This is a genomic window from Bacillus sp. FJAT-50079 (assembly GCF_018343515.1).
Lineage (GTDB): Bacteria > Bacillota > Bacilli > Bacillales > Bacillaceae_C > Lederbergia.
In genome coordinates this window covers 57,672-115,342 of record NZ_JAGYPD010000006.1, presented here as the reverse complement: position 1 = coordinate 115,342, position 57,671 = coordinate 57,672, and the positions used below count along the sequence as shown (strand labels likewise).

Genomic DNA, 57,671 nt, shown 5'->3' with positions numbered 1-57,671 from the left:
GAAAGTAATCAATGCCCATACTTCTTTCGGATCCCAGCCCCAAAAGCGCGTCCAAGCAATTTGTGCCCAAATCATCGCAAAAATTAAACCACCAAGAGTGAACACTGGGAAACCAATTAATACAGAACGATAGCCAATTTCATCGACTAAATCGAGGTTAACCCTCTTCATAAGCGGCTGAACGATTGTACTTATTCGTCTTCTAAAAAGAATTCTAATGAGTCCATATAAAATTGTACCTGTAAAAAAGCTCCAAATCGTCGTATTTAATTTTTGTGCATCAATGATTGCCGGCATACTAATAAGCGGCTCCATACGCTCTTCCGTTAATAGCTCGCCTTCATGTGGGCCAACAAGTGCTGGAAGCTGGTATTCTGCAACTCTGACTTGATCTTCTTTGTTCACCCATTTAAATTGCGCTTCATACCCAGAAGTTGAAAATGCTGTCGTAATGACAATGAAGCCGACCGCTAAAACGAGCGAATACATAATCGCTTCGAGCCAAAATGCTCGCTTATCTTTCGCTCGTGTATCAACTGCTTTTAGTAAATACATCACACCAGCCACAAAGCTTAGAACAAGAATCGATTGTCCAATCCCAACCGTTGTCACGTGAATATAAAGCCAATGACTTTTTAATGATGGAATAAGTGGACTTACTTCACTTGGGAACATGCTTGCATAGGCAATCATAAGCATCGCCAAAGTCAATGAAAAAATACCTAGAACGTTCACTTTATAAATAAAATAAATAATGATAAAGGCGCCGACTAACATCATGCCGAAAAACGTTGTAAATTCGAACATATTACTAACAGGAGCATGCCCTCCCGCAATCCAGCGCGTAATGAAATACCCAAGCTGGGATGCAAAACCGAGCAATGTTAAACTGATAGCAATGATTGACCATTTGTTAGGCCCATCCCCGGGTTTTCGACTTCTGCTTTCCCGGATTCCTCCTCCGAAAAACAGCGTCGCAATTAAATATAATACAAACGAAATTTCTAATAAATGTCCGCTTGTTTTTAAAAGATCCGTCATTTATATTCCCACTTTCTTTGACGTTTTTTCTTCTTGCTGGTCAATCGGTTCAGGGATTGATGTATCTTTTACAATCAGTGCAATTTCCCTTCTTAGCGTATGCCAATTTTTATTCGTATGGGCAGCAATGATCATTTTCCCGTTTACCTTTTGCAGCCATATCCGTCGATGATTCCAATAAGATCCTTGAATGACACCGATCATAAAGATCGCCCCCCCAAGACCTAGTATCCATAGTGTTAAATCTTTACGAACAATAAGGACAGACGCATTGCGTGTACTAATGTCTTTAAACGTCATTTTATAATCCGTTTCACCGAGCGGCTCCAATGTTTGCTGAATGGCAGCGAAACTCACTTCTCCATTCGGGTGCTCGGGTGAAATCATATTAAAAACAAATGCTGGATTATTTGGAACGGAGGAATTCGTTTTTGGTTCTCCGTTTTCCGAAAACCCGGAAAAATCCGGATAATAGCCTAATAACTCAAGTTTGTACCCATCGCCAAGATCATACAGATCTTGTGGATCAAATAAATCAATCGTTACATCTGCCTTGATTGATTCATCCGATTTTTTCATGAAGTTAAAGGACATTGTTTTAAATTCATCTAATTTATATTCAAATTGATATAATGCATAGTTGCCAAATTTCAACGGTTCGTTTACGCGAATTTCCGTATCTTCCATTTTGATGAGTTCGCCTTCTTCACCGAGTGTTTTTTCCTCATCGCGTTTATAAAGGACGACATCCGTTTGGAAGTTTTTCACAACAGATCCAACACGATCGAGAGCCGCTCCAAACACTTCCCCGTCCGTTTCTGTATCATATAATTCAACGGAGAACCGTTTATTTTCCAATACGTATTGATCATGGGTGCCTGGAATCGTCTTCGTTTCGCCTTCACGGATCCATAGCCTTTCATCGACATACATTCCTGGTACAAATCGAAGCATTCCTCCGATTAAAAAGATAATAAGACCTATATGGTTCACATAAGGGCCCCAACGCGAAAAACGACCTTTTTCCGCAAGTAAATACCCGTTTTCTTCACGGATTTTATAGCGTTTTTCTTTAAGTCTTTGCTTTACAGTACTCCAGTCTTGTTCCGCTTCATCGTTCGCCTCAACAAGATTGTACAGCCTTTGTCTTTTCAGAAAGCTTTCGTGGCGGTTGATGCGTTGATTTTTCAATGCGCGATATAAAGGAATGACCCGGTCAAGGCTACAAATGACTAATGAAATACCAATCGATGCAATTAATAGCAAATACCACCATGAGCTATACATATCATGTAGACCGAGAAGATAATAAATCTGCCCAATGAACCCATATTGCTCCGAATAAAATTCAGCAGGGTCAACATTTGGGGGTATGTACATCTTTTGCGGAAAAATCGTCCCTAGCGCCGAAGCAATTAATGTTATGATAATCAGCCAAATGCCCACTTTGACCGATGAAAAAAAGCTCCAAACTTTATCGACGATCGTTCGATTATATGTTTGTGATCTACGCGCGCTTCCTTCATAGCGCATATCATGAAGCTTTTCCTGCTTTGCATCTTCTGTCAATGCGCGGCCACATGCTTCACATAAAATCGTCCCAATCGGATTTACGTGACCGCATTCACATTTTACTTCCTTCATCATTTAAACTCCCCTATTAACTATTAGGTTTAATGCTTTCCATCATGCCTTTTATTTTAGCCTCTGTTAGCTCTCCTACTTCGATAAGAGTTATTTCCCCTTCGGGATTCACTAAAAAGGTCGCTGGCAAATAACCGACATCATAGACCGACATGACGTCTTTATTCTTATCTTTTAAAATAGGAAAATCAAGATTATGCCGGTTCGCAAATTTATTAATTAAAAACTCTGGTTCCCCTACGTTTACAGCGAGAATTTCCACTCCTTGATCTTGATATGCATGAAACTGGTTATTCATATAAGGCATCTCGCGTTTACAAGGTTCACAATATGTACCCCAAAAGTTCAGGAATACACCCTTCCCTCTATAATCAGATAATTTATGTTTATTGCCGTCCATATCTGTAAGGACAAAGTCTGGTGCTTGATCGCCCACTGCAATCTTTGTTCGTGTATCTTTCGTGAAGTTTGCATATAACGTATAAACAACAGCGGCAACCATCACAGATAGGATAACGGTCCTAAGCAGCAATCGACGCTTTTTCTTATTCACCATAGTAAACTTCTTTCCCCCTTGCATTTGTGCTTATGCTGGTCTCGTTGTCATTATATCATTCTCGGGACAAATCGTATCATTCGCTTATGAAGGTTATGTGAACTCACCACTTATATACGTGTTCTTTTTCCTGTTTCAGCTAACGTACGTAGTTGCTTTACTTCATGAGGAGTAAGTTCACGGCTATCCCCTGGGTTTAAGCCATGTAAAGTAAGTGACCCATATTGCTCCCTTTTCAATTTCATAACTGGATGGCCAATTGCATCCATCATTCGTCGAACTTGGCGATTACGCCCTTCATGAATGGCAATTTCAATAATAGCAGTCCCTTTTCGTTTATCAAATGAAAGCATTTTCACCTTAGCAGGAGCCGTCTTTCCATCTTCTAACATCACTCCACGCTCTAATTTTTTTAGCGATTCTCTTAATGGGACTCCTTTTACTTTTGCTACGTATTTCTTTTCCACTTCATAGCGCGGATGAGCGAGCAAATTAGTAAATTCACCGTCATTTGAAAGCAGTAATAACCCAGACGTATCATAATCAAGTCTGCCGATTGGATAAATACGTTCCTTCACATGCGGGAAAAAATCGGTAACAACTTTTCGATTTTTATCATCTTTTACAGCAGAAATAACGCCTCTCGGTTTATAAAGAAGAAAATATCGTTTCCCCTCCTGCTCAAGCGGGATGCCATTTACTTCAATCCGATCGGATGCGGTCACCTTTGTTCCTAATTGTTGTACAACTTTTCCATTTACTGTTACGGATCCTTCGAGGATAAGCTTTTCTGCATTTCTCCTTGATGCGATCCCAGCATGGGCAATTACTTTTTGTAAACGTTCCATTTCATTCACCTCATTATCGGGTTAACAAGAGCGATTCAAAAAGCAATCAGTCGAATATTGTCAGCTTTTTGAACACACTACCAGTATGAATTATTGCATATGTATCGTAAAAATCAAAGAAAGTTCGCTTTCTTTTTCCAAAAAGCAATAAAAAAATGTCCAGATTACGAACTGAACATTAAAGTGATAATGATAATTGCCGCTGATATACCGGCGAGGTCTGCGAGTAACCCTACTTTTAGCGCATCCCCCATTTTTTTAATCCCGACGGCTCCAAAATAAACAGTCAGAACATAGAAAGTCGTATCTGTGCTCCCTTGAATCGTTGATGCTAATTTTCCAATAAAAGAATCCGGACCATGGGTGGCGATCAAATCACTCATAACACCAAGCGCAGCAGTACCGGAAATCGGACGAATGAGCGCTAATGGAACGACTTCCGCTGGTACTCCAAGCACCTGTAACATCGGCTTGATCAGCTGTATAAAAAAATCTAATGCACCTGATGCTCTAAAAACAGTAATCGCAACAAGCATGCCAACTAAAAACGGAATAATCGAAATTGCAATCTTAATTCCTTCTTTTCCGCCTTCAACAAAATATTCATACGACGGTGCCTTTTTTAAAGTACTATATATAAGAATAACACTAATCATAATTGGAATGATCCAAAGTGAAATAACGGAAAGGAGTTGCACTTATTTCACACCCTTTCGCGAGCGGCGCTTGTAAAAAAACCGATCGAGCGCAATCGCGGCAATCGTCGCACACACGGTCGCAAGCAATGTTGGTCCAACAATTTCGGTCGGAGATGCTGATTGGTAGTTCATGCGAATCGCAATAACTGTCGTTGGAATAAGAGTTAAACCCGATGTATTAAGAGCAAGGAATGTAATCATTGATCGACTCGCTGATGTTTTCCCGCCATTTAATTGTTTTAATTGTTCCATCGCTTTAATTCCTAGTGGGGTTGCCGCGTTTCCAAGCCCAAGCATATTCGCAATAATATTCGATACCATATAGCCAACTGCTGGATGATCGCTAGGTACATCTGGGAAAAGCTTCATAATGATTGGTTTAAAAAGTGATGATAATTTCGCAAGCAAACCCGTTTCCTGGGCAATCCTCATCATTCCGAGCCAAAATACGAGAATGCTAATTAACCCGATACATAGAGTCACAGCTTCATTTGCTGACGAAAAAATCGCCTCGTTTACTTCTTTCATCGTCCCGTTGATTGCAGCAAATACAAAGCCAATGATGGTCATCGCTACCCAAATATAATTAATCATTGCCAATCACACCGAAAATAAACTCTTTTATTTTTTTCCACCAATGCTTCCCATCCCCTTTATCGTTCATGTCTTTCATATAAATGGGTAGTTTTTTTATCGGTTCATTTTGAAAATAAACAATGGCTAGTCCTGCCTTTCCGCTTCTTTTCTCTTGTAGTTTCTTTTTTGGTAGCATCTTGTATTCAATTTTAATTTCTTCTAAATCCGCATCTGAGACAGGATAATAAAAATCTTCTTTTATATAAAACTCTTTATCTTCAATATCTTTTACTTCTGATATTAGTCCCTTATTTAACAGCCTCTTTACTTCGTATTCAGCAAACCCATATTCATACATTGCAGCATGGTCGTCCCAATCATTCGAATCATTCAATGTCACCGCAATTAAATCTACCCCATCTTTAGATGCTGTCGTGACTAGCGTTCGATTGGCCCGTTTCGTATATCCTGTTTTCCCACCTGTACTATACGGGTACAAAGTTAATAGGCGATTTTTATTCTTCCATTGCTGTGTCCCATGTTCGCGCTCAAATGTGTGTACCTTCGTTCCCGAAATTTTTTGATACGTTGCATTTTCCATCGCATAACGAGTAAGCAATGCCATATCATACGGCGTTGAGTAATGATCCTCATGGTCATCAAGCCCATGTGGATTCGCGAAGACGGTGTTGCGCATACCAATTTCTTCAGCCTTTTGATTCATTAAAAACACAAATCCTTCCACACTTCCTCCGACATGCTCTGCAATTGCGGTCGCTGCATCATTCCCCGATCTCAACATTAATCCGTACACAAGATCCTCTAGCTTGATGAGTTCACCTTTTTGTAAATAAACGGAAGATCCCTCCGTGTAAACAGCTTTTTCGCTCACTTTCACAGAATCATTTAATTTTCCCGATTCGATCGCAATGATCGCCGTCATAATTTTTGTAATTGAAGCGATTCGTCTAATTTCATGCGGATTTTTTTCATATAACACTCTGCCTGACTGTTGTTCCATTAAAATTGCGCCATCGGCATTTACCGAAATCGCCGCGGCAAAGTTTGGCGATAAAGTAAGTAGTACGATTGAGATGAGGCCGATACATATATATTTTCTCGTTCCTTTCATCGTTTCGCCCCTTCATATCCTGATTTCTTATTTGTACAAGTTTATGCACGCATCAAGCTGTTATGAATAAAAACGATCGGTGAACTTGATCCAATAATAGAAAAAGTGTAGTCGCCTAAGTGGCAGAGATTGAATCCGTCTTATTTTAGCCGAATCAGCAATGGTCAACCACTTTTATAAGCGGTAGTTCAGGCGATTCAAACGTCTGTACCTGGGCTTCGCTCCCGGTGAAAAAGATTTGTTCATCCAAATAAAGCTTCTAGCGGATGTCGCAGATTTTAAAAGAGATTTTAAAACAAACTCGAAAAAATTTGGATGCAATTAAGCTGTGGGATAATTAATTAGAAAAATAGAGGCAATAACGATGAAGAATAGCTTTTAAAGCTAAATTTCGAGAAATTGTTGAGGGGCGGGTAATTAGAATTTCCCTATTAGACATTCCTTTGGAATCTCACCGGAGTGCAGGCGATTAGAACCTTGCTATTAGACATTCTTTCGGAATTTCGCCAAGAATAGGCGATTAAAACCTTGCTATTAGACACTCTTTCAGAATTTCGCCAAGCCACAGGCGATTAGAACCTTGCTATTAGACATTCTTTCGGAATTTCGCCAGTCATGGGCGATTAAAACCTTGCTATTAGACATTCTTTCGGAATTTCGCCATGCCACAGGCGATTAGAACCTTGCTATTAGACATTCTTTCGGAATTTCGCCAGGCATGGGCGATTAGAACCTTGCTATTAGACACTCTTTCGGAATTTCGCCAAGGCGTGGGAGATTAGAACCTTGCTATTAGACGCTCTTTCGGAATTTCGCCATGCCACGGGCGATTAGAACCTTGCTATTAGACACTCTTTCGGAATTTCGCCAAGCATGGGCGATTAAAACCTTGCTATTAGACACTCTTTCAGAATTTTGCCATGCCACAGGCGATTAGAACCTTGCTATTAGACATTCTTTCGGAATTTCACCAAGGCGCGGGCGATTAGAACCTTGCTATTAGACATTCTTTCGGAATTTCACCAAGGCGCGGGCGATTAGAACCTTGCTATTAGACACTCTTTCGGAATTTCGCCAAGCCACAGGCGATTAGAACCTGTCTATTAGACATTCTTTCGGAATTTCGCCAAGCCACAGGCGATTAGAACCTGTCTATTAGACATTCTTTCGGAAACTCACCAAGGCGCGGGCGATTAGAATTGCCTCATAAATATAAAAAGCAAAAAAATAGTAAAACATAGATAAATGGTATAGTCGCTGAACATCATTGGGGAGATAACTGATTAGACGAAAAAAAAATTAAAAAAAGCATATTATGCAAAAAAGGTGTAATTCCCTTTTTTGAAGGGAATCACACCTTTTTTAAAACTTGAATGTTATTTTAAAGAAAGATTGCCGTACCTTTATTCCGTTTCTTCCTTGAACGAGGAAAAAAACAACTCTGCTTCATCTTCGGCGTCTTCATCTGTTTGGAGTGACAGTTCGGGCAGCTCGTCTAGTTCACTTAATCCAAAATAATCTAGAAATTCCTTCGTTGTCCCATATAATATGGCTCGACCCGTTCCTTCCGCTCGACCCATTTCTTGGATCAATCCTCTTGATAAAAGTGTTTGCAACGGTCTTTCCGTTTTTACCCCGCGAATCTCCTCGATTTCAACGCGTGTAATTGGTTGTTTATAGGCAATAATCGCAAGTGTTTCCAAACCCGCTTGTGACAATGAAGATGGTCCCGGGGCTTCGACAAGTTTTTTTAAGTAATCGGCAAATTCCCGTTTCGTCGCCAGTTGGTACGTTTCAGCTAACGCAATTAATGTGATGCCACGATTGGAGTCATTTTCATATTCTGTTTGGAGCTGGTCGATTAAGTGAATCGCTTTTTCCTTAGTGATCGCCATTGTGTCGCAAATTTGCTTTAAAGATAAGCCTTCATCACCAGCTGCAAATAATAAACTTTCAAGTATTCCTTTATATTTGGATTCACTCAATTCACTGAGCCTCCTTTACACCTGACAAATAAATTTCGTCAAAATTCCCATGTTGTTCAACAATGATTTCTTTCCGTTTCATTAATTCGAGCATTGCCAAAAAAGTGACAACGATGAATGATTTATGCTCTGACTGAAAAAAGGAAAAAAAACTTTTTCTTTCTCCCTTTTTTAAATCTAATAAAAGCTCGTCCATTCGATCCTCAATTGACAATTCTCTCTGTGTTATTTTTGTTACTAGCGGCCTTTTTAGTTTTTTTCTTCTCATTAATTTATGATACGCGCCAAGCATATCATAAATCGTTACGCCAATATCAAGCATCTCTTCTTTTTTCGGCTCTGCAAAAGGAGATAGATCACTTGGCGGCTTCATAAATATTTCCCCTCGATCACGCTCCTTTTGCTTTAATTCAAGCGCTGCTTCTTTATACTTTTTATATTCAATTAACCGTTCGACGAGCTCATCTCGCGGATCTTCCTCTTCAAAAAACAATTCATCTTCATGCTGCTCATCATATGTTGGAAGAAGCATTTTGCTCTTAATCGCTAAAAGCGTTGCCGCCATTACTAAATATTCGCTCGCGCCGTCAAGTTCTAATTCTTTCATCGCATGAACGAATAATAAATATTGTTCGGTAATTTCTGCCATCGGAATATCATAAATATCGATTTCCAATCGATTAATTAAATGAAGCAATAAGTCCAGTGGACCTTCAAACGATTCAATTTTTACTTTATACTCCATAATATCACCAATTCTACACTCTATTGACCACTTACCTATTTTACATGAGAAAATGGCACTTGAAAACACTCCCCCGAGCATTTTTTCTAAAAAACAATGAAATTCATTCTCAATTATGATATAATTAAAATTATTTAGTTTGTATTGAAAGGAGCACATTGATTGCGTATTTCTGCACCATTTTTAGATTATTTGTTTCATTTTCATGCGGATCGGGACTATTTTGAATGCCACGAGGTGCTTGAAGAGCATTGGAAGCAAAATGGCATGCAGCGGAAATCCATTTGGGTTGGGCTTATTCAAGTTGCAGTCGCCTTTTATCATTACCGCCGTGGAAACAGGAAAGGTGCGGTTAAAATGCTTCAAAAGGCTCTTGAACAATTAGCGATACAACGAGAAAATATTTACTCTCTTGGAGTCGATTATGATCGACTTATAGATGATTTGCAGATGGTCGAATTTGAAATCCAAGAGCATGTCCCTTATAAAGCGTATCATCTACCCATCTATGACCAGCCGTTATTAACATTATGCAAAACCCGGGCTGCTGAGGCAGGATACGAATGGGAAGCGAATGTAGACAATGCTCCAGCAGCTATTGTTCATAAACATATTACTCGCGACCGTACTGAGGTGGAGGCTGAGCGCGAGCAAGCCCTTTTTGCTAGACGTACAAAAGAACGAATGCCGCTATCGGTATAGTTTATTATAGTGCGTGTTCAAAAAGGAGGATAAAAGGACCAAGAAGTTCGAGGCGGCGCAGCTTTGAGCAGCGGGCTTGTACAGGATGTACTGACTTCCGTGTTGCCCACAGGAGGTGGGCGGTTTTAACGGAAGTTTCCCCTCTCGCCAACGAAGAAATTCGATGTGTCATTTTTACCGGACTTTTTGAACATCCTCTTATAGAAAAAATGAAAAACAGTTCAGATGCTTTATGCATCCGAACTGTTTTGTTCGTCTTCGCGACATTTTTCAAAAAATCCAGCAGTGTATTCGTTTGGGCAAATCGTTTTTCCTTCAAAAAGCTGACCGAGTGATCTCATCATACTCTTGCCTATTCCCTCATGTCGATGTGATGGATTCACCGAAATATGCTGCACTTCCACATCCTCATCATGAATCCGAACACCGATTAATCCGACAATATCTTCTTCCTTCCATAAGAAAAGTTGCCAACCTTCCTCAGTTTCATACTTTTTCATCGTATTTTGAAGTTTCTTCAAATCCTTTTCATTTGGCATAAATGAGAGAAGGCCCATCGCAATCTTTTCATATGATTTTTTATATCGAATTAACATACTAATCCCTCGTTATCCTTTTTTCCGTACATAAATGATCGAAGCTGTTGATCCATTTATATTGATTTAACGGTTTGGCGCAATGAAAATCCAATAAGCAATTCCCCACCCAATCGCTACAAGCGCAATGATGATGTACAGTACTATATTCTTCTTATTCATTTACGTAACCCCTCATCCTACAATTGGAACGTCAAGATCATTCCGCTAATCAAAACCCATTGTAACGATTTATCTGCTTTCTCGCAACTATATGGTAAATGATCAAATTTTCTCCTTGACTGAAAGAGGTACATCAAGTCTCACTAAATCTTCATATGATTCTCGTTTGACGACAAGTTGATCATGACCATCTTCGACAAAGATAACCGGCGGGCGAGGGATTCTATTATAATTATTTGCCATCGAATAACCATATGCCCCAGTACAGAAAACAGCGAGCAAATCATTCTCATTTGCTTGTGGCAATGGTAAGTCCCAAATAAGCATATCTCCTGATTCACAACATTTGCCCGCGATCGACACCGTCTCATCTGGTTGCTCATCGGCTCGATTGGCTAAAACAGCTTCATATTTTGCATCGTATAAAGCAGGTCGTAAATTATCGGTCATCCCTCCGTCAACGGCGAGATATTTCCGCACATTTGGCACATCTTTAGATGAACCAAGTGAATATAACGTTGTTCCAGCGTCACCGACAAGTGAACGTCCTGGCTCAATCCAAATTTCCGGCATTGACATTCCTAGGCGTTCTGTTTCTTGCCTTACTTCATGAATCATTTCTTGAACGTAACGATCAGGATTTAGCGGCTCATCTTCTGCTGTGTAACGAATGCCGAAGCCACCACCTAAATTCAATACTTCAGGGACGAAATGATGTGCTTTATGCCATTCAGACATTTTCTCTAAAATCTTTCTTGCTGCAAGGATGAAACCAGTTGTTTCAAAAATTTGTGAACCAATATGGCAATGCAAACCGAGTACATGAATATACTCGCTTTTCATTGCTGTTACAATTGCGGTTTCCGCTTGACCATTTTGCAAATCAAACCCAAATTTAGAATCCTCTTGCCCCGTTAAAATATAATCATGTGTATGGGCTTCAATTCCAGGAGTGACGCGGATTAAAATGTTCACTTTTTGCTTGCGCGTCTCACAAAGCCGTTGCAACATACTAAGCTCAAAGAAATTATCGACGACAATACAGCCAACCTTATATTCTAAAGCCATCATTAATTCCGTTTCGCTTTTGTTATTTCCATGAAAATGGATTTTATCAACTGGATATTCCGCTTTGATTGCTGTGTAAAGCTCTCCCCCAGATACAACGTCTAGTGAAAGTCCTTCTTCCTTCATTACTTGTAGAATTGCAACGGTTGAGAACGCTTTGCTCGCATAAGCGACCTGCGCTTTAATTCCCATTTTTTCAAACGTTTCTTTAAAAGCTCTCGCTCGTTTACGAATGAGAGCTAAATCATAAACGTATAGTGGCGTTCCATATTTTTCAGCGAGTTCGACCGTGTCCTTTCCACCGATTTCCAAATGTCCTGCCCGATTCACAGACGCTGTACCATAAAGATGCATTTCTTTTCCTCCCAATACAAAATCCCTTATTTAATAAAGCAATCGGAAACATCCCGATTGCTCTCATGTTCTAAGCGCTCAGAAAGTAAAGCTTCCGTTACCTTCCTGTTAAGTAGCTAAACTTTATCATAATTTGCATAATTCCGCAATGGATGGAAGGCTATTTGGGAGGCTGCCGATACTTATCTCTCGGATGTACAATGCTTGGACGGAGGACTGACCCAGGTACCGCTCTCCTTACAATAATATGACTGAATGCCCGTGGATTAAATGGTAAGAGCGGCCATAAATACGGGGCATTTAACGGACGCAAGCTCGCCAAAAAGAGAATAAAGATTGTTGAACCAATAATCAACCCTGGCGCTTTAAAAAAGGCGACCAAAATGAGTAAAACCATTCGCACCATTTTATTCGCAACACTTAATTCATAGCTCGGAGTTGAAAATGTTCCAATTGCAGCGAAGGAAATATACAAAATGACCTCTGGATTGAACAAACCAACATCAATCGCAATTTGTCCAATAAGAACAGCAGCAATTAATCCCATTGCTGTCGAAAGTGGTGTTGGCGTATGAATTGCAGCAATCCTTAAAAACTCCACCCCAAGATCCGCAATGAGCAACTGATAGATTAACGGGATTTCTGATTGTTCATTAGGACCGATAAAAGCTAATGCAGATGGGAGCATGGACGGCTCTTGAGCAAATAAAAACCATAAAGGTAAAATAAAAAGCGATGCCCAAATCCCTAAAAATCTCGTCCAACGGACAAATGTCCCGACAGCAGGTGATTGGCGATACTCTTCCGCATGCTGAACATGATGAAAAAAGGTAGTCGGAGTAATCATAATGCTTGGTGATGTATCAATATATATAAGTACATGCCCCTCGAGTAAATGAATCGAACCGACATCAGCCCGTTCTGTATATCGAACTAACGGATATGGATTGTAGCCTTGCTTCATAATAAATTCTTCAACCGTTTTATCCGCCATCGTAATTCCGTCGATATCTATATTTTTTATTTCCTTCTTAATTGTTTCTATCAATTGTGGGTTGGCTACATCGGATAAATATCCAATCGCAATATCTGTTTTCGATCGTTCCCCAATTGTAAAAATTTCAAAGCGAAGTCTCTCATCGCGAATTCTTCTTCGCGTTAAGGCCGTGTTTACAATTATATTCTCAACATATCCATCGCGTGAACCACGAACAACCTTCTCAGTGTCTGGCTCCTCTGGTTGTCGACCTGGATAGCTGCGCACATCAATGATAAACGCGGATCCTTCACCTTCGACTACAACGGCTAATAATCCAGATAACACTTGGTCAACCATTTCGTCACTCGTCTTAACGACTTCAACTGAGTCGTGTACAAGTCGGTTTTCAATTAATTTTCCGATTTCTTTCGTCGGTTTTTCAACATCGTTTAAATTGACGAGCTCTTTAATAATTTCAATGACATAAAGTGAATCAGTCAGCCCGTTCACGTAGTATAAATGAACATTTGTCTTCAAAACGATTAACTTACGGATTCCCAAATCAAAGGATGTGCCTAAACCGATACGTTTTTCAAAGAATTGTTCAAGCCGGTCAAGATCTTTATCAATTTTCCTTTTTTCCTTCTTCCCTTCGTTTGCCATTCATATCTACTCCCGTAATTTCTGTATTATTACGTTAGTATGTAGCAAGTAAATCGATTCAATGCGTGATTAATACAAAAAAAGAACACAAGGCATACTCTATGTATCCATGTGTTCTTTCATTTGCTCTAATATTTTCTTTTCTAGCCGTGATACTTGGACTTGTGAAATTCCGAGGCGTTCCGCTACTTCCGATTGGGTTCGATCTTTATAATATCGCAAGTAGACAATGAGCCGTTCACGTTCCTCAAGATCGCGAATCGCTTCCTTTAAGGCAATTTTATCAAACCATTTCTGCTCGTTCTGATCAGCAATTTGATCCATTAATGTAATCGGATCACCATCATTTTCATAAACCGTTTCGTGGATCGAAGCCGGTTTCCTTCCGGCATCTTGCGCCATAATGACATCCTCACGAGAAACATCTAAATGGGCAGCAATCTCATTAACAGTCGGAATTTTCCCATGTAGCTTCGATAATTCATCTTTCGCTCTGCGAATTCGGTTGCTTAGCTCCTTTAAGGAGCGGCTCACTTTTACCGTCCCGTCATCGCGAATAAATCGCTGAATTTCACCAATAATCATTGGAACAGCATACGTTGAAAACTTCACATCGTAAGATAGATCAAATTTATCAACCGATTTCAACAGCCCAATGCTGCCGATTTGAAATAAATCATCTGGCTCATACCCGCGGTTTAAAAAACGCTGGACAACTGACCAGACAAGCCTCACATTTTTTTCAACCAGCAGATCACGAGCGTCTTGATCCCCCGCCTGGCTCCTTCTAATATATTCCTTTACCTCAGCATCTTTTAAAAAGCCCTGATTTGGCTCTTTTTTAAGTTCCACATCCATAGGCTCGGCTCCTTAATTGCATAGCGCTTTGTTTTTCGTTACATATTTGATTAAACGAATCGTTGTGCCTGTACCAAGGTGTGATTCTACTTCGAGATGATCCATAAAATTTTCCATAATCGTAAAGCCCATCCCTGAACGCTCCAATTCCGGCTTTGTTGTAAATAAAGGTTGGCGCGCCTCTTCAATGTCTGAAATACCGACTCCATTATCGCGGATAACAAGATCGATCATTCCGTCTTCAATTGCCACTGAAATATATACAATTCCGGCAGGATTTTGCTCGTAACCGTGGATGATTGCATTCGTGACAGCCTCCGATACGACCGTTTTTATTTCCGTCAGCTCATCCATCGTCGGGTCAAGCTGGGCAATAAATGCGGCAACGGTGATGCGAGCAAATGATTCGTTCTCACTTAATGCACTAAATTGAATTTGCATTTCATTTCTCATCGACTACGCAACCCCCAATCTTTCAAGCGCATATTGCTCAGATGTTTCCAGTTTAATAATTTTGAAAAGACCTGACATATCGAAAAGCCGTTTAATCGGAGGAGAAATTGCGCAGACAACCATCTCTCCATGTCTTAATTTAATTTGTTTATACCTGCCTAAAATGACCCCTAACCCAGAGCTATCCATAAATAATAGCTTTTCCAAATTTAAAACGAGATGAACGATATTGTACTTTTCAATCGCTTCAGTTACCTTATCCTTGACTTCTCCCGCCGTATGATGATCCAATTCACCCGAAAGCCTAATACAGAGAACTTTTTGTCTTACTTCCAAATCAATTGTTAGACTCACTATTGAATGCCTCCTTTGTTTTCTCTGGCGCATAATGAGTCAATTCTACCTTTAGCGATCCAATTCCTTCTTCATGACAAAACTAGAAGCATTTCGCTAAATTTTTTCCGATTTTCGTTTGTAAAAATCAAACTTATGCAATAATCGGTAAAAGTCGTGCAATTGCTAGATTAGAGATTCCCACTGATTAATTTGAATGAGTAAACATACCAAATGCCCGTTTATATAGTTGCCACCAAGATGCGCGTTTGACATCGGCATCGGCAATGAGCGGGGATTTCGATAGCTCTTTCCCATCTTTTAATACGATAAGTGTGCCAACTTGGTCACCTTTTTTCACCGGTGCAGAAATACTCTTATCAAGCTTTACTTCTGTCGTAATTTGATCGGTTTTTTCGCCTTTTTTAATTAATGCGGCGATCGAATCTTTCGTCACTGCTTGCACTTCTTTTTTACTACCTTTGCTCACTTTTACTTTTCCTAAAGCTTTTCCTTTTTTATGAATCGCATGGGTAGCATATTGAGAAAAGGAATAATCAAGCATTTTCGTTACTTGTGCGTTTCTACTTTTTGATGTGGGCGCTCCAAAAACAACGGCAATGACACGCATTCCATCTTTCATCGCAGTAGCCGTTAAACAATATTTCGCTTCACTTGTAAATCCTGTTTTCAGGCCATCAACACCAGGATAAAATTTCACAAGTTTATTCGTATTGACAAGCCAGAACTTCTTATCTGTATTTTCACGTAAATAGCCTTCATATACTTTTGTAAAATCAATGATTTTTTCATGGTGCAACAATTCCTTCGCCATCATCGCCATATCATATGCCGTACTATAATGATCCTTCTCAGGTAGTCCGGTTGTATTTTTGAATTGAGTATCATTTAACCCTAACTTTTTGGCGCGTTTATTCATCATGTCAATGAAGCCTTCTTCACTTCCTGCAATATGCTCTGCCATTGCAACAGAAGCGTCATTGGCTGACACAACTGCAATTCCCATCAACATTTCCTTTACTGTCATTTCCTCGCCTGGCTCAAGGAAAATTTGCGATCCACCCATTGATGCAGCATGCTCACTTGTTCGAACTTGATCATCCATTGATATTTGACCAGATTCAATCGCTTCCATAATCAATAACATCGTCATGATCTTCGTCATGGATGCTGGCGGAAGCTTTTCATGAACATTTTTTTCATATAAAATCGTTCCCGTATCCTTTTCGATTAAAATTGCGGATTTCGAATCATCTGATAGTTCTGCTTGTTTTTCTTCAGCAAAAACGGTTTGGGAAAATAAAGAAAATATAATAAACAAACTGATAACAGGACTAAGCAATTTTTTCAAGTTGACCCCTCCTTATATGAAATGTTTTCCATAGCCCCATTGTCCCCCGAGAAGTTTTTTTTATACTATCAAAAATAAAAAAAGAAAAGGTTCAAATATATATAAGTTGAAATAAATAATATACATAAAATACGGGAAGTAATCACCGGTGATTTTCGGTCAGATGGACGCTTTCTTACCTTTAATCAACTGTTTTTTCAGGAGTTCTTTTCCATTTTTCAGGTTGAACTTGGATATCGATTTGCACTTCAGGCACTTTACTTTCCGCAGGGCGACGGTGAAAGGATGTTGATCACCAAGGCGTTGCCACACGATGTGGCGCCCTTTAGGCTTCGTTCCTTAAAACGGCCTTGCGGGGACTCACCTGTCCCGCTAGACATTGAATATGGTACAACTACACGAAGGAAATGCAGAGCATTTCCGAGGCTGCCTTTCACTACAATCACCTAGGTATGTATCTGTTTGGAGGTTAGTTAGGTATGTTTTAGTGCGAAAATCTTTTGCTTATATAATTGGAAAATCTTCATTCAATTTAAATAGAAATGAGAAAAAACTGTCCTTCAAAATTGAAAGACAGTTTTAAGTGGTGTAATGATAAAGTTTTATTTCATGTTTTCAACAAGCGCTTTGACGAACCTTAAAAAATCCGCTTTTACTTTTTCCGTCGTTTCAATGACTTCCTCATGTGTAAGCGGCTGGTCGAGCATGCCCGCAGCGAGGTTGGAAATGCATGATATTCCGAGTACGTCTAATCCTGCATGACGAGCTACGATCACTTCAGGGACAGTCGACATCCCGACTGCATCACCGCCAAAATGACGAATCATTTTTACCTCTGCTGGCGTTTCATACATCGGCCCGGGATTGCCAACGTAAACCCCTTCTTGAATCGCAATGCCAAGCCGATTTGCTGTTTCTTTTGCAAATTGAATAAGCTTTTTGTTATAAGGCTCAGACATGTCGGGAAATCGAGCACCGAATCGCTCTTCATTGGGGCCAATCAATGGATTGCCGCCCATTTGATTAATATGGTCGGTAATGATCATTAAATCACCGGGATTAAACGTTTCATTCACCCCACCAGCCGCATTTGTTACGATCAATCTACTAACGCCGAGCAACTTCATCACCCGAACTGGAAAAGTTACTTCGGAAAAATGATAACCTTCATAATAATGAAAGCGCCCTTGCATCGCAATCACTTGCTTGCCTTGCAAACGCCCGATCACGAGCTGACCCACATGACCTTCAACGGTTGAAACGGGAAAATGCGGGATTTGCTCGTATGGAATCTTAATTGGCTCCTCAATTTCCTCTGCCAAAATTCCCAACCCTGACCCAAGGATCAAGCCGATTTCGGGGCTTACTGAATATTTTTCTTGAATAAATTGTGCAGCTTGTTCAATTTTATTATACATTTCCTTACTCCTTTATTTTTAATTCCTCTAAAAAGCTCGTCCCATGTCCGTCCCAAGCAACATTGAAATTATGGGCAATTGTGGCACCTACATCAGCAAACGTTGTTCGAAGCGGCAATTCTCCCCCTAATTGGAACTGCTTAGAATAAACGAGCAAAGGTACAAACTCCCGTGTATGATCTGTCCCGTGATGGGTCGGATCGTTTCCATGATCAGCTGTAATGATCAATAAATCCTCGTCCTTCATCTTTGCATACAGTTCCGGTAAACGTTCATCAAATTGTTCGAGCGCTTTTCCATACCCTTCTGGATCACGACGATGTCCGTATACCGCATCAAAATCAACGAGATTTACAAAGCTAAGACCTGTAAACACTTGATCGGCTATATCGATCAATTTATCCATCCCGTCCATATTAGAGACCGTTCTCACCGATTGAGTAATTCCTTCACCATCATAAATATCATGAATTTTTCCGATGGCAATCACATCGTAGCCATCGTCTTTTAATGCATTCATTACCGTTCTTTCAGAAGGCTTTAATGCATAGTCATGGCGATTCGCTGTACGTTGAAATTGACCGGGTGAGCCGATAAATGGACGTGCGATTACGCGCCCGACTTTAAATTCTTCAGCTAATGTTAATTCTCGGGCTGTTTCACAAATGTGATATAATTCCTCGATCGGCACGATTTCTTCATGTGCGGCAATTTGTAAGACCGAATCAGCGGATGTATAGACAATAATTGCCCCTGTCTTCATATGTTCCTCACCTAGCTGGTCAATGATTTCTGTTCCGCTTGCTGGTATGTTTCCAATGATTCCGCGACCGGTTCTTTGTTCTAGCTCTGAAAGGAGTGCGGGCGGAAAACCATTTGGAAACACTTGAAAAGGCTTCTCGGTAATCAGACCCATTATTTCCCAATGACCAGTCATCGTATCTTTTCCATTTGATGCTTCTTGCATTTTTGTATAAAAGCCATACGGCTGTTCCACTTTTTCGATCCCTTTTATTTCTTTAATATTGGAAAGACCAAGCTTTTCCATATTCGGCATATGTAAACCGTTCATCTTTTCAGCAATATGACCGAGCGTATCTGCCCCTAAATCATCAAATTTACCTGCATCCGGCGCTTCACCAATTCCAACCGAATCCAATACGATTAAATGCACTCGTTTAAACATGCTGCTTCCTCCTCAAATTTAGATTGCACGTAATTGTATCATACCCTCAATTAAACAAGAAAAAAACCGCCAGCTTGCGGTTTTAACATTTTTATTTACGAAAATTACGCATATAGCTCCCCTACGACTTACCTAATCGTACGATGCCACTTGTATAACAACGCATGGGTTTAGCCATTACTTTCATTAACAGGAAACTTACTTTTCTGCATCTATCATGCCCTTGGATGATATTTCGTATATACGTCCTTCAGTCTAGTTTTCGTTACATGTGTGTAAATTTGGGTCGTTGAAATATCAGCATGGCCGAGCATTTCTTGAACCGCTCGTAAATCAGCCCCATTTTCTAGTAAATGGGTCGCAAAGGAATGGCGCAATGTATGTGGTGTTAGTTCTTTTTCAATCTTAGCTTCGGCCGCAAGTCGTTTTATGATTTTCCAAAAGCCTTGACGCGTTAGCCGATTGCCATGATGATTTAAAAAGAGTGAATCGGTTTTATGTTTCGCACTTCGTAATTTTGGGCGAGCATCCCGTAAATAGCTCTCAATGATATCCGTTGCATATTGTCCAATCGGAATAATTCGCTCTTTATTCCCTTTTCCGATACAGCGAACAAACCCCATCGTTAAATGAACATTTTCTAAATCTAAATTGATTAATTCGCTTACCCGAATTCCGGTTGCATATAAAATTTCAAGCATCGCCCGATCACGCAATCCGATTGGAGTCGATAAATCCGATGCCTCCAATAAGGATTCCACCTCAGGAAAACTTAACACTTTAGGCAGATTTCGATCTTTTTGCGGTGTTTCAATATGTACGGAAGGGTCTTGCTCGACCGCTTTTTCTCTCAATAAAAATTGATGAAAGGCTCGAACTGAAGCAATATGGCGGGCGAGCGTACTTGCTGACTTTCCTTGTTCTTTTAATAAGCTTAAAAAATGCAAAATATGAATGCGTGAAACATCATTTAAAGAAGATAATTGCTCGACTTCAACAATGTATTTTAAATAATGCTTTAAATCGCGTTCATAGGAAACAATTGTATTTTGGGCTAGTCCCTTTTCTACAACCATAAAGTGGATAAAATCTTGAAGATGATCATTCATTGATTATTACTCTCCATTTCGATAAAAAAGCAATAGACGATGATACCAGTCATTTTCCTGATCTTTCATTGGCTGAAATGCTTTTACAGCTGTTCCTTCTGGCTCATCATAACGTCGATAATTTTCATACTCTTGATGTATCCACATGATACCATAATAAAAGAGAATGGTGCATCCAACAAATAGCAAAAACAGACGAATTGATTGGAAGAAGAATTTCATGATCTGTTTCATATATGATCAGTCCTTTAAATAATTTCTCATTTCATCTGTTACACTATATGCCCTGCTTGTCTAAATTTATTCATGTTGGAAGAAACTCTTTAAAAAGCGGGGTGGATCGAGAGCCCAGGCATCGTTGGGACATAGCCCGTGTTATCTTGCGTCGATACCGCATAAAGATTACAAGTTTTCATTCGATTTATAAAAACAACGAAAAAAGCCTTTTCCGTTAAAAGGAAAAGGCTTTTTATTCTTTCGGTTCTTCTGTTTCTTCTTTTTCGTGACATCGATGGCAAATGCCATGAAATGTAAGTCTATGATCCTTTATTTTAAAATTCCAGTCACGTTCAACAATTTTTTCTACATCCCCAAGTAAGTCTTCTTGAATTTCATCCACTGCACCACATTCGATACAAACTAAATGATGGTGAAAATGTGCCGCACCTTCCCGACGTAAATCGTAGCGTGAAACACCATCGCCAAAATTAATTTTATCGACAATTTTTAATTCGGTTAAAAGCTCCAACGTTCGATAGACGGTTGCAAGGCCGATCTCCGGAGATTTTACCTTTACAAGCAAATAAACATCTTCCGCGCTCATATGATCCTCTTCATGTTCAAGCAACACCCGAACCGTGGCCTCACGCTGGGGAGTAAGCTTATAGCTTGCGGAATGCAGTTGTTTCTTTATACGATCAATGCGACTTTCCATACGTCAGTATCCTCCCTCGCCACTATCCACTACATTATAGCAGATGCAAGGGGAGAATCAAACGAAAATGATACTAAACCCTCGTCTTATTCACTTAGATTTATTTTGTAAACGCAGTAATCATTGATTTCATAAGCACAGGTGAAATGTATGCCTCGATGCTTGCCGCCACCGTAATGAGTGCCACGGCCGCTACATAGACTAAAACATAGCTCGCAAAGGCCGGTGCTAATTGAATTGAAAAGCTTTGTCTCATAAAAATTTTCCTAATTAACTTCATCGAGAAGCCAATTGAACAAACACCGATAAACATTATGACGGGAATGATGAATAAATTTTGCGGCAATAACGAAACAAACGAAAGCAACAATCCATTCCATCCCATTTGACTGACAAGAAATCCTACGGAGAAGCCAACGATAATTCCTTTTATGAAAACTAATATAAAAATAAGCGGAAAGCCAATGATCGAAATGCCTAATATCCACATAAAACCGGTAAATTTTACATTATGCAAAAAGCTTAGTTTTAGCAGTTCTTCAGGAGGCACCATCTTTCCGCTTGAAACTTGTGTAAAAAACTGATTCAAATAATAAAAGAGATCATCTTTTTGCGAGGCTGATAAGCTATTAACGAGGATTGCTCCAAAAATAATCCCCATTAAAAATAACACCATAATAAATGTATAAATCGGAAAATTTTCTTGGATATGTCTCGTTATAAAATTAGAAGAGAATCGATTGCGCATAATTTGCTGCCCCCTGTTCTGCGATTGTTACATCTTATGTGGGACAGGCATTCGTTATGACTTTGCTTATGTTATTTTCCCATATTTCCCTCCACCGCCTGCGGAAATGACAAGCTCCCCATTTCTAGCTTTCACAATTAGTTTAGCTAATGCTGGCTTTACTACCTCCATTAATTCCTCTTCACTTACATGGTGCAATATATTCATTTCCGTGCCAAAGTAATTAAACAGCTTTTCTAATGTTTTTGGCCCTAATCCCGGAATGAAGTCCAATGGCACTTGATGAATATAAGATGGGCGATGTGGCGGCGCTTCGTCGTTCGTTGCCAGTTCTGTAATTCGCTCGGAAACACCTTTTGTCCATTTTTCCGAGCCGCATACATGACAAACATGACCACTCCAAGGAGTAAAACATTGTGCACATGCCGTTCGGTAATATTTCCCTAAATATGGGTCCAATCCATAATTCGCTACGATTTCATTTTCCCCTTCGTTTTTGAGAGCTTCTTTCAACGCTTGAAAGGTTGGCGCCTCTAAATTCAACGCTTGGTATTCACGAGCAATTTTCGGGAGCGAATGGGCATCGGAATTAGAAATGAATGTATAATCATGTAGCTCAGCAATCTTGTCCGCCATTTCTGTATTGGAGCTTAAACCGAGCTCAACAGCATCAATGAAATCGGGATTGAGTACTTCGGTTAATGATTGGATGACTCCTTTGCCATATAAACTTTTAAACGGTGTAAAAATATGAGCCGGGATAAATAATCCTTCCATTGCTTTTACCTTTTCCTGCAACACTTGAGCGTCTTCATACATTCTTTGTGTACTTAATTGAAGATTGGTCACCCGCTTTGATAGCCAAGCAGAAAATTCTTTCATCGCTTCAAGCGTCGGAAAATAAGCAAGCACATGTATCGGTCCATGGCAATGCTGATCATACACTTCTATTTCAGAGCCGGGAATGAGGGTAACCTCATCCAGAAATCTTAAGCCACCTGCTTCCATTTCCACTAAATCGCCGCTTTTGATCAATCCTTCCATTTCTTCGATGACTTCAGGGGAATGACAATCAATGACACCAACGATGTCTAACCCTTTAGGAAACTTCGCCGTCTCAAGAATATTTGTGAGCGTAAGATTTTTCGCAGCCGTAATTTTCACTGGTTTCCCGCGATACGTTCTTCCAATATGAATATGCAGATCTGCAAAACATAGACTCATCTAGTAGCTGACCTCCCCATTTCTAATTGTAAGTGTGACACAGCATAAACCGTTTTTGCATCAAAGATTTTTTGTTCCTGTACTGCTTGCTGCGCTTGTTCTAACGTAAGCTCGTACAGCTCGACAAATTCATCCTCATCACCACTTGGCGGTTGCTCAAGCTTCGTTAGCCCTGTTGCAACATAAAGATGGATAAGCTCATCCGCAAAGCCTGGAGATGTATAAAATGAGATCAGATGCTCCAACTTTTTCGCAGCATATCCCGTTTCTTCTTCAAGCTCTCGCGCTGCGGTAATTTCCGGTTTTTCCCCTTGTTCCATTTTCCCGGCCGGAATTTCAAGCAATGATCTTTCAAGCGCTTTTCGATATTGTTCCACCATTACAATTTTATTTTCATCGGTTAAAGCAATAACCGCAACGGCACCTGGATGTTTGATTATTTCTCTTTTGGCAATTTTCCCATCAGGAAGCTCGACATCATCCACTTGCAAGCGAATGATCTTCCCTACAAAAATCTCTTCCGTATGAATCGTCTTCTCTTCGAATTTTTTCATCATTTCCCACTCCTCTATACAAACTGCAATCATCATATCATACGATACTTGAAACATTCCTTTTGTTTATCTTGACCCAAATCCAGTATTATAAAGAAAAGAAGAAAAGGTGGGATTTTTGATGGAAAAACGGCGCTTAGGCAAATCGGATTTATACGTTTCTTCATTAGCACTCGGTTGCATGTCACTCGGTACAGATGAAAATCAAGCGGCAAATATTATTCAGGCAGCATTAGAGGAGGGTATTAATTATTTCGATACGGCCGATTTATACGATTACGGTGTAAATGAAGCAATTGTCGGCAAAACACTTGCGCCTCAACGTGATCAGGTGATCATCGCAACGAAGGTCGGGAATCGCTGGAATGACACAAAGAGTGGCTGGTATTGGGACCCTTCCAAAGCATACATAAAGGAAGCCGTCAAAAATAGCTTACGGAGATTGCAAACCGATTATATTGATCTATATCAACTTCATGGTGGGACGATTGAAGATCGGATCGACGAAACGATCGAAGCATTTGAGGAATTAAAATCAGAAGGATTGATCCGAGAATATGGAATTTCTTCCATTCGCCCCAATGTCATCCGCAGATTTATCGAAGATTCTTCCATCGTTAATGTGATGATGCAATATAGCTTATTGGATCGACGTCCGGAGGAAACAATGAGTGCATTAAAAGAACATCAGATTAGCGTCGTAACGAGAGGCTCAGTCGCAAAAGGTTTATTAAGCGATCGGACGCTGGCGATGATCGAGGCTGGCGAAGACTTTGCTGAAAAAGGCTATCTTGATTACACTCATACAGAAATAAAACAGCTGCTTGAAAGTGTGAAAGCGAAAATACGTTCACGCTCCATGACTGAGATCGCCCTGCAGTTCAATTTAAAAAATGAAACAGTTGCGGCGGTCGTTACAGGGGCAAGCTCAGTCAAGCAAATTCAAGCAAACGCTAAAGCGGTTCAAGCTCCGTTACTAACAGATGAAGAGCTTACAGTATTACAATCGCTCACAAAGACACAATTATATGCTGAGCATCGCTAATGAACAAAAGCGCAAGCGCCCGTTTAGCGACGTACTTCCTTTCGCGATTCTGACGAGATTCTATGGGATCAACGGCTAAAACCGCCACGTCCTGTGGCAACGCCGTTGTGACCTGCATCCGGCAGGCCTAAACACGGCTTCGATAGAGCCGATGTTGACTTATCGTAGGAAGAAGAGTGAAGTTTGCTAGTCGCTGGGCGACTGGAGCTAGACGTAGATTGCTCCAATCGAAATTGGCCACAAGCAAGTATTTTATAATTAACTAGATAATGAAAAAATTCCGTTTTAACGTTATTTTTATGAAACAATCCTTCGTTATATGGTATACTTTGCTATAAGGAAGGTGAAGATTTACATGATTGGTGAACGTATACGTGAATATCGAAAGCAAAGAGGAATGTCTTTATCCGAATTGGCTGAAAAAGCCGGAGTTGCTAAATCGTATTTAAGCTCGATTGAAAGAAGGATCCAATCAAATCCTTCCATCCAATTTTTGGAGAAAATTTCAGCTGTATTAGGCATTCCCGTAAATTCTCTACTCCACGGTGAATCTCATCATAATGAAAGCAACACTCAACTTGATCACGATTGGGAAGTGCTCGTCCGAGAGGCAATGGCTTCTGGCGTATCTAAACAAGAATTCCGAGAATTTCTTGAATTTAACAAATGGAAAATGCAAAATAAATAACTAAAAAAAACGTTCTGATGACCTTATGTCATCAGAACGTTTTTTTTAGTTTATTATCGATGAACTATCCTATATGAAAACCCCAATATTGAAGAAACGCCTAAACATTTTTTATAGTTCCTTGGTACTTACAAGAAATGCTCTAATCTCTTCTTTCGTCAACCCTATTTTTTTTGCTTCTAATATAAGTCTTGCCCATTCTTGATCAAGTGACTTCACTTCTACTACTGTATCCTTCACACTTTCCCCCCCAAAAATGGATCGTATTTAAGGTAACCCGGCCATCATTGTATTTTCATACTTTAGATCCGTGATTTTGCGTCCCCATCTTTCAATGGGTTTGCCCTTTTCTATGTAATGTATAATGATATTCTATGACAGATTCATTATTTAATGTGTTACTTTTTGTCTACTCGAAAAATTCATCGGACAAGTTTATTACCCAATAATCGACAAGATTCAGCAACATCATTTACATATAGCAAAGGAAAGACGCTGAAATCGGTTCTTCACGTAGATGTTTCAGTCGAATCCCTTTTATGTTCATAGAAAAACTACCTAATACTTTTGTCTTTTTGGAGTGTGTGATCACAAGCAACAGTTTGTTATTCCTATTACAAAATATATACCCTTTTGAAAACGAGGAAAACTTCGCATTTTTGCTTTCTTATAAACCCTTTTCTTCTTTTCACGCTTCACATTCTAAATATAAGACATTGCATATTACTTAAAATCGTGCCAATTCAATGATGTTTCATTTAATAGCTCTTCGAACGATTTATTTTTTTCCTTTTGTTTTCTTTCCTCAAGCAATTGTCTTTTTTCAGCCGCTTTTTTCTGTTCTTCTTTTTCAAGCAAATTATGTTTTGTTTCTTTTAATTTGTCGAGAATATTTTGATCCAATCCATCTGCCAACGTAACAGCTTGGTCTTTTTCTTTTTTGATTTGCTTTTGTCCTCTCTTTTTAGCCATTGTTTATTCTCCCCTTCCAGTTCATACTTTCAAAAGCTCTTTTTATTCCTTATAATAAGATGTAAATGAAACTTTTTTTGATCGCAAACCGTAGTAATAAGGTAATAGTACGAGACAGGAGTCGATGCAATATGAAATCATTATTAACGTTTTTTCTTGGAATGTTTACTACGGCTGGAGCAATCTTTCTATGGGTGATCTTATTTTTCGGTTTCGATCTGCCGTTTCTAAACGCTTCTATTATATCGTTAACGACTGGATTGTTCACGTTTTTTAGTGTGAAGCTCGTTACCGAATACCAATTTTTAAAGAAAAACAATTTAACAAGAAAAGATTATGTATATATCCAAAAAAATTTAGATGAAGCAAAAAAGAAAATCAATCGCCTGCAAAAAGCGTTCTTTTCTGTTCGTACAATGGGTGCATTTAAGCAATTGTATGAGCTCAATAAATTAGTAAAACGAATGCATTCGATTGTTAGTAAGGATCCTCGCCGCTTTTACCAATCGGAACGGTTTTTCTTTTACCATTTAGATTCAGTCGTTGAGCTTTCTGAGCGCTATGCGGATCTTGCCGCTCAACCGATAAAAAATGATACGATCTATCTATCATTGAAAGAGACGCAAAGTACTTTAGGAGATTTAAGTGAATCGATTAAAAAGGATATTTACGATGCGCTCTCGAATGATATTGATGAATTGAATTTTGAACTTGATGTTGCAAAACATTCGTTAAAAAAACTCGAATACAACCCTCTTGATGATGAAAGGAGCAAGAAAGAATGACAGAACAAAATAAAAACACGAATACAATGGTAGATACAGATTTTTCAAGCGGATTGGACGATCTGCTTGCCAACCCATTTGGTGAGCAAGAGCTTGTCCCGCTTGAGCAAGAATCGGTGCAAACCCAACCAAAACCGGTACGGCTCGTTGATAGCCTACCTGAAGAAAATAAAAAGCGTGCGCTTGAGCTGTCAAAACAAATTGATCCTAGCAACCACCAAGCTGTTATTGGTTATGGGACACAAGCACAATCTCAATTATTAAATTTTTCAAGCTCCATGCTTGATCATGTACAAAATAAAGACATTGGACCAATTGGTGATATTTTAAGCGAATTAATGGGCAAGCTTCGCGATGTAAATCCAGAAGAACTTGCACCGGAAAAAAAGAACTTTTTCGCAAAAATGTTCGGCAAAATTTCTAACTCGATGAATGAGGTCATGTCAAAATACCAAAAAACTGGTGCGCAAATTGATCGAATTAGCGTAAAGCTAAACCAATCGAAAGAAGTTTTATTAACAGATGTAAAAACACTTGAACAATTGTATGAGAAAAACAAGGAATATTTTCACGCCTTAAATATTTATATTGCAGCAGGTGAGTTAAAAATTGAAGAAATGCGTACTGAATTGATTCCTCGTTTAAAGCAAAAAGCAGAATCTAGTGGGGATCAAATGGCTTATCAAGAAGTGAATGATATGATTCAGTTCGCTGATCGATTGGAAAAGCGTTTATACGATTTGAAATTAAGCAGACAAATTACGATTCAAAGCGCCCCACAAATTAGATTGATTCAAAATACGAATCAGGCACTGGCTGAAAAAATCCAGACGTCAATCATGACGGCAATCCCACTTTGGAAAAATCAAATTGCGATTGCATTAACGCTCATTCGTCAACGCCAAGCCGTTGAAGCACAGAAACAAGTGTCGCAAACAACGAATGATTTATTATTAAAAAATGCAGAGATGTTAAAAACAAACACGATTGAAACGGCTCGTGAAAACGAACGTGGCCTCGTCGACATCGAAACATTGAAAAAAACCCAATCAAACTTAATTTCAACCTTGGAAGAAACGATCAAAATTCAGCAAGAAGGCCGAGCAAAACGTGCACAAGCCGAACAAGAACTTGTTTCCATGGAAAACGAATTGAAGCAAAAACTGCTTAAGATGACATAAGCAAAGCAAATAAAGGATGAAATTCGCTCTTTGCGAAGAATGTGAAGCTACCGAAATCTAATGTTCGGTAGCTTTTTTAAAAATGTTGGACTCACAACATTGCTCATCTTCAAATCATTATTGAAGAATTACTTCCCTTTTTTTCCGTGCACCAAGGAATAAACATCTATCCATTAAATAAGCTTGGAGTGTGTACTCACAAGCGATTCGTTAGGAGGAATTCCGATGAACCTGCTCGAAAAAGTAACGATCATCGAAGTAGGCCCACGCGATGGTTTGCAAAATGAAGCAAATTTTATTGATACTTCCATTAAACAGCAGTTTATTCATAAGCTAGCTGCCGCTGGAATTAAAAATATGGAAATTACTTCATTCGTTTCACCAAAATGGGTGCCACAAATGAAGGATGCGGCAAATGTGATTCAAACGAGGCCCACTCATATTCAAAGCATCGTGCTCATTCCCAACCAAAAAGGTGCGGAGCTTATTCAAGAAACAGATTGTCATGCCGCAGCAGTTTTTGTCGGTGTCAGCAACACGTTTAATCAAAAGAACATTAATCAATCGACCGAAAGCAGCCTACGGGGGCTAAAACCAATTATTGCTGATTTAAAGCAGAAAGGATTTTTCATAAGGGCATGTATCTCCACCGCCTTTTACTGCCCTTATGAAGGGAAAATAGCTGAGTCCGCTACGCTCAAGCTATGCCAGCAATTTGCTGATTTTGGTGTAGATGAGTTAAGCGTCGCCGATACAATCGGCATGGCAACACCACTCGAATCTTTTTCTTTATTTTCAAAACTGAAGGATAAACTGCCTCATCTGATGCTTTCGGCACATTTTCACGATACGAGAAAAATGGCTTTAGCCAATATTTTTGCCGCCTTACAAGCAGGCATCGACCGGTTTGATTCATCTGCTGGTGGTCTTGGCGGTTGTCCTTTTGCTCCCGGTGCTAGCGGCAATGTTGCTACCGAAGATGTTGTCTATATGCTTAAACGAATGGACATTCAAACCGACATTGATCTCGATCAGCTTGTTGAAGCGATTGACGTGATCGCCCCTTCTCTTTCACATCCGATTCGTACGGGATATTATTCTTTAGCTAAGAAAAAGAATCGTTCTACTCATTGAGGCAATTTCTACCTATTTGTGAGAATTCACCGAAATGTCGGTCATTTTTTGATTGCATAAAAAATACCATAGTCAACATGACTATGGTATTTTTTCTTTTCTAAAACATTAGTTTGTTTTCACTGTACAACTCATATGGCCGTTTAAAATTTGATTGGGACTGCTAAGGCGAAATGTGTGCGATCCGGGAGAAAAATCGATTTTCAACTCATCATCGAAAAAGATCATCTTTGAATTTTCCATAATAATTGGCAGCCCGCCCGTTTCGATTTGAATATCATCGCTGTCGATCGCGTCTTTTCGAATCAATTGTAAAGTTGGAACTCCATTCACTGCGCAACCGCAGCCGTCCGTTTCATATTTCAACTTTAGTATAAGATCATCGTTAACCATTTTTTCTTTAATTTTCTCCGTTGCTTCTGGTGTAATCGTAAGCGAAACCATGATGAACACCTGACCTTTCCATGTATTACTTTTATTTTATCATACCCTCTTTCATATGTTGTCGCATTTGCCTCACGTGCTCGAATATATAGACGGAGTACATCGACGATTGTCGTTAGGTGATTTTGTGATAGCCATATATCGGGGTCATTTTTCGTCATCTCCCCACTATTTCCCAGTTATAAACGAACGTATTTTCGTATATAATAAACAAGAACATCCGTTCTATCCCTTTTACAAAGGAGAAATTAAGATGGGAACGAAAGTCATTTTCCTTGTCGATATGCAATCGTTCTATGCATCGGTTGAAAAAGCGGATCATCCCGAGCTTAGAAATAAGCCGATCATTGTTTCCGGAGATCCTGAACGGCGTAGCGGAGTTGTGCTTGCTGCATGTCCATTGGCGAAAAAATGGGGTGTTGAAAATGCGTCACGGCTGTGGGAAGCCCAGCAGCTTTGTCCACATGCGACCATCATTCGTCCCCGTATGCAGCGCTATCTTGATGTTTCTATCCAAATCACAAATATTTTGAACTGTTTTACAGACCTCGTCGAAGTCTTTTCCATCGATGAGCAGTTTATGGATGTAACAGGTAGCAGACGATTATTCGGTCCCCCGCTCGTAATCGCCGAAAAGATCCAACGAGCTATTATGGAAAAAACTGGCGTTTATGCTCGGATTGGTATCGGACCTAATAAAGTACTCGCTAAAATGGCTTGCGACAATTTTGCCAAGAAAAACAAAAACGGAATATTTCAATTGGATATTGAGCATTTGCAACAGTTGTTATGGCCACTTCCCGTTGGAAAAATGTTCGGCGTAGGTCGAAGAATGAACCAACATTTAAATCGAATGGGTATTCGTACGATCGGTCATTTAGCGAATTTTCCTCCGGCTCTTTTGAAAAAAAGATGGGGGATCAATGGAGAAGTGCTATCTCGAATCGCCAATGGAGTCGATGACTCACCTGTTACCGCGAAAACGCATGACGGGCAAAAAGCAATCGGTCATCATATGACGCTACCTCGGGACTACGGAACACTTCAAGAAATCAAAGTTGTCCTGCTTGAATTAAGTGAAGAGGTTGCCCGCCGTTCCCGTTTTAAACATTATATGGGCAGCACGGTGTCCGTGACTGTTCGTGGAGCCGACTTCGATTTTCCAACCGGCTTTCATCGGCAAATGAAATTGACCGCTCCCACTCATTTTGGAAGCGACATCTTTCGAGCCGCCTATCAATTATTTCAAGCTTATTGGGACGGTGCACCGATTCGCAGCGTCGGGATTGCCCTTTCACAATTACAAATCCAACAGCATTATCAATTAAATTTATTTGATTTTGATGCAAAAAAGGAAAAGATCAATCAAGCGCTAGATCTCATTTATGCAAAATATGGCCCAGCAGCGATTGTCCGTGCCTCCTCTTTAACAGAAGCTGGGCAAGCATTCCATCGGGCGGAAAAAATCGGAGGCCATTATAAATAAGGAATTAGGAGGAACTTTAATGATGCCTAATAAATTAACACCAGGCTATAACTTATTATGGGAGTCGAGTCGAATGATGTTACCTGAACACCGCGAACAATTATTAAAAGAACGAAGAAAATGGGAGGAGTTTCATCTACCTATTCTTGATGAGCAGCAATTAGCGGAGATAAATATAATGATTGCTCAAGCATTCGAACAAAAGCAAGTGATTACGATTACGTATGCAAAAAAATATCAACCCGCATCGTTTTGCGGGCTGATTCAAAAAATAAATACAAATGAAGCATCGTTAAAAATAAGTAATGATAAGGATACGCTCACTCTTTTTTTTGAGCAAATTCTACATGTTGAATTTGCCTAGCACTAGGTGCGACCCGCCCAAACCTGGGATCTTTAACTAGATTTATAGGTCGTCATTCAGATGTTGCCAGCTATAAACTAGGTTTATAAGCCAGTTAGCCGAATTTACAAGCCACTTACTTAGATTTATAAGCCAGTCAGCCAGATTTACAAGCCGCTTTCCTAGATTTATAAGCCAGTCAGCCATAGGAAGCTCATTAGTGAAAAAAACTCACTATTTTTTGAAAAAAGCTTTCCTCCCTAAGCGTTCAACGATTCTCGGCATGAGCGTGTGGAGGATGCTTGTCATATTCATCCAGCCAGGCAAATTAATTTCGCGCCGGTTCGTCAGCATCGCTGCAACGATTTTTTCTGCTACCTTGTCGGGATCTAGCATGAGTCTATCTACATTTTCAATATATGTGCCGTTGGGATCAGCGAGTTCAAAAAAGTTCGTCCGTATCGGTCCAGGATTGACGGCAGTCACATAGATCCCGTGCTGAGACATTTCCATCCGCAAGCTATTTGTAAAACCTAGAACGGCATGCTTCGTAGCAGCATACACGCTTGATTTCGGTGTTGCAAGCTTCCCAGCCTGCGAGGCAATATTAATAATATGACCGTGATGGCGTTCAATCATAGTGGGTAGAACTTCCCTTGTGCAGGCGATCAACCCAAGTACGTTGACTGCAAACATTCCTTGCACATCTGCCAATTCAACATGCCTTGCTTCAATAAATGTACCGTATCCTGCATTATTAACTAATATATCGATGCTCCCTATATGCTCAACGATCTGTTGGAACGCGCCCGGAATCATGTCATGCCGAGAAACGTCCAGTTCCATTGCGGTACAATCAACCTGGTACTCCATGCGAATGCGTTCGGCAATCTGCGTAAGCTTTTCTTGATTGCGAGCAAGTAAAACTAAGTTCGCTCCACTTTGGGCGCATGTATACGCAATCTTCTCCCCTAGTCCACCAGATGCTCCAGTAATGACAATCGTCTTTCCTTTGATCCGTTCATTTCTCATTTATTCAATCTTCCTGCCTTCGCTGTAAAGTAAGCAACCCCACCATCGCCCATTTCTTTTACAATCAGCTCTAGTGATAGTAAATAATCAAGCTGTGCCGTCGTTTCTGACAAGGTTAACCCGAGCTCTTTTTCATACACGGCCGGGAATAGATTTTTTGTAATCGAAAAAGTCGTGAGCCGCTCGTGTTCAAGCATTTCCTTCACTTGCAACGCTCGTTCATGTTGACGTTGCAGTCTCCGCTTCACGAGCTCATGAGCCCTAAGCACTTCGGTCCCGTGTCCGGTATATGCGATCTGAATCGGAATGTCTAATAATTTTTTCAATGAATCAATATATTGAAGCTGCGGCTTCGGTCGAGCAGCGGATGGATCTAATGCTGGCTCAAGCAATGGATTTGAGGAAATCGTTGCAAGCAGATGGTCCCCTGATAAAAGCACACCATCCTTTGGGCGATAGAATGATAGATGGCTTTGGGCATGTCCCGGTGTATAGAAAATGCTCCAGTCCTCAAGTCCCGGAATGCTGTCTCCTTCTTCGATTTCATTAGTAAGCGGACGTGTACTCCCGTAGCGAAGCGGGGCCTTTAATCTTTTTAACATGCTCGCAAAATCGCCCTGAAGGCCAAATTCGGTAAGGAGCCCTTCATAAAATCGATCATATCCTGCGAAAAATGATTCATCATCCTCAAGCCATGGACGTGCATATGGATGTCCGTATACAGGGATATCATCTGATAGCCATTCCAACAAACCGATATGATCGGGATGATGATGTGTAAGGACAACTTGATCAATATCCTCAGGAATGAGCCCGCGTTGAGCGAGCTGAAATTGAAAGGCATCCCATGCTTCCTGCGTCTTCACCCCCGCATCAACGAGCGTTAACGCCTCCCCTTTGATGATATAGACATTGACATCACCGACGGCAAACGGTGTAGGTAATGTAATTTTGAAAACTTGGCTCAATGAACTTGTCACATCTATCCCTCAACTTTCATATATTTACAAAAGAATATTCCAATCATAACAGATTGATTTACCTGTCATTACATACGCTTGCAACTATCTGCACAATCTTTTTAAACTAGCCTTTTGCGAGCTTATTTTTTCAAATGAAATCTTGACATTTCCTTTGCTTAACAGCATAATCATAAGTAAACTTTACGCAAATAGCAATGATCAGGATTAGTAAATAAGAAATGATGTAAGAGAGTGGAGTTCATTGGCTGGGAAACTCCATCATCCGCTTTCCTATTGAACCTGCCTAGTGAGCTGTCAGCAAAACTGACCGCTTCCCTGCGTTATGGGGTTTGAGATACTGTCCAAGACAGTAATTAAAGGTGGTACCACGAAATGAACCCTTTCGTCCTTTTTCAGGATGAAAGGTTTTTATTTTTTGTTCTGTTGTTGATTTACGCTTCAGGCGCTCGCTTCGCAGGGGAGCTATCCTTGCCCCGCACTCTCGCAGGAGTCTTGCGCCTTCCGCTCCAATCAACTGTACTAAAAAAGGTAACTTTTACGTATTAACAATTATTTTTTATGGAGGGATGAAACGTGAAGATTTCGTTTATTGGCGCAGGCTCAATGGCAGAGGCGATGATCACTGGATTAATTGAACGTGATATTTGCCAATGCGACCAAATTTACGCAACAAACGGTGGCAACAAAATAAAATTAGCTGAGTTGGAAAATCGTTATCGCATCCATACCTCTTATGATTTGAAAGAAATCGTAAGTGGTGCTGATATTATTATTTTTGCGGTTAAACCGAAGGATGCGGATGCCGCTTTAAGAAACATTCAGCCTTTTATTGAAAAACAAGCGCTCTTCGTATCTGTGTTAGCAGGGATTTCCTTAGCTTTTATTGAAGAAAGAATCGGCACTGATCATGCGATTGTCCGCGCAATGCCAAATACATCAGCAAGTGTCGGAAAATCAGCAACGGCAGTAACGTGTAACCGCAATGTGTCATCAGCCCAAGAACAACTGACATTGGATATTTTCTCATCAATCGGGATGACTGCCATTGTAGAAGAAAATCAGCTTGATGCGATTACTGGCCTTTCTGGAAGCGGCCCTGCATATATTTATTATCTTGTAGAGGCAATGGAACAATCCGCAGTCGAGTTAGGGCTTGATGCAGACATTGCAAAAAGACTTATTATTCAAACTTTATCAGGAGCTGCTGATATGCTCTTAACTTCAGGTAAAGAAGCAGCCACATTGCGAGCGGAAGTAACGAGTCCTGGTGGAACGACGGAAGCAGGGCTTAGCGTTCTTCAACAAAACGGAGTGAAAGAAGCGTTGATGGAATGCGTCAAAACAGCAGCAAAGCAGTCGGCTAAACTTGGTTCCATGTATGAAAAAGAGCATATGAATTCAAGATAAAGCAAACTACTGTCCATTCCCCCTTCATGCTTGATATAATGAAACGTAAATCAGTTTGGAGGGTTAGCATGACGATCAAATTATTTGAACCTTTTACAATTAAAAATATGACAGTAAAAAATCGTATTGTCATGTCGCCAATGTGCATGTATACCTCTATAAATGAAGATGGGAACGTGCAAGATTGGCATGAAATTCATTATGCGAGTCGCGCCGCCGGCCAAGTAGGACTTATTATCGTTGAAGCCACTGCGGTCACTCCCCAAGGAAGAATCAGCCCTCGGGATTTAGGGATTTGGGACGATGAACATATTGACGGATTAGCCAAACTCGTTACGAAGGTAAAGGCAAATGGAGCAGCCATTGGCATCCAGCTTGCACATGCTGGACGTAAGGCGAATCTCGATGGAGAAATTATCGCTCCTTCCGCTCTCCCATTCGACTCATCGATGAAAACACCAATAGAGATGAGTGTGGAGGAAATCCAGGCAACGATCACAGCATTCAAACACGCGGCAATCCGTACAAAACAATCTGGCTTCGATATGATTGAACTGCATGGTGCACATGGGTATTTAATCAATGAATTTCTCTCCCCAATTACGAATAAGCGGACAGATGTATATGGGGGCTCACAAGAAAATCGCTATCGCTTTTTAAGAGAAATCATTGATGAGGTAAAATCGGTTTGGGATGGACCATTATTTGTCCGAATTTCAGCGACCGATTATATAGAAGAAGGATTAAAGATTGACGATTACATCGTCATCGGACAGTGGATGAAAGAGCAAGGCGTTGATTTGATCGATGTCAGTTCCGGTGCCGTCGCTCCTGCGAAAATTTCGGCTTATCCCGGCTATCAAGTGCCGTTTGCGGAGCGAATCAAAAAAGAGGTCGGCATTGCGACTGGCGCTGTCGGTTTGATAACCACGGGGATTCAAGCGGAGGAAATTTTGCAAAATGAGCGAGCAGATCTCATCTTTATTGCGCGAGCCCTTTTGCGTGATCCATATTGGCCGCGCACAGCTGCACAGGAGCTCCGCTACGATCTCGATGCTCCTGAGCAATATAAACGTGGCTGGATTATACGCTAATTATTCGGGCGACCCGACATTGATTTCAAAAAAATCATGGGCGATTTCCGTAGATGGAAAAACCGTTCGCGCTTCGGCTGCAAGTTCTTCCCATATTTCTTTCCCATATCGGGAACTAATATGAGTAAGACAAAGTGTTCCAACATTCGCCGCTTTTGCCAATTCGGCCGCCTGGAGCGTTGTTGAATGGTAGTAATCACGAGCCATCTCCTCACTTCCGGCGGCAAATGTTGCTTCATGAATAAGCAAATCTGCTTCTTGAGCAAGCGGAAGCGCATTTGCGCATGGTCTTGTATCACCAAGAATGCAAACGACTTTACCTTTTTGATTTGGACCGACATAATCAAGCCCGTTAATCATTCGACCATCTTTCAATGTAACGGTTGCACCATTTTTTAATTGCTGATAAATCGGACCTGGCGAAATCCCATCAGCCATTAAACGGCTAGCATCGAGTGTGCCTTGCTTATCCTTTTCGGTAATGCGAAATCCATAACTTGTAATTGCATGATCAAGGAGCTTCGCTTCAACTCGAAATTGATCATCTTCAAAGATGATTCCTTCTTCCATTTCGATGATTTCTAATGGATATTTTATATGTGTTTGACTCACATGTAAGGAAGTTTCGAGATATTGGCGAATTCCTTTTGGTCCATAAACAGTCAGCTTCGATTCTCCACCTTGAAACGATCTGCTGCCTACAAGTCCAGGCAAACCGAAAATATGGTCACCGTGAAGATGAGTAATGAAGATTTTTTCGATCTTCCGTGGTTTGATCGATGTATGGATAATTTGATGCTGGGTTGCTTCTCCACAATCGAATAGCCAGACGGCATTGCGTTCTTCTAGCATTTTTAGAGCAATTGCAGTTACGTTTCGTAATTTAGCGGGAACTCCAGCACCCGTTCCGAGAAATAGTACTTCCATTCCCGAACACCCCCGAGATTGTATTTTACCTATTCTATCATACAATCTCCGAACGGAAATGAATATTTTTTTGCGAAAAAGAACGTAATATGTCGTCTTTTTTCAGAATAATTGATAAGATAATAAAGTAAACGATCGTAACAAAAAGTTACAGATAGAAAAGAGAGGTTAAAAGATGATTCAATCAGAAACACCTGCATCATTAATTATGATTTTTGGAGCAACAGGGGATTTAGCAAAGAGAAAGCTCTACCCATCTCTTTATCACTTATATCGTAAAGGTAAGCTTGCTGAACACTTCGCTGTCGTAGGAGTTGCTAGACGCCCATGGACAAACGAAGTATTAAGAGAGCATGTAAAAGACTCTGTTCTTTCTTCCATAGATGGTGCTGAAAATATTGACGAATTTATTTCTCATTTTTATTATCAGTCACATGATGTGAGTGATTCAAACTCATACATAGAACTCAAAAACCTAGCAAATGAGCTTGATCAAAAATACTCATTAGAAGGCAACCGCGTCTTTTATTTAGCGATGGCACCGGAGTTTTTCGGGACGATTGCAGAACATTTAAAAACAGATGGTTTAACGGATACGAACGGGTTTAATCGTCTTGTCATTGAAAAACCATTTGGGCATAATCTTGAATCTGCGAAAGAACTAAACGCACAAATTCGCAGTGTTTTTGATGAAAATGATATTTATCGAATCGACCATTATCTTGGAAAAGAAATGGTACAAAACATTGAAGTAATCCGCTTTGCGAATGCGATTTTTGAACCACTTTGGAACAACCGCTTCATTTCAAACATTCAAATCACATCAAGTGAAGTGCTTGGAGTCGAAGAACGTGGCGGTTATTACGAGACGAGTGGCGCGCTACGTGATATGGTGCAAAACCATATGCTGCAAATGGTTGCGTTGCTAGCAATGGAGCCACCGATTCGCCTCACTCCGAAGGAAATTCGCAGTGAAAAAGTAAAGGTGCTTGGTGCAATGCGTTCGCTTAAACATGAGAATATTAAAGATTATTTCGTTCGTGGCCAATATGGACCTGGAGTGGAGAACGGTAAACCTGCACTTGGTTATCGTGAGGAAATAAATGTGAATCCTGAATCGAATACAGACACATATGTTGCAGGAAAGATTTTGATTGATAATTTCCGTTGGGCTGGCGTTCCGTTTTATATTAGAACAGGAAAACGCATGGCTGCAAAATCAACGAAAATTATTATTCAATTTAAAGATGTTCCAATGAATCTTTATTACAGCTCTGATCAAAAGCTTGCTCCAAACCTGCTCGTTATCCATATTCAGCCGGAAGAAGGGATCACTCTTCAACTAAATGCGAAGGATACAGGACAATCAAGCGAAACGACTCCGGTTAAGCTTAATTTTTCGACGAATGATATCGCCGGAATGAATACGCCTGAAGCGTATGAAAAATTGCTGCATGACTGCTTGCGCGGCGATGCAACAAACTTTACCCATTGGGATGAAGTAGCACTATCATGGAGCTTGGTAGATAAAATCAGCCAGGTTTGGGAAAGCGAGAAAGCAAACTTCCCGAATTACGCGGCAGGTTCAATGGGTCCTAAGGAAGCAGATGAGCTTCTAGCAAAGGACGGTTTCCATTGGTGGCCAGTTGCCAATAATGACGAAAAATAAGGTTAATCTTTTGATGATGGCTGCTTCGATCGGAGCAGCCCTTAATCAATTACGCCTCGGCGTAATTGCGTCCGGATTTATTCGGGTTTGCACCCGCGGGACGCGGCGAACTTAGATTGTTTTCCTAGGCTTCTCTAAAAATCTGTGACATATGCCACAGGCTTAACTTGGATAGAAATCTTTTTTGTAGTGAAAGCGAAGTGTTAGGATTTGAAAGACAATACAGCATTATCCCGGAGCTTATGAAGGAAAGGGACTTATGCTGATTAGAGTTAACATTTAAGATTGAAGAAGAATATAGTATCGCGGAGGTGTATTTGCCGTGAAGAATACGAATGTAGATGATTATTTACAAGCAGGAGTATATGGGCCAAGACAAATAAAGCCGGAAGAACGAAGAAAGTTTCTCGGCACAATTAGAGAAAGAATTGCCATTGCTTTAACAAAAGGTCAAGTAATGGAAAACGGTATATATTCTGAGGTCATCCAATTAATGGATCAGTATCCGGATGCAACCCTCTTATTAAATGGCGATCTTGATTACTCCTATTTATCCGATTATATTCAACAAGCACGTGCGAAAAATATATCGTATTCCATCGTTACGAATCAAGAAAGCCAAACTCGAATCGGGCTTGTGCTTACTTGTGACTATGCGATTCATCAAGAAAATATTTATATTACAAAGCAAGCGATGAAAAAACCGATCGTTAAAAAGAAGAAAAAAGGATTTTTTGCCCGATTGATTCATTTTATTAAAAAATAATCATTCCTTTTTTTTATGTTTCCAATCGTCTCGAATACGGATGCCTTTTTGCACAATCGATGGCCCATATTTATTTTTCATTTTTGCCATTGCCTTATATAGTGGTTCTTTTTGGGCTTCTTGTTTATACGAAAAGAGATCGAGCTGCTCAAAGGCACTGTCTTCCTCAATTAAATCCTGGCCAGTAATTCCTAAAAGCCGCACCGGATCCCCATTCCAGTTTTCATTAAATAGCCGTTTCGCAGCAGCAAAGATTTCGTCCGCTTGTATCACTGGATTGACGAGCTTTCGGCTTCTCGATATCGTTTTTCGATTTTTATAGCGAATCGTTACTGATATATTATTGGATACATAGGCTTTGCGTTTTAATCGTTCTGAGACACTTTTTGCTAAGCTTTCTAAGACGTTTAGAAGCTCGACTTGATTTGTTATATCTCTTGGCAATGTCGTGGAGCTTCCGATCGTTTTATGCTCCTGTGCAGCAGCCGGATCAACAGGGCGTTGGTCATGTCCATTTGCTCTCTCTTTTAGCTGCTGCCCACGGATACCGAGCAAGGCATTAAGTTGATAATCATTCGCTTGGGCTAAATCGCCGATCGTATCGACTTGAAGCGTCGCTAATTTTTCCGCCGTTTTTTCTCCTACTCCATGCATTTCAATGATTGGAAGCGGCCAAATGATCTTCTCGATGTCCCGAAGCCGTAAAATTGTAATGCCTAGAGGCTTTTTCATATCCGAAGCCATTTTTGCAAGAAATTTATTTGGGGCAATGCCGATACTCGAAGGTAAATCAAGCTTTTTCATTAAGTTTTGCTGGATTGCTTTAGCGATCTCAGTTGGTTTCCCTAGATGATAGCAATTCGTTATATCCATATATCCTTCATCGATTGAGATCGGCTCCACCCATTCCGTCACTTCCCGTAATTGCTCGAACATCATTTGTGAAGCAGTCCGATAACGTTCAAAATTCGGCTGTTTGACGATGAGCTGTGGGCATAGCTTCTTCGCTTCCCAAACAGGCATCGTCGTTTTCACGCCAAATTTGCGGGCTTCATAACTGCATGTAACAACGATCCCCCTGCGCTTTTCTGCATCTCCAGCGATCGCCAGTGGCTTTCCTTTTAATGAAGGATCATAGGCCATTTCGACTGAAGCAAAAAAACTATTCATATCGACATGGAGAATCACTCGACCGTTTTTAGGATAAAACTCCTTCATATGTTTTTTCCCCTTACATATGTTCAAAAAGACCCGCGCTATGCCGGACTTTTTGAACATCCTTTATGTTATGCCTCTTGCTTTTGTTCATTCAAATAGTCTTTAACCTCTTTAATGCCCTCTAATGAATCGAGCATGACGACCGGATCAATCATTGTAATAAGCCGATCAGTTAGTTGAGCAATTGAGGAGAAATACTTTGTTTTCTCGTAGGCAACAAGCCCGAGTTGGTTCTGTGCATCATGAGGAATTTCGATGATTTCTTTAGCTTCTTTAACAAGAAGACCGAAAGCAAGCTCATCGGTATGAATGACAATCATTCTTGCATCCTTATCGATTTGAAGAGGACTGCCATATAAAATAGCACTCAAATCTAAGACTGGAATAAGCGTTCCTCTCGCTTTTGTAATACCGACCATATACACTGGCAAATGTGGGACTGGATTCATCGCTTCTATTTTTTCAATTGAAATAACGTAAGGAATCGGAATCGCATATTCCTCCTTCCCCGCGTGAAAAACAACTACTTTTTCCGTCATCATCAATCACTCCATTTTAGTAGGGACTGTCAAAACAGCCCCCTTCTCTTTCATTATTTTCCTGTTGTTTCTTTTACAAGGGCTACGACCATTTCCGCCAACTTATTCAGCTCGGAAATCGGCATTCTTTCATTCGTTGTATGGATTTCCTCATAGCCGACAGCAAGGTTCACTGTTGGAATGCCAAAACCAGCAATCACATTTGCGTCGCTTCCACCGCCACTCGTCAGTAGCTTTGCCTCACGACCAATCGCAGCGGCTGCCCTTTTAGCTACCTCCACGACTTCGTCGCCATCGCCAAATTTAAAGCCAGGATACATAATTTCAATATCCACTTTTGCTTTTCCACCCATATTATCAGCTACTTCTTCAAATGCTTTTTTCATAGCAGCTGCTTGCTTTTCCATTTTGTCAGCAACAAGCGATCTTGCTTCCGCTAAAACATAGACATAGTCTGCAACAATATTCGTCGCTTGCCCGCCTTCGAAACGGCCAATATTCGCTGTTGTTTCTTCATCAATTCGCCCAAGTGACATTTTTGCCACCGCTTTGGCCGCAATTGTAATCGCGGAAACGCCTTTTTCTGGTGCAACACCAGCATGTGCTGTTTTGCCATGAATTTCAGCGATGATTTTTGCTTGGGTCGGTGCAGCGATAATAATATCTCCAACAGGACCATCACTATCAAGGGCAAATCCATATTTTGCTTTTACAAGAGATGGATCGAGCACTTTCGCTCCGACCAAACCAGATTCTTCCCCAACTGTAATAATAAATTGAATTGTGCCATGTGGAATATTTTCTTCCTTCAATACGCGAATCGCTTCGAACATCGCCGCAAGACCCGCCTTATCATCGGCACCTAAAATCGTTGTTCCATCTGTAACAACATAACCATTCTCAATCGATGGTTTTATATTATTTCCGGGAACGACAGTGTCCATATGTGATGTAAAATAAATTGTATCTGCATCTGACTCTGTCCCCTTTAATGTACAAATTAAATTTCCTGCCCCATGCCCTGTTTGCTCCGTTGTATCATCCTCAAAGACATGAACACCAAGAGCTTCAAATTTTTGTTTTAATACTTTAGCGATGTTTGCTTCATTTTTCGTTTCTGAATCGATCTGTACCAGTTCAAGAAACTCATCTAATAATCGTTGTTCATTAATCATGTTCCAACCTCCAGATAGTAATAATGCTTAAAAAATTAAATTTGTTTCCAAATTTTGTGAGCAATTCGAAAAGCTCCTCTAAAAAATCTGGTGATATTTCCTCTGATTTGAAAGGCTATACGGCATTTAATCTCAATTATGAAGTGAGCAACTTCCGCGATTTAAAGTGGAATATTTCCATGTTTCTTCTTTGGCCTACTTTCACGCTTATTGCGCAGCATTTCCAGTGCCTGAATTAATTTAATTCTCGTTTCCCGTGGATCAATGACATCATCGACCATCCCTCTTGCCGCAGCAATATACGGATTAGCAAATTTCTCCCGATATTCTTCAATTTTTTCCTGACGGGTTGCTTCTGGATTTTTGCTATTTTGAATATCACGGGCAAAAATAATATTCGCCGCTCCATGTGGTCCCATAACAGCGATTTCCGCATTCGGCCAAGCATAAACGAGATCGGCGCCGATCGCTTTACTATTAAGAGCTACATATGCACCACCATATGCTTTACGTAAAATAACCGTAATTTTCGGCACGGTTGCCTCAGAATAAGCATATAAAATTTTCGCACCATGTCTAATGATACCACCATGCTCTTGTTTGATTCCAGGGAAAAAGCCAGTCACATCCTCAAAGGTGAGCAGCGGGATTTGAAACGAGTCGCAAAAGCGAATAAAACGTGCAGCTTTATCGGATGAATCGATGTCTAGACCACCTGCCATAAATTTTGGCTGGTTACAAACGAGACCGACAACTTCACCGCGAATTCTCGCGAAACCAACGACAATGTTTTTCGCAAACTCCTTATGTACTTCAAAAAACGAACCTTCATCAACAACTTGATCAACGACAATCCGCACATCATATGGTTTGACCGAATCGAATGGGATCAACTCGGTTAAGTCAGGAAGATCATCATTCGTAGAATCATATTCAGAGATCATCGCCTTCTCTTCATTATTTTGTGGCAAATAACCAATTAAAGTTCGAACCATCTGTAAAACTTTCATTTCACTTTCCGCGCGAAAATGAGCATTTCCACTAATCGTATTATGTACTTTCGAACCACCTAAATCTTCGGACGAAATCTTTTCCCCTGTGACGGTCTCAATTACTTTTGGGCCTGTAATAAACATTTGACTCGATTGATCGACCATGAAAACAAAGTCTGTAATCGCTGGTGAATAGACAGCGCCACCCGCACATGGTCCCATAATAACCGATATTTGTGGAATAACCCCCGAATAAATCGCATTGCGATAAAAAACATGTCCGTATCCGTCTAATGAAACGACTCCTTCTTGAATGCGGGCTCCTCCCGAATCATTCAAGCCAATAAACGGTGCACCATTCTTCGCTGCCAGATCCATTGCCTTTGCAATTTTTTCTGCGTGCATTTCACCAAGCGCTCCGCCAAATACGGTAAAATCTTGAGAAAATAGATAGATTGGTCGCCCATTTATTTTTCCGTAACCTGTGACAACCCCATCGCCGGGATATTTCATTTCTTCGAGGCCAAAATCAGTTGAGCGGTGTTCAATAAATGGATTTAGTTCAACGAATGAACCCGGGTCAACGAGTAAATCTATTCGCTCCCGTGCTGTCAGCTTTCCTTTTGCATGCTGTCGATCGATTCGTTCATCACCTCCCCCAAGCTCTGCTTGACGGCGACGATCATACAACTCATTTATTTTCTCATAAATATCCGTCACTGTTTCCCCTCCTCCACTGCCTTTTCACATAGCTCATATAAAACACCATGGGTAGATCTTGGATGGATAAATGCGACGAGCGCCCCTCCTGCGCCTCGTTTCGCATGATCATTTAACATTTGAATCCCTTTTTCTTTTAATTGTGCGATGCGCTGTTCAATGGATTCCACTGCAAAAGCAATATGATGGATCCCTTCACCGCGTTTTTCTATAAACTTTGCAATTGGACTATGTGGATCGGTTGCTTCAAGCAATTCAATTTTAACATTATTTGCATCTAAAAAGGCAATCTTTACACGTTCAGATTCAACGAGCTCAATGGCCAAACATGGTAAGCTAAGATGACCCGTGTAAAACGGCAGAGCTTGCTCCAATGATTTCACAGCTACCCCAATATGATCAACTTTTTTCATCTTCTCACCCCATTAGATGATTCGTTCTTGTATGAAGGCTTGTTTCAAAGTTAATTAAGCGTTAAAATAGAAGTAAATTTACTGTTGCTAGGAGTGCTCTTATGTCAAATAAAAAAGTGCAACGCGTTATTATTTATCTAATGCTGTTCTCGATGATCGCAACGACGATTATGGCTGGACTTTCATTCTTATAATTTTCAGGAAAGAGGCGCGCTCAGTCGCGACCTCTTTTTTCATTTCATATTCCGCTCAATGCGAAGGTTTGGCTTAAGAAGGGGCAATCGGGAGGAAAACCATTTACCCTTCACGCTGATTTTCGATGGGAACGAGAAATCGAAACGCATTCGATTTACCATTCGAACCAATTTTTGACGTGAAAGGGAAATCGAAACGCTCCCGTTTTACCATTCAACCCATTTTTGACGAGAACGGGAAATCGAAACTCATTCGATTCACCATTCAAACCCATTCTTGACGAGAAAGGGAAATCGAAATACATCCGATTTACCATTCGAACTCATTTTTGACGAGAACGGGAAATCGAAACGCTCCCGTTTTACCATTCGAACTCATTTTTGACGGGAACGGGAAATCGAAACACATCCGATTTACCATTCGAACCCATTTTTGACGAGAAAGGGAAATCGAAACTCATTCGATTTACCATTCAAACCAATTTTTGACGTGAAAGGGAAATCGAGACCCATTCGATTTACCATTCGAACCCATTTTTGACGAGAAAGGGAAATCGAAACGCTCCCGTTTTACCATTCAAACCAATTCTTGACGAGAAAGGGCAATCGAAACACATCCGATTTACCATTCGAACTCATTTTTGACGGGAACGGTAAATCGAGACCCATTCGATTTACCATTCAAACCAATTTTTGACGAGAACGGGCAATCGAAACTCATTCGATTTACCATTCAAACCAATTCTTGACGAGAAAGGTAAATCGAGACACATCCGTTTTACCATTCGAACCAATTTTTGACGAGAAAGGGCAATCGAAACTCATTCGATTTACCATTCGAACCAATTTTTGACGGGACCGGGCAATCGAAACTCATTCGATTTACCATTCGAACTCATTTTTGACGGGAACGGGAAATTGAGACCCATTCGATTTACCATTCAAACCAATTTTTGACGGGAACGGGAAATAGAAACACATCCGATTTACTCCTTACACTGATTTTCGACGGGGGACGGGTATTCAATGACCGACCCATTCAAGCCTCAAATGACACCGCTTTCCTTCGCTAGTTGTTCAAATGATTTGCTTGAATTTGTAACAAGTATCTTTGTTCCGAGCGGAATTTCGTCATAAAGTTGTTCAAGCATTTTTTGTGGCAACCTAATGCAGCCAAGCGAGATGTACTTTCCAATTGAATCGGGCTGATTTGTCCCATGTAAACCGTAAATCCGTCCGTCTGTTCCTCTGGCATCAAAGCCGATCCACCTTGTTCCAAGTGGATTACGTGGGTCCCCTCCTGGAATATTCTTCTTTCGGTAATATGGATTTTTCGCCTTCACTGTTACCGTAAACAATCCTTCCGGTGTTAAATCGTTCGTTTTCCCAGTTGCTACCTTTGTCTGTACGATTATTTTACCATAATTTACCCATACTAGCTCATTCGTTTTTTTATTGACGATAATTAATGAATCCCCCGGCAAAAGGGATGCATCAAACGGCCAAAATGGTGAACCAATTAGAAACATAACCGCTAAAAGTAAGTTCATGTTTATCACCCTGTTTTAGCTTTTGTAAAAAGGATGTTTTTTAATAGGAAACATCAATTTAGATTAAGTATCTCTTGAAAAAATTCATCTTTATATTTTACTTTTGGATAATTGCGCTACTTTCAAGGTGAATTGCGTCACATCCAGAATAATTGCGTAAATTCAAGGACGAACATAAAAAACACCTCAAATTGTGAAAAATCACATTTGAGGCGTTTACGATAATTAAACTTCTTCGCAATACTGCTCGTAATATTGCTGAAGCTTATTAACGACTGACATCGGATCATGTCCTTCAATTTCATGTCGTTCGACCATCGTAATAATTTCTCCATCTTTTAATAGAGCAAATGATGGTGATGATGGCGGATAATCTGTGAAATAGCTGCGGGCTTTCGCTACTGCATCGCGCTCTTGCCCCGCAAAAATCGTAACTAAATGGTCTGGTCGCTTATCGTAATGAAGTGAATGAATCGCAGCTGGACGGGCAATTCCACCAGCACAGCCACAAACCGAGTTAATCATAACTAATGTCGTTCCTTTTTTGTTAAAGGCTTCCTCAACATCTTCGGGAGTAAAAAGTTGTGTGTAACCAGCTGCTTCCATCTCTTCACGCGCTTGGCTTACGATGTCGTTCATATATAATTGAAAGTCCATCTATAAATCGCTCCTTTAGTAATTTGCTTATATCATTCCATTGTTATCATAGCAGTTTTTTTACATATTAATCAAATTTTCGAAACGAAATGTAGAAAAATAGGTTTAAATTCTGTCGTATGGGGAACATTACAAATACATCTAGATCCATACCCCTAAACTCCCTAGATGTTTTGGACGGCAAACAATTGTGCTGTCCTTTTTTTATTTCCTTTGAAAAGCGTTAAATAATAGGTTAGTTGCATGTGGGACCGTCATCATACCTTTTTTTATGTCAGATTCAATGGTTGGCAACAGCCGTTTTACGTTCTCATCCTCGAAAAATTTCGTTTCTAATCGATCTTTCACCATTGAGTAAAGCCATTCGATAATTTGCTCATTCCTGCGTTGCTCAAACACACCTGATTCTTTTGTTTGATTGGCAAATGTATAAATGAGTTTTACCATTTCATCGATTCCTTCACCCGTCAATGACGAACATATATACGCACGGGGATTCCATCCCGATGTAGCTGGCGTTAGTAAGTGGAGAATTTGCGTGTATTCTCTTTTTGTTTTCAGCGCTAGCTTGCGATTTTCTCCATCTGCTTTATTGACGATGATCGCGTCAATCAGTTCCATGATTCCTTTTTTCATCCCTTGCAATTCATCACCGGCTCCAGTCAAGGCCAATAAAAGAAATACATCAACCATTCCCCTTACAATTGCTTCGCTTTGTCCAACGCCGACCGTTTCCACAATGATAATATCAAAGCCGGCAGCTTCACAGGCGATCACCGCTTCCCTAGACCTTTTATGAACACCACCTAACGTTCCGCTTGAAGGAGAAGGGCGTATAAATGCTTGTGGATGCCTTGCGAGCAACTCCATCCTCGTCTTATCACCAAGGATGCTGCCGCCATTTATCGTCGAGCTTGGATCAATCGCCAAGACAGCAACACGATGTCCGTGGTCACATAGGACTGTGCCTAACGCTTCGATGAATGTGCTTTTTCCTGCTCCTGGTACACCGGTAATTCCGATGCGAATCGATTTCCCTGCATGCGGAAGTAACGATTGCATCATCACTTGGGCGAGCTGTTGATCATGTGCTATGCGACTCTCAATGAGCGTAATCGCCTTTGAAAGAGCCGTTCTAGACCCTGATAGAATTCCGTCAACTAATTGTTCTGGTGTCTGTCTTCTCTCGACTTTTTTCACAAACTTTTTTCGTTGCTGCTCAGTCATTTTGTACATCCACTTCCTCATATCCAAGTCGATGATAAATTTCTTCGATCACCTTCTGGGCAGCGACTGGAATGACCGTACCAGGTCCAAAGATGGCTGAAGCACCGTTTTCCATCAAAAATTCATAGTCTTGAACAGGAATGACCCCTCCGATGACAACGACGATCTCTTCTCGGCCGATTTTTTTTAATTCGCTTATTAATTGTGGCAAAAGTGTTCGATGACCAGCGGCAAGCGAACTAACGCCAATCACATGGACATCGTTTTCCGCGGCTTGCTTTGCCGTCTCTTCTGGTGTTTGAAATAGCGGGCCGATGTCAACATCGAATCCTAAATCAGCAAATGCCGTTGCAATTACTTTTGCTCCGCGATCATGTCCGTCCTGTCCCATTTTTGCGATTAAAATTCTCGGTCTTCTTCCTTCATTTTCTAAAAAGTCATCCGTCATCGCTTTTACCGCTTCAATTTCTTGCTGCTCAGAAAAATGCGAACGATATATGCCACTTATTGACCGAATATGCGCTCGATGTCGACTTGATGATTTTTCAATCGCATCAGAAATTTCTCCTAATGTCGCTCTTGCCCGTGCTGCTTCAACGGCAAAAGTTAATAAATTTCCTTTGCCTGTTTCTGCACATTTCGTTAATGCTGATAAGGTCGTTATGACATCCTCTTCATTCCGCGTTTTTTTCAATTCATGAAGTCGGTCGATTTGCATTTTTCGAACGGCCGCATTATCGATCGCTAAAATATCGATTTCTTCTTCTTCTTCAAGCCGATAGCGATTCACGCCGATAATTGTCTCTTGCTTCGAGTCAATCTGTGCTTGCCTTCTTGCTGCTGCTTCTTCAATCCGCATTTTTGGCAGACCCGTTTCAATCGCCTTTGTCATCCCGCCAAGCTCCTCAATTTCGGCAATATGACTCCACGCCCGCTCCATCAATGCATCCGTCAATGACTCAACATAATAGGAACCGCCCCACGGATCAATGACATTGGTCACACCTGTTTCCTCTTGTAAAAATAATTGCGTATTGCGGGCAATTTTCGCCGAGAAATCCGTTGGCAAGGCTATCGCCTCATCAAGTGCGTTCGTATGAAGCGACTGTGTATGACCCATAGCCGCCGCATGTGCCTCAATAAATGTGCGAATGATATTATTATATGGATCTTGCTCCGTGAGACTCCATCCCGATGTTTGACAATGGGTTCGCAAGGCAAGTGATTTTGGATTTTTCGGATGGAACTGACACATCAACTTTGCCCAAATATTTCGTGCCGCCCGCAGCTTGGCAACTTCCATAAAATAATTCATGCCGATGCCCCAAAAAAACGAAAGCCGTGGCGCAAAAGCGTCAATATCAATGCCACTATTTATCCCGGTTCGAACATACTCCAATCCGTCGGCCAATGTGTAGCCAAGTTCTAGATCAGCCGGAGCCCCAGCTTCTTGCATATGATAGCCAGAGATCGAAATGCTATTAAACTTTGGCATATATTTGGACGTATAATCAAAAATATCACCAATGATTCTCATTGACATGTTTGGTGGGTAAATATATGTATTTCTCACCATATATTCCTTTAAAATATCATTTTGAATCGTTCCGGATAGCGCCTGTTTGTGAACACCCTGCTCCTCAGCCGTAACGATATAAAAAGCCATGATCGGAATGACTGCGCCATTCATTGTCATTGATACCGACATTTGATCAAGCGGGATTCCTTCGAATAATATTTTCATATCCAGCACAGAATCGATCGCCACACCCGCTTTACCTACGTCCCCTTCCACGCGCGGATGATCGGAATCGTAGCCGCGATGTGTCGCTAAATCAAATGCGACCGATAAACCTTTTTGTCCCATCGCTAGATTCCTACGATAAAAGGCATTGCTTTCCTCGGCAGTGGAAAAACCAGCGTATTGCCGAACCGTCCACGGCCGATTCACATACATCGTCGGGTATGGCCCACGTGTAAAAGGTGCAAAGCCTGGAAAATCATGCAAATGGGTGACCTGATCGAGATCAGCCGCTGTATAAAAAGATTTCACAGAAATATTTTCATTTGTTTGATACGTCACTGACTTTGCTTTAATTTGCTGTTCCTCTATAAAAGCTTTCGGAGTAATCACTTGAAAGTTAGGCTTCTTATTCATTCACACCCGCCTCCCATCTGTCCAATAGCTCTGCAAGCTTTACCTTTACATTTTGACCAGCATGGATCGTTCCATCTGTCGCAAATGTATGCTCATGTTTCCCAGCAAGCTGAACAATCACATCTTGCTTTGTTTTTTGAAGCCAATTGAGCGTTTTTTCAACGATTGGTGCGCATGCATCGGTCACTCCACAAAAGCAATAAAGCTGTTTTGGATGCTCTTTCAGAAAGGCAATCACATCCTCCAACTGCAAACAGTCACCACTCCATACCGTCTCGATTCCACCAGCGGCGAAAAAGCCTGCTACAAAATCTGCCTGCTGTTTATACTCTTTAAGCTGCCCCAAACAAAGAAGACCGACAGATGGCTGCCTTCCTTTTCTCTTTAACTGTAACGATCGTTCGCGCAAGCGTTCAAACCCTTCAGCAAGCCGATAGCCAGTCATTGGCTCGACTACTACCGCCGCCCCTTCTCCCTTTACATCTCCGCTCTGTTTTTCAGTAAATTGAGGGCTTTCATCCAATGTTGCATATAAATTTACCCCGATCATCCTTTTCTTTCGTGTTTCAATGTCTTTTATTCTTTTATCCATTACTGCACGAATTTCCTCTTGAAGCCAGCCACTTTTTATCACTTCATATATGCCATTTTTCCGATCAATCGTTTGAAATAAACCCCATGCCCGATCAACAAGCTGAGCAGTAAGTGATTCAACATAATATGATCCGGCAGCAGGATCGAATACACGATTCATCGCCGCTTCCTCACGAAGCAATAGTTGTGTATTTTTAGCAACTCTTAATGAAAATGGATGTTGCTGTCCGTCAAAGGGAGAAACGATAACATAATCACCCCCACCCAAGACAGCGGCAAATGCTTCGTTGCCACCCCGAAGAATATTCATATACGGATCAAGCACTGATTTTGTCATTGGTGATGTCTCTGTACTGATCGTCATTTTACTCAACTCATTCGGAAGACGGTACGCCTCCGCTACCGTCTTCCAAAGCTGTTTAAACGCTCTCATTTTTGCTATTTCGCTAAAAAACTGACCTCCAATTGCAAAATGGAACGTTAATTTTTCAACCGTTTTGCTCGGGGGAAAACCTCTTTCACGCATCGCTTCAATATAATAAACGGCTGTGCTAATTGCAATTCCCAGTTCATGAACCGCATTTGCCCCACTTGAATGATAAGGCACAAGGTCGACTAATATCGTTTTTACTTTACTGCAATGTTGATCAAGTGTATGAATCGCATTCTGCCACTCGGTAAATTGTTCTCCAGCTTCTGCAAATAGTTTTCCTGACTGTAATTGAGCAGAAATAAGATCCATTGCCATGACGCCGAAAAATTTTTCTTTACTTGCGATCATTTTTTTTGCCATTTGTGAAAAACGTGATTTCGTGTGAATAAACAATGGGATATCTTCTGTATGTAATGGTGCAAAATCGATCGATTGAATATCTTCTAATTGATCGATCTCAAATGAAATCGTATCAACACCTGTCGAAAGTCCAGCAAAAAGCTCTTTCTTTATATCGTTCCAGTTGTCTCCACTGTATTTTTGTACGATTTTCCAGTCATTGCTTGATCGTTGTGCAAATTCACCACCATTAGCAACCGCTTTCAAATCTTCCGCAGTGTATAGCGGAGCAAGATTGATTTCTTCATATGTCGGAGTAAATGAATGGTTCTTCAATGTAGCATAAGCCGTTTTTTGCCATTGTTCAAAACTAATTTTGCTAAAAGTTGCTTCTTTTGCTTGATCGATCGCCATTAATGATACACTCCTTCCGCTATTGACTATATTTATATTTTAATATAGTTATGATTGCCAAGCAATGGAACAAAAATAAGAAAAGTGCAAACGGATTGTGGGAACCTCGCTTAGCCGTATAGCTAGTCACTTAAGAAGGACTCTTTCGAAAAACAAAAGCAGGCCATTGTTGACCTGCTTTTCATTTCAATTAATATACCGCTGTCGTTTCCTTCGAAACATTTTCAAGAATTTCCTTCACTCGATGGAGGAAGCGACCACAGACAAGTCCATCTAAAACACGATGGTCCAATGATAGACAAAGATTGCACATGTCGCGTACCGCAATCATGCTATTATGCATAACAACCGGTCTTTTCACAATCGATTCTACTTGCAAAATTGCTGCTTGCGGATAATTGATAATCCCCATCGATTGGACGGAACCGAAGGAGCCTGGGTTATTGACGGTGAAAGTACCACCTTGCATATCATCTGTCGTCAAGGAGCCATTTCTTACCTTCGTTGCTAATTCCGTAATTTCTCTTGCAATTCCTTTGATCGATTTCTCATCGGCATGCTTAATGACTGGAACATACAATGCATCTTCCGTTGAAATCGCAATCGAAATATTAATATCTTTCTTTTGTATGATTTTATCTCCAGCCCACATTGAATTCATCATCGGAAATTCCTTTAATGCTTGGGCAACGGCTTTAACGAAAAAGGCAAAGTACGTTAAATTGTATCCCTCTCGTTGGATAAACTCTGTCTTAATCGAATCACGATATTGGACTAGATCTGTAACATCGACCTCCATCATCGTCCATGCATGAGGAATTTCCTGTTTGCTTTGCACCATTTTAGAAGCAATTGCTTTTCGGATGCCGTGAACAGGAATTTCAAGATCGCCCGACATGGTAAGCTTAGGGCTTTGATTGTTAGGCGCTTGATTTTCCATGACAGGTTGCGGCGAGCTTACTTGTTCGTTTGTTGATCCTACAGGCATATTCGATGTCTGACCCGCATCAATCAACTTTTGTAAATCTTTTCTCGTAATCCGGCCTTCTTTGCCGCTTCCGGTTACTTTCGATAGATCAATGCCATGCTCTTGTGACATTTTCAAAACGGCAGGCGAAAAGCGGTTTTTTCCTGCTTGTTGACTTGGCTGCAATGTAGGTGCTTCCGGTGTTTTTACCTCTTGTATAATAGTTGGAGCTCCCGCATCCTCCGTTTCAATTGTACAAATCGTTTCACCAACGGCATGTGTCTCTCCTATTTCAGCAGTCAGTTGTTGAATAACACCGGTGAAAGATGATGGGATTTCGGCGTTCACTTTGTCCGTCATCACTTCCGCAATCGGGTCATATTTATTTACTTGATCACCTGGCTTAACGAGCCAGTTTGTGATCGTTCCTTCGGTGACACTTTCACCGAGCTGTGGCATCGTGATCTTCTCAATTGCCAATCAAAAAACCTCCTTTTTCAACAAACACCAGGTTAAAATTCAGCCAGCTCACGCATCGCTTTCTCCACCTTATCAGGATTGATCAAAAAGTATTTTTCCATCGTCGGTGTGAAAGGCATTGCAGGGATATCTGGTCCGGCAAGTCGCATAATCGGTGCGTCCAATTCAAATAGACAATTCTCTGCGATAATTGCCGCAACCTCACCGATGATGCTTCCTTCCTTATTGTCTTCCGTTAACAATAATACTTTCCCTGTTTTCGAAGCTGCTTCAATAATCGCAGCTTGATCAATAGGGTAGACCGTCCTTAAATCTAGTATATGCGCCTCTATCCCATCTTCGGCTAATCTTTCAGCAGCTTGAAGGGCAAAATGAACACAAAGTCCGTATGTGATAACGGTAATATCATCACCTTGACGTTTCACATCCGCCTTTCCGATCGGAAGTACGTAATCTTCATCAGGTACTTCGCCTTTAATTAAGCGGTATGCCCGTTTATGCTCCAAAAATAGAACGGGATCCTCGTCACGAATGGCGGCTTTTAAAAGACCTTTCACATCATACGGTGTCGATGGCATGACAATTTTTAACCCTGGCTGATTGGCAAAAATTGCTTCAATGGACTGTGAGTGGTAAAGACCACCGTTCACCCCTCCCCCATATGGGGCTCTAATGACAATCGGACAGCTCCAGTCATTATTGGAGCGATAACGAATTCGCGCCGCTTCCGAGATAATCTGATTAACCGCAGGCATAATAAAATCTGCAAACTGCATCTCGGCAATTGGGCGATAACCATACATAGCAGCACCAATTCCTACCCCTGCAATTGCAGACTCAGCGAGCGGTGTATCGATCACCCTTTCTTCTCCGAATTGATCGTACAAACCTTGAGTTGCTTTAAAGACGCCGCCTTTTTTACCTACATCTTCCCCAAGAAGGAAAACTTTGTCATCCCGCTCCATCTCTTCTCTAATCGCCATTGTCACAGCTTCGATATATGACTTTACTGCCATTGCTTCATCCCCCCGTTACTCTGCTGCATATACATGCTTTAATGCATCCTCTGCTACTGGATATGGAGCTGCTTCCGCGTAATCGGTCGCTTCGTTAATTTCTTTCATAATCCGATCATTGATGCCCTTTATTTTAGACTCGTCTAAAACACCGAGTGAAGTTAAATAGCTTTCAAATAAATGGAGCGGATCTTCTTTTTTCATCGACTCTAGTTCTTCCGCGGAGCGATAGCTGCGATCATCATCATCTGATGAATGGGCGGTGAGACGATGCGTCATCGTTTCGATCAATGTTGGTCCTTCACCACGACGTCCGCGTTCAACCGCTTCTTTAACAACCTTGTACACTTCGAGCGGATCTTTTCCATCAACTGTTACTCCAGGCATTCCATAACCAATTGCTCGATCCGATACTTTTGCACAGCCGAGCTGCTTTTCGACCGGCACAGAAATCGCATATTCGTTATTTTCACACATAAAGATGACTGGCAATTTATGCACACCTGCATAGTTCAGTCCTTCGTGAAAATCCCCTTGGTTGGATGAACCTTCACCGAAAGTAACGAAAGAAACAAGATCACTTTTATCCATTCTTGCTGCCAAAGCAATTCCTACTGCATGAGGAACTTGTGTCGTAACGGGTGAAGATCCAGTTACGATTCGATTTTTCTTTTGACCAAAATGTCCCGGCATTTGTCGTCCACCGGAATTGGGATCTTCCGCTTTCGCAAATCCCGATAACATAATCTCTTTCGTTGTCATGCCAAATGTTAGCACAACTCCTAAATCACGATAATAAGGCAAAATATAATCTTTATTTCGATCAAGTGCAAAAGCTGCACCGATTTGTGCCGCCTCCTGTCCTTGACATGAAATGACAAACGGGATTTTCCCCGCTCGATTTAATAACCACATTCTTTCATCGATCCGACGAGCAAGTAGCATCATTTCATACATATTAACAACTTGCTCATCACTTAATCCTAGCTCAGAATGACGATTTTCTGCCATGATTATCCCTCCTCCAATTTTTGCTTGATCTATGAGTGGATGGCCATTCCGTCAACAGCAAGCGCTGCTTCCCCAATCACTTCGCTTAATGTGGGGTGCGGATGAATAACATTCGCCACTTCCCACGGGGTAGCGTCTAATACTTTTGCAAGTCCTGCTTCAGATATCATATCCGTTACATGTGGGCCGATCATATGAATACCTAAAATGTCATTCGTTTTTACATCTGCGACAATTTTCACAAAACCAGAAGAGTCACCAAATACAAGTGCTTTTCCATTCGCTGAAAATGGAAATTTTCCAACCTTTATCTCATACCCTTTTTCCTTCGCTTCCTGCTCGGTTAATCCAACACTCGCTGCTTCTGGATTACTGTAAATACATTTGGCGATTGTTTCGTATTGTAACGGCTCAGGCTTATTCCCAGCTATATGCTCGACTGCTTTTATTCCTTCATGTGATGCAACATGGGCAAGCTGTAATCCACCAATTACATCCCCGATCGCATAAATATGTGATTCTTTCGTTTGATAAAAATTATTCACCTGAATGTAGCCATTTTCAACGTGAATATCGGTATTTTGCAAACCAATATTCTCCGTATTTCCTTTCCTGCCGACTGACACTAATATTTTCTCCGCGGAAAATTGCTTCTGTTCACCATTGACCTCTGCGGATATCATAGCCATCCCATTTTCAGTGGCAATCGTTTCAGACAATACCTTCGCTTGTGTAACGATCGTAATCCCCTTTTTTTGCAAATGAGTTTGCAGCTCCTGGGCAATCTCACGATCTTCTGTCGGAACAATCCGATCGGCATATTCAATAACTGTAACAGCAACGCCAAAGTCTGACAACATCGATGCCCATTCGATTCCAATCACTCCGCCACCGATAATAAGTATCGATTTTGGTAATTCTTTCATTTCTAATGCCTCGTCCGATGTGATGACAATTGAGCCATCAATGGTTAGACCAGGTAAACTACGTGGTCGCGATCCGGTTGCAATGATGACATTTTTAGAAATGAGCATTTCATTCTCATCGCCATTCCCCATTTCCACCGAAATCGTTCCGGGAATAGGAGAAAAAATAGATGGACCTAGAATTCGCCCAATCCCATGGTAAACATCAATTTTCCCACGTTTTATTAAATAATTTACCCCTTTATGGAGCTGCTCTACTACATTGTTTTTCCTTTTTTGCACCTGGTCAAATTGCAAAGTGACATCTGATGTGAAAACACCAAATTCTTCACTTCGTTTTACCGTATGATACACTTCCGCGCTTCTTAACAACGCTTTACTAGGAATGCATCCTTTATGTAAACAAGTTCCTCCAAGCTTATCTTTTTCAACAATCGCTGTTTTCAATCCAAGCTGAGAGGCGCGGATGGCTGCAACGTATCCACCTGTTCCTCCGCCAAGAATGACGACATCATATTCTTGTGACAAGTGATTCCCTCCTTTTGCTTTTAGACGGAAAAGCGCCCTTAGGCGCTTCAACCTATCACATTATATTCTATTATTTAGCACATGTTTACTATTAAGCAAAAATGAATTTCTCGCATTTCGGACCGTTGCAATTCTTTCCTCCGCCATTCTGTCCGCGGCCAAGTATGTAGGAATGCGATCACGCTTAGAAATTTCAATTACTTTCGCGACATTATGATAAATGCCC

Annotated in this window: 58 protein-coding genes, 1 riboswitch and 1 other annotated feature (2 of these 60 cut by a window edge); of the genes, 13 read left to right on the top strand and 45 right to left on the bottom strand. The window is 40.8% G+C overall.

Going from position 1 to position 57,671, the window contains the following annotated elements; all coding sequences use genetic code 11:
* The 9 genes from ccsB to KHA95_RS16710 form a co-directional block, all read right to left on the bottom strand.
* Window positions 1-1,041, bottom strand: the 5' portion of a protein-coding gene (gene ccsB / locus KHA95_RS16750; protein WP_213138705.1) for a c-type cytochrome biogenesis protein CcsB. 156 nt of this gene lie to the left of the window's left edge; the window shows 1,041 of its 1,197 coding nt (coding positions 1-1,041); its start codon is at window positions 1,039-1,041; the stop codon falls past the left edge of the window.
* Window positions 1,042-2,685: a cytochrome c biogenesis protein ResB gene (gene resB / locus KHA95_RS16745; RefSeq protein ID WP_213138704.1), complete on the bottom strand. Its 1,644-nt coding sequence runs from the start codon at window positions 2,683-2,685 to the stop codon at window positions 1,042-1,044.
* Between the two features lie 16 nt (window positions 2,686-2,701).
* Complete coding sequence (gene resA, locus KHA95_RS16740; protein ID WP_213138703.1) at window positions 2,702-3,241, bottom strand: thiol-disulfide oxidoreductase ResA; 540 nt, start codon at window positions 3,239-3,241, stop codon at window positions 2,702-2,704.
* 110 nt (window positions 3,242-3,351) lie between these two features.
* Window positions 3,352-4,089 (bottom strand): pseudouridine synthase, encoded by a 738-nt coding sequence (locus tag KHA95_RS16735; RefSeq protein ID WP_213138702.1) that lies wholly within the window; start codon window positions 4,087-4,089, stop codon window positions 3,352-3,354.
* A gap of 164 nt (window positions 4,090-4,253) precedes the next feature.
* A complete protein-coding gene (locus KHA95_RS16730) occupies window positions 4,254-4,745 on the bottom strand; it encodes a spore maturation protein (protein ID WP_249317054.1) in 492 nt (163 codons plus the stop codon).
* Between the two features lie 42 nt (window positions 4,746-4,787).
* Window positions 4,788-5,381, bottom strand: coding sequence for a nucleoside recognition domain-containing protein (locus KHA95_RS16725; protein WP_213138700.1), 594 nt, complete (start codon window positions 5,379-5,381; stop codon window positions 4,788-4,790).
* The gene (locus tag KHA95_RS16720; RefSeq protein ID WP_213138699.1) at window positions 5,374-6,495 is read right to left on the bottom strand and encodes a D-alanyl-D-alanine carboxypeptidase family protein; all 1,122 of its coding nucleotides are present in this window, start codon (window positions 6,493-6,495) and stop codon (window positions 5,374-5,376) included. Before KHA95_RS16720 ends, KHA95_RS16725 begins: the two co-directional genes overlap by 8 nt.
* Before the next feature lie 1,403 nt (window positions 6,496-7,898).
* On the bottom strand, window positions 7,899-8,480 hold the full coding sequence (scpB, locus tag KHA95_RS16715; RefSeq protein ID WP_213138698.1) for an SMC-Scp complex subunit ScpB: 582 nt from the start codon (window positions 8,478-8,480) through the stop codon (window positions 7,899-7,901).
* A 1-nt stretch (window position 8,481) separates the two neighbouring features.
* Window positions 8,482-9,225 carry a segregation/condensation protein A gene (locus KHA95_RS16710; RefSeq protein ID WP_213138697.1) on the bottom strand — a complete coding sequence of 248 codons (744 nt, stop codon included), beginning with the start codon at window positions 9,223-9,225 and terminating at the stop codon, window positions 8,482-8,484.
* A 162-nt stretch (window positions 9,226-9,387) separates the two neighbouring features.
* Here KHA95_RS16710 and KHA95_RS16705 point away from each other — a divergent pair, with 162 nt between their 5' ends.
* On the top strand, window positions 9,388-9,927 hold the full coding sequence (locus KHA95_RS16705) for a DUF309 domain-containing protein (RefSeq protein WP_213138696.1): 540 nt from the start codon (window positions 9,388-9,390) through the stop codon (window positions 9,925-9,927).
* Window positions 9,928-10,157: 230 nt separating this feature from the next.
* Here the strand turns inward: KHA95_RS16705 and KHA95_RS16700 are convergent, their stop codons facing one another.
* From KHA95_RS16700 to KHA95_RS16630, 15 genes are all read right to left on the bottom strand, one after another.
* Entirely contained in the window at window positions 10,158-10,523 is a 366-nt protein-coding gene (locus tag KHA95_RS16700; RefSeq protein ID WP_213138695.1) for a GNAT family N-acetyltransferase, read from the bottom strand.
* 264 nt (window positions 10,524-10,787) lie between these two features.
* Window positions 10,788-12,107 carry a diaminopimelate decarboxylase gene (lysA, locus tag KHA95_RS16695; RefSeq protein ID WP_213138694.1) on the bottom strand — a complete coding sequence of 440 codons (1,320 nt, stop codon included), beginning with the start codon at window positions 12,105-12,107 and terminating at the stop codon, window positions 10,788-10,790.
* Between the two features lie 160 nt (window positions 12,108-12,267).
* Window positions 12,268-13,749 carry a spore germination protein gene (locus KHA95_RS16690; RefSeq protein WP_213138693.1) on the bottom strand — a complete coding sequence of 494 codons (1,482 nt, stop codon included), beginning with the start codon at window positions 13,747-13,749 and terminating at the stop codon, window positions 12,268-12,270.
* 99 nt (window positions 13,750-13,848) lie between these two features.
* Window positions 13,849-14,607 carry an RNA polymerase sporulation sigma factor SigF gene (sigF, locus tag KHA95_RS16685; RefSeq protein ID WP_213138692.1) on the bottom strand — a complete coding sequence of 253 codons (759 nt, stop codon included), beginning with the start codon at window positions 14,605-14,607 and terminating at the stop codon, window positions 13,849-13,851.
* Between the two features lie 12 nt (window positions 14,608-14,619).
* On the bottom strand, window positions 14,620-15,060 hold the full coding sequence (gene spoIIAB / locus KHA95_RS16680; protein ID WP_213138691.1) for an anti-sigma F factor: 441 nt from the start codon (window positions 15,058-15,060) through the stop codon (window positions 14,620-14,622).
* Window positions 15,061-15,063: 3 nt separating this feature from the next.
* Window positions 15,064-15,414 (bottom strand): anti-sigma F factor antagonist, encoded by a 351-nt coding sequence (gene spoIIAA / locus KHA95_RS16675; protein ID WP_213138690.1) that lies wholly within the window; start codon window positions 15,412-15,414, stop codon window positions 15,064-15,066.
* 187 nt (window positions 15,415-15,601) lie between these two features.
* Entirely contained in the window at window positions 15,602-16,765 is a 1,164-nt protein-coding gene (locus KHA95_RS16670; RefSeq protein ID WP_213138689.1) for a D-alanyl-D-alanine carboxypeptidase family protein, read from the bottom strand.
* Between the two features lie 602 nt (window positions 16,766-17,367).
* The gene (locus KHA95_RS16665; protein WP_213138688.1) at window positions 17,368-18,183 is read right to left on the bottom strand and encodes a purine-nucleoside phosphorylase; all 816 of its coding nucleotides are present in this window, start codon (window positions 18,181-18,183) and stop codon (window positions 17,368-17,370) included.
* A gap of 4 nt (window positions 18,184-18,187) precedes the next feature.
* On the bottom strand, window positions 18,188-19,369 hold the full coding sequence (gene deoB / locus KHA95_RS16660) for a phosphopentomutase (RefSeq protein WP_213138687.1): 1,182 nt from the start codon (window positions 19,367-19,369) through the stop codon (window positions 18,188-18,190).
* Between the two features lie 215 nt (window positions 19,370-19,584).
* The gene (gene xerD / locus KHA95_RS16655) at window positions 19,585-20,478 is read right to left on the bottom strand and encodes a site-specific tyrosine recombinase XerD (RefSeq protein ID WP_213138686.1); all 894 of its coding nucleotides are present in this window, start codon (window positions 20,476-20,478) and stop codon (window positions 19,585-19,587) included.
* A 6-nt stretch (window positions 20,479-20,484) separates the two neighbouring features.
* The gene (locus KHA95_RS16650; protein WP_213138685.1) at window positions 20,485-20,712 is read right to left on the bottom strand and encodes a YqzK family protein; all 228 of its coding nucleotides are present in this window, start codon (window positions 20,710-20,712) and stop codon (window positions 20,485-20,487) included.
* A gap of 235 nt (window positions 20,713-20,947) precedes the next feature.
* Window positions 20,948-21,412 carry a ferric iron uptake transcriptional regulator gene (gene fur / locus KHA95_RS16645; RefSeq protein WP_213138684.1) on the bottom strand — a complete coding sequence of 155 codons (465 nt, stop codon included), beginning with the start codon at window positions 21,410-21,412 and terminating at the stop codon, window positions 20,948-20,950.
* Between the two features lie 100 nt (window positions 21,413-21,512).
* The gene (gene spoIIM / locus KHA95_RS16640) at window positions 21,513-22,160 is read right to left on the bottom strand and encodes a stage II sporulation protein M (RefSeq protein ID WP_213138683.1); all 648 of its coding nucleotides are present in this window, start codon (window positions 22,158-22,160) and stop codon (window positions 21,513-21,515) included.
* A gap of 66 nt (window positions 22,161-22,226) precedes the next feature.
* Window positions 22,227-23,384 carry an endonuclease Q family protein gene (locus KHA95_RS16635; RefSeq protein WP_213138682.1) on the bottom strand — a complete coding sequence of 386 codons (1,158 nt, stop codon included), beginning with the start codon at window positions 23,382-23,384 and terminating at the stop codon, window positions 22,227-22,229.
* Window positions 23,381-23,938 carry an NUDIX hydrolase gene (locus KHA95_RS16630; RefSeq protein ID WP_213138681.1) on the bottom strand — a complete coding sequence of 186 codons (558 nt, stop codon included), beginning with the start codon at window positions 23,936-23,938 and terminating at the stop codon, window positions 23,381-23,383. The genes KHA95_RS16635 and KHA95_RS16630 overlap by 4 nt, the downstream gene beginning before the upstream one ends.
* A gap of 121 nt (window positions 23,939-24,059) precedes the next feature.
* Here KHA95_RS16630 and KHA95_RS16625 point away from each other — a divergent pair, with 121 nt between their 5' ends.
* Together KHA95_RS16625 and KHA95_RS16620 are read left to right on the top strand one after the other, a co-directional pair.
* Window positions 24,060-24,983 (top strand): aldo/keto reductase, encoded by a 924-nt coding sequence (locus KHA95_RS16625; RefSeq protein WP_213138680.1) that lies wholly within the window; start codon window positions 24,060-24,062, stop codon window positions 24,981-24,983.
* A 355-nt stretch (window positions 24,984-25,338) separates the two neighbouring features.
* Window positions 25,339-25,671 carry a helix-turn-helix domain-containing protein gene (locus KHA95_RS16620; RefSeq protein ID WP_213138679.1) on the top strand — a complete coding sequence of 111 codons (333 nt, stop codon included), beginning with the start codon at window positions 25,339-25,341 and terminating at the stop codon, window positions 25,669-25,671.
* 111 nt (window positions 25,672-25,782) lie between these two features.
* On the opposite strand, the gene KHA95_RS16615 is transcribed toward KHA95_RS16620, so the two are convergent.
* Both KHA95_RS16615 and KHA95_RS16610 read right to left on the bottom strand, forming a co-directional pair.
* A complete protein-coding gene (locus KHA95_RS16615) occupies window positions 25,783-25,911 on the bottom strand; it encodes an anti-repressor SinI family protein (RefSeq protein ID WP_213138678.1) in 129 nt (42 codons plus the stop codon).
* 28 nt (window positions 25,912-25,939) lie between these two features.
* Window positions 25,940-26,026, bottom strand: a riboswitch (cyclic di-GMP riboswitch).
* Window positions 26,027-26,394: 368 nt separating this feature from the next.
* Entirely contained in the window at window positions 26,395-26,643 is a 249-nt protein-coding gene (locus KHA95_RS16610) for a YqkE family protein (protein WP_213138677.1), read from the bottom strand.
* A gap of 131 nt (window positions 26,644-26,774) precedes the next feature.
* Here KHA95_RS16610 and KHA95_RS16605 point away from each other — a divergent pair, with 131 nt between their 5' ends.
* From KHA95_RS16605 to KHA95_RS16595, 3 genes are all read left to right on the top strand, one after another.
* The gene (locus KHA95_RS16605; RefSeq protein ID WP_213138676.1) at window positions 26,775-27,428 is read left to right on the top strand and encodes a 5-bromo-4-chloroindolyl phosphate hydrolysis family protein; all 654 of its coding nucleotides are present in this window, start codon (window positions 26,775-26,777) and stop codon (window positions 27,426-27,428) included.
* Complete coding sequence (locus tag KHA95_RS16600; RefSeq protein ID WP_213138675.1) at window positions 27,425-28,609, top strand: toxic anion resistance protein; 1,185 nt, start codon at window positions 27,425-27,427, stop codon at window positions 28,607-28,609. The genes KHA95_RS16605 and KHA95_RS16600 overlap by 4 nt, the downstream gene beginning before the upstream one ends.
* Window positions 28,610-28,834: 225 nt before the next feature.
* Window positions 28,835-29,743: a hydroxymethylglutaryl-CoA lyase gene (locus tag KHA95_RS16595; RefSeq protein WP_213138674.1), complete on the top strand. Its 909-nt coding sequence runs from the start codon at window positions 28,835-28,837 to the stop codon at window positions 29,741-29,743.
* A 108-nt stretch (window positions 29,744-29,851) separates the two neighbouring features.
* On the opposite strand, the gene KHA95_RS16590 is transcribed toward KHA95_RS16595, so the two are convergent.
* Window positions 29,852-30,187, bottom strand: a complete 336-nt coding sequence (locus KHA95_RS16590; protein ID WP_213138673.1) for an iron-sulfur cluster biosynthesis family protein — start codon at window positions 30,185-30,187, stop codon at window positions 29,852-29,854.
* 253 nt (window positions 30,188-30,440) lie between these two features.
* Between KHA95_RS16590 and KHA95_RS16585 the strand changes: the two genes are divergently transcribed.
* Together KHA95_RS16585 and KHA95_RS16580 are read left to right on the top strand one after the other, a co-directional pair.
* Window positions 30,441-31,673, top strand: coding sequence for a DNA polymerase IV (locus KHA95_RS16585; protein ID WP_213138672.1), 1,233 nt, complete (start codon window positions 30,441-30,443; stop codon window positions 31,671-31,673).
* Between the two features lie 19 nt (window positions 31,674-31,692).
* Window positions 31,693-32,037: a YolD-like family protein gene (locus tag KHA95_RS16580; RefSeq protein ID WP_213138671.1), complete on the top strand. Its 345-nt coding sequence runs from the start codon at window positions 31,693-31,695 to the stop codon at window positions 32,035-32,037.
* Window positions 32,038-32,250: 213 nt separating this feature from the next.
* Here KHA95_RS16580 and KHA95_RS16575 read toward each other — a convergent pair whose 3' ends face one another.
* Together KHA95_RS16575 and KHA95_RS16570 are read right to left on the bottom strand one after the other, a co-directional pair.
* Window positions 32,251-33,048 carry an SDR family NAD(P)-dependent oxidoreductase gene (locus tag KHA95_RS16575; protein ID WP_213138670.1) on the bottom strand — a complete coding sequence of 266 codons (798 nt, stop codon included), beginning with the start codon at window positions 33,046-33,048 and terminating at the stop codon, window positions 32,251-32,253.
* On the bottom strand, window positions 33,045-34,028 hold the full coding sequence (locus tag KHA95_RS16570) for an MBL fold metallo-hydrolase (RefSeq protein ID WP_213138669.1): 984 nt from the start codon (window positions 34,026-34,028) through the stop codon (window positions 33,045-33,047). Before KHA95_RS16570 ends, KHA95_RS16575 begins: the two co-directional genes overlap by 4 nt.
* A gap of 188 nt (window positions 34,029-34,216) precedes the next feature.
* Window positions 34,217-34,424: a binding site (T-box leader), on the top strand.
* Window positions 34,425-34,604: 180 nt separating this feature from the next.
* On the opposite strand from KHA95_RS16570, the gene proC reads away from it, so the two are divergent.
* Both proC and namA read left to right on the top strand, forming a co-directional pair.
* Complete coding sequence (gene proC / locus KHA95_RS16565; RefSeq protein WP_213138668.1) at window positions 34,605-35,438, top strand: pyrroline-5-carboxylate reductase; 834 nt, start codon at window positions 34,605-34,607, stop codon at window positions 35,436-35,438.
* A gap of 68 nt (window positions 35,439-35,506) precedes the next feature.
* Window positions 35,507-36,532 carry an NADPH dehydrogenase NamA gene (gene namA / locus KHA95_RS16560; RefSeq protein WP_213138667.1) on the top strand — a complete coding sequence of 342 codons (1,026 nt, stop codon included), beginning with the start codon at window positions 35,507-35,509 and terminating at the stop codon, window positions 36,530-36,532.
* On the opposite strand, the gene rnz is transcribed toward namA, so the two are convergent.
* Entirely contained in the window at window positions 36,533-37,459 is a 927-nt protein-coding gene (gene rnz, locus KHA95_RS16555; RefSeq protein WP_213138666.1) for a ribonuclease Z, read from the bottom strand. It lies immediately after the preceding gene.
* Window positions 37,460-37,634: 175 nt separating this feature from the next.
* Here rnz and zwf point away from each other — a divergent pair, with 175 nt between their 5' ends.
* Window positions 37,635-39,128, top strand: coding sequence for a glucose-6-phosphate dehydrogenase (gene zwf, locus KHA95_RS16550; protein ID WP_213138665.1), 1,494 nt, complete (start codon window positions 37,635-37,637; stop codon window positions 39,126-39,128).
* A 322-nt stretch (window positions 39,129-39,450) separates the two neighbouring features.
* Entirely contained in the window at window positions 39,451-39,894 is a 444-nt protein-coding gene (locus KHA95_RS16545) for a YueI family protein (protein ID WP_213138664.1), read from the top strand.
* On the opposite strand, the gene KHA95_RS16540 is transcribed toward KHA95_RS16545, so the two are convergent.
* The 5 genes from KHA95_RS16540 to mce all read right to left on the bottom strand — a co-directional run bounded on the left by KHA95_RS16540 (window position 39,895) and on the right by mce (window position 44,951).
* A complete protein-coding gene (locus KHA95_RS16540) occupies window positions 39,895-41,112 on the bottom strand; it encodes a DNA polymerase IV (RefSeq protein WP_213138663.1) in 1,218 nt (405 codons plus the stop codon).
* A gap of 68 nt (window positions 41,113-41,180) precedes the next feature.
* Window positions 41,181-41,651, bottom strand: a complete 471-nt coding sequence (locus KHA95_RS16535; RefSeq protein WP_213138662.1) for a chemotaxis protein CheW — start codon at window positions 41,649-41,651, stop codon at window positions 41,181-41,183.
* Between the two features lie 53 nt (window positions 41,652-41,704).
* Entirely contained in the window at window positions 41,705-42,826 is a 1,122-nt protein-coding gene (locus KHA95_RS16530) for a M20/M25/M40 family metallo-hydrolase (RefSeq protein WP_213138661.1), read from the bottom strand.
* A 161-nt stretch (window positions 42,827-42,987) separates the two neighbouring features.
* The gene (locus tag KHA95_RS16525; RefSeq protein ID WP_213138660.1) at window positions 42,988-44,538 is read right to left on the bottom strand and encodes an acyl-CoA carboxylase subunit beta; all 1,551 of its coding nucleotides are present in this window, start codon (window positions 44,536-44,538) and stop codon (window positions 42,988-42,990) included.
* The gene (gene mce / locus KHA95_RS16520; protein WP_213138659.1) at window positions 44,535-44,951 is read right to left on the bottom strand and encodes a methylmalonyl-CoA epimerase; all 417 of its coding nucleotides are present in this window, start codon (window positions 44,949-44,951) and stop codon (window positions 44,535-44,537) included. The genes KHA95_RS16525 and mce overlap by 4 nt, the downstream gene beginning before the upstream one ends.
* A 101-nt stretch (window positions 44,952-45,052) precedes the next feature.
* Here mce and prli42 point away from each other — a divergent pair, with 101 nt between their 5' ends.
* A complete protein-coding gene (gene prli42, locus KHA95_RS16515) occupies window positions 45,053-45,145 on the top strand; it encodes a stressosome-associated protein Prli42 (protein WP_213138658.1) in 93 nt (30 codons plus the stop codon).
* A 1,046-nt stretch (window positions 45,146-46,191) separates the two neighbouring features.
* On the opposite strand, the gene KHA95_RS16510 is transcribed toward prli42, so the two are convergent.
* From KHA95_RS16510 to bcd, 10 genes are all read right to left on the bottom strand, one after another.
* Window positions 46,192-46,695, bottom strand: a complete 504-nt coding sequence (locus tag KHA95_RS16510) for a L,D-transpeptidase (protein WP_213138657.1) — start codon at window positions 46,693-46,695, stop codon at window positions 46,192-46,194.
* A gap of 225 nt (window positions 46,696-46,920) precedes the next feature.
* Window positions 46,921-47,352, bottom strand: a complete 432-nt coding sequence (locus KHA95_RS16505; protein ID WP_213138656.1) for a BrxA/BrxB family bacilliredoxin — start codon at window positions 47,350-47,352, stop codon at window positions 46,921-46,923.
* Window positions 47,353-47,556: 204 nt separating this feature from the next.
* Entirely contained in the window at window positions 47,557-48,588 is a 1,032-nt protein-coding gene (gene meaB, locus KHA95_RS16500) for a methylmalonyl Co-A mutase-associated GTPase MeaB (RefSeq protein ID WP_213138655.1), read from the bottom strand.
* Window positions 48,572-50,737: a methylmalonyl-CoA mutase gene (gene scpA, locus KHA95_RS16495; RefSeq protein ID WP_213138654.1), complete on the bottom strand. Its 2,166-nt coding sequence runs from the start codon at window positions 50,735-50,737 to the stop codon at window positions 48,572-48,574. Before scpA ends, meaB begins: the two co-directional genes overlap by 17 nt.
* A complete protein-coding gene (locus tag KHA95_RS16490; protein ID WP_213138653.1) occupies window positions 50,730-52,517 on the bottom strand; it encodes a methylmalonyl-CoA mutase family protein in 1,788 nt (595 codons plus the stop codon). Before KHA95_RS16490 ends, scpA begins: the two co-directional genes overlap by 8 nt.
* A gap of 190 nt (window positions 52,518-52,707) precedes the next feature.
* Entirely contained in the window at window positions 52,708-53,964 is a 1,257-nt protein-coding gene (locus KHA95_RS16485) for a dihydrolipoamide acetyltransferase family protein (RefSeq protein ID WP_213138652.1), read from the bottom strand.
* 32 nt (window positions 53,965-53,996) lie between these two features.
* A complete protein-coding gene (locus KHA95_RS16480) occupies window positions 53,997-54,980 on the bottom strand; it encodes an alpha-ketoacid dehydrogenase subunit beta (RefSeq protein WP_213138651.1) in 984 nt (327 codons plus the stop codon).
* 15 nt (window positions 54,981-54,995) lie between these two features.
* The gene (locus KHA95_RS16475; RefSeq protein WP_213138650.1) at window positions 54,996-55,991 is read right to left on the bottom strand and encodes a thiamine pyrophosphate-dependent dehydrogenase E1 component subunit alpha; all 996 of its coding nucleotides are present in this window, start codon (window positions 55,989-55,991) and stop codon (window positions 54,996-54,998) included.
* Window positions 55,992-56,020: 29 nt separating this feature from the next.
* Window positions 56,021-57,445 (bottom strand): dihydrolipoyl dehydrogenase, encoded by a 1,425-nt coding sequence (gene lpdA / locus KHA95_RS16470; RefSeq protein WP_213138649.1) that lies wholly within the window; start codon window positions 57,443-57,445, stop codon window positions 56,021-56,023.
* Window positions 57,446-57,505: 60 nt separating this feature from the next.
* Window positions 57,506-57,671, bottom strand: partial view of a branched-chain amino acid dehydrogenase gene (bcd, locus tag KHA95_RS16465; RefSeq protein WP_213138648.1) — the end only. The gene runs 932 nt beyond the window's last position; the window shows 166 of its 1,098 coding nt (coding positions 933-1,098); the start codon falls outside the window, past its right edge; its stop codon occupies window positions 57,506-57,508.

Coding starts and splice junctions, on each gene's coding strand:
- deoB (WP_213138687.1), bottom strand. CDS start 19,369: ATGTTTAAACGAGTGCATTTAATCGTATTGGATTCGGTTGGAATTGGT.
- KHA95_RS16735 (WP_213138702.1), bottom strand. CDS start 4,089: ATGGAACGTTTACAAAAAGTAATTGCCCATGCTGGGATCGCATCAAGG.
- lysA (WP_213138694.1), bottom strand. CDS start 12,107: ATGCATCTTTATGGTACAGCGTCTGTGAATCGGGCAGGACATTTGGAA.
- KHA95_RS16535 (WP_213138662.1), bottom strand. CDS start 41,651: ATGACGGAAAAAGTAGTTGTTTTTCACGCGGGGAAGGAGGAATATGCG.
- fur (WP_213138684.1), bottom strand. CDS start 21,412: ATGGAAAGTCGCATTGATCGTATAAAGAAACAACTGCATTCCGCAAGC.
- resB (WP_213138704.1), bottom strand. CDS start 2,685: ATGAAGGAAGTAAAATGTGAATGCGGTCACGTAAATCCGATTGGGACG.
- KHA95_RS16540 (WP_213138663.1), bottom strand. CDS start 41,112: ATGAAGGAGTTTTATCCTAAAAACGGTCGAGTGATTCTCCATGTCGAT.
- KHA95_RS16590 (WP_213138673.1), bottom strand. CDS start 30,187: ATGGTTTCGCTTACGATTACACCAGAAGCAACGGAGAAAATTAAAGAA.
- KHA95_RS16650 (WP_213138685.1), bottom strand. CDS start 20,712: ATGAAACAGATCATGAAATTCTTCTTCCAATCAATTCGTCTGTTTTTG.
- KHA95_RS16605 (WP_213138676.1), top strand. CDS start 26,775: ATGAAATCATTATTAACGTTTTTTCTTGGAATGTTTACTACGGCTGGA.
- KHA95_RS16635 (WP_213138682.1), bottom strand. CDS start 23,384: ATGAGTCTATGTTTTGCAGATCTGCATATTCATATTGGAAGAACGTAT.
- KHA95_RS16595 (WP_213138674.1), top strand. CDS start 28,835: ATGAACCTGCTCGAAAAAGTAACGATCATCGAAGTAGGCCCACGCGAT.
- KHA95_RS16490 (WP_213138653.1), bottom strand. CDS start 52,517: ATGGCGATCGATCAAGCAAAAGAAGCAACTTTTAGCAAAATTAGTTTT.
- KHA95_RS16505 (WP_213138656.1), bottom strand. CDS start 47,352: ATGGACTTTCAATTATATATGAACGACATCGTAAGCCAAGCGCGTGAA.
- KHA95_RS16475 (WP_213138650.1), bottom strand. CDS start 55,991: ATGGCAGAAAATCGTCATTCTGAGCTAGGATTAAGTGATGAGCAAGTT.
- KHA95_RS16620 (WP_213138679.1), top strand. CDS start 25,339: ATGATTGGTGAACGTATACGTGAATATCGAAAGCAAAGAGGAATGTCT.
- KHA95_RS16510 (WP_213138657.1), bottom strand. CDS start 46,695: ATGAACTTACTTTTAGCGGTTATGTTTCTAATTGGTTCACCATTTTGG.
- sigF (WP_213138692.1), bottom strand. CDS start 14,607: ATGGATGTGGAACTTAAAAAAGAGCCAAATCAGGGCTTTTTAAAAGAT.
- prli42 (WP_213138658.1), top strand. CDS start 45,053: ATGTCAAATAAAAAAGTGCAACGCGTTATTATTTATCTAATGCTGTTC.
- zwf (WP_213138665.1), top strand. CDS start 37,635: ATGATTCAATCAGAAACACCTGCATCATTAATTATGATTTTTGGAGCA.
- spoIIM (WP_213138683.1), bottom strand. CDS start 22,160: ATGCGCAATCGATTCTCTTCTAATTTTATAACGAGACATATCCAAGAA.
- KHA95_RS16725 (WP_213138700.1), bottom strand. CDS start 5,381: ATGATTAATTATATTTGGGTAGCGATGACCATCATTGGCTTTGTATTT.
- namA (WP_213138667.1), top strand. CDS start 35,507: ATGACGATCAAATTATTTGAACCTTTTACAATTAAAAATATGACAGTA.
- KHA95_RS16690 (WP_213138693.1), bottom strand. CDS start 13,749: ATGGCAAACGAAGGGAAGAAGGAAAAAAGGAAAATTGATAAAGATCTT.
- meaB (WP_213138655.1), bottom strand. CDS start 48,588: ATGTACAAAATGACTGAGCAGCAACGAAAAAAGTTTGTGAAAAAAGTC.
- KHA95_RS16625 (WP_213138680.1), top strand. CDS start 24,060: ATGGAAAAACGGCGCTTAGGCAAATCGGATTTATACGTTTCTTCATTA.
- KHA95_RS16575 (WP_213138670.1), bottom strand. CDS start 33,048: ATGAGAAATGAACGGATCAAAGGAAAGACGATTGTCATTACTGGAGCA.
- KHA95_RS16480 (WP_213138651.1), bottom strand. CDS start 54,980: ATGGCAGTAAAGTCATATATCGAAGCTGTGACAATGGCGATTAGAGAA.
- KHA95_RS16630 (WP_213138681.1), bottom strand. CDS start 23,938: ATGAAAAAATTCGAAGAGAAGACGATTCATACGGAAGAGATTTTTGTA.
- KHA95_RS16665 (WP_213138688.1), bottom strand. CDS start 18,183: ATGTATAATAAAATTGAACAAGCTGCACAATTTATTCAAGAAAAATAT.
- KHA95_RS16700 (WP_213138695.1), bottom strand. CDS start 10,523: ATGTTAATTCGATATAAAAAATCATATGAAAAGATTGCGATGGGCCTT.
- scpA (WP_213138654.1), bottom strand. CDS start 50,737: ATGAATAAGAAGCCTAACTTTCAAGTGATTACTCCGAAAGCTTTTATA.
- KHA95_RS16580 (WP_213138671.1), top strand. CDS start 31,693: ATGATGCCTAATAAATTAACACCAGGCTATAACTTATTATGGGAGTCG.
- rnz (WP_213138666.1), bottom strand. CDS start 37,459: ATGGAAGTACTATTTCTCGGAACGGGTGCTGGAGTTCCCGCTAAATTA.
- mce (WP_213138659.1), bottom strand. CDS start 44,951: ATGAAAAAAGTTGATCATATTGGGGTAGCTGTGAAATCATTGGAGCAA.
- KHA95_RS16730 (WP_249317054.1), bottom strand. CDS start 4,745: ATGATTAGTGTTATTCTTATATATAGTACTTTAAAAAAGGCACCGTCG.
- KHA95_RS16585 (WP_213138672.1), top strand. CDS start 30,441: ATGGGAACGAAAGTCATTTTCCTTGTCGATATGCAATCGTTCTATGCA.
- spoIIAB (WP_213138691.1), bottom strand. CDS start 15,060: ATGAGAAATGAAATGCAAATTCAATTTAGTGCATTAAGTGAGAACGAA.
- KHA95_RS16720 (WP_213138699.1), bottom strand. CDS start 6,495: ATGAAAGGAACGAGAAAATATATATGTATCGGCCTCATCTCAATCGTA.
- KHA95_RS16710 (WP_213138697.1), bottom strand. CDS start 9,225: ATGGAGTATAAAGTAAAAATTGAATCGTTTGAAGGTCCACTGGACTTA.
- xerD (WP_213138686.1), bottom strand. CDS start 20,478: ATGAATGATCATCTTCAAGATTTTATCCACTTTATGGTTGTAGAAAAG.
- KHA95_RS16530 (WP_213138661.1), bottom strand. CDS start 42,826: ATGATTAATGAACAACGATTATTAGATGAGTTTCTTGAACTGGTACAG.
- resA (WP_213138703.1), bottom strand. CDS start 3,241: ATGGTGAATAAGAAAAAGCGTCGATTGCTGCTTAGGACCGTTATCCTA.
- KHA95_RS16610 (WP_213138677.1), bottom strand. CDS start 26,643: ATGGCTAAAAAGAGAGGACAAAAGCAAATCAAAAAAGAAAAAGACCAA.
- KHA95_RS16600 (WP_213138675.1), top strand. CDS start 27,425: ATGACAGAACAAAATAAAAACACGAATACAATGGTAGATACAGATTTT.